Source organism: Streptomyces sp. DSM 110735 (assembly GCF_016482685.1).
Classification (GTDB): domain Bacteria; phylum Actinomycetota; class Actinomycetes; order Streptomycetales; family Streptomycetaceae; genus Streptomyces.
In genome coordinates, this window is record NZ_JACYHF010000007.1 from 57,363 (window position 1) to 113,752 (window position 56,390).

General features: G+C 71.5%; 53 protein-coding genes, 2 tRNA genes and 1 riboswitch (1 of these 56 only partly in view). Of the genes, 21 read left to right on the forward strand and 34 right to left on the reverse strand.

The genetic code is table 11. The features are described from left to right. The first annotated feature begins 56 nt into the window (after positions 1-56). The 6 genes from IF655_RS13490 (at position 57) to IF655_RS13515 (ending at position 7,138) form a co-directional block, all read left to right on the forward strand. Complete coding sequence (locus IF655_RS13490) at positions 57-821, forward strand: GntR family transcriptional regulator (protein WP_199584964.1); 765 nt, start codon at positions 57-59, stop codon at positions 819-821. Between the two features lie 155 nt (positions 822-976). Next, entirely contained in the window at positions 977-1,246 is a 270-nt protein-coding gene (locus tag IF655_RS13495; protein ID WP_199584965.1) for a DUF3311 domain-containing protein, read from the forward strand. Then, positions 1,243-2,853, forward strand: coding sequence for a monocarboxylate uptake permease MctP (gene mctP, locus IF655_RS13500; protein WP_199584966.1), 1,611 nt, complete (start codon positions 1,243-1,245; stop codon positions 2,851-2,853). The genes IF655_RS13495 and mctP overlap by 4 nt, the downstream gene beginning before the upstream one ends. A 79-nt stretch (positions 2,854-2,932) precedes the next feature. Further along, a complete protein-coding gene (locus IF655_RS13505; RefSeq protein ID WP_199584967.1) occupies positions 2,933-3,439 on the forward strand; it encodes a GNAT family N-acetyltransferase in 507 nt (168 codons plus the stop codon). A gap of 28 nt (positions 3,440-3,467) precedes the next feature. Continuing rightward, a riboswitch (cobalamin riboswitch) is annotated at positions 3,468-3,629 on the forward strand. Between the two features lie 123 nt (positions 3,630-3,752). Further along, entirely contained in the window at positions 3,753-6,131 is a 2,379-nt protein-coding gene (locus IF655_RS13510) for a ribonucleoside-diphosphate reductase subunit alpha (protein ID WP_199584968.1), read from the forward strand. Next, entirely contained in the window at positions 6,131-7,138 is a 1,008-nt protein-coding gene (locus IF655_RS13515) for a ribonucleotide-diphosphate reductase subunit beta (protein WP_199584969.1), read from the forward strand. Before IF655_RS13510 ends, IF655_RS13515 begins: the two co-directional genes overlap by 1 nt. Here the strand turns inward: IF655_RS13515 and IF655_RS13520 are convergent. Next, complete coding sequence (locus IF655_RS13520; protein WP_199584970.1) at positions 7,051-7,311, reverse strand: hypothetical protein; 261 nt, start codon at positions 7,309-7,311, stop codon at positions 7,051-7,053. The genes IF655_RS13515 and IF655_RS13520 overlap by 88 nt on opposite strands. A gap of 93 nt (positions 7,312-7,404) precedes the next feature. Here IF655_RS13520 and IF655_RS13525 point away from each other — a divergent pair, with 93 nt between their 5' ends. Next, on the forward strand, positions 7,405-8,367 hold the full coding sequence (locus IF655_RS13525; RefSeq protein ID WP_199584971.1) for a GlxA family transcriptional regulator: 963 nt from the start codon (positions 7,405-7,407) through the stop codon (positions 8,365-8,367). A 35-nt stretch (positions 8,368-8,402) separates the two neighbouring features. On the opposite strand, the gene IF655_RS13530 is transcribed toward IF655_RS13525, so the two are convergent. From IF655_RS13530 to IF655_RS13575, 10 genes are all read right to left on the reverse strand, one after another. Continuing rightward, positions 8,403-9,773 carry a cytochrome P450 gene (locus IF655_RS13530; RefSeq protein WP_199584972.1) on the reverse strand — a complete coding sequence of 457 codons (1,371 nt, stop codon included), beginning with the start codon at positions 9,771-9,773 and terminating at the stop codon, positions 8,403-8,405. Then, positions 9,770-10,852 (reverse strand): epi-isozizaene synthase, encoded by a 1,083-nt coding sequence (cyc1, locus tag IF655_RS13535; RefSeq protein ID WP_199584973.1) that lies wholly within the window; start codon positions 10,850-10,852, stop codon positions 9,770-9,772. The genes IF655_RS13530 and cyc1 overlap by 4 nt, the downstream gene beginning before the upstream one ends. 246 nt (positions 10,853-11,098) lie before the next feature. After that, positions 11,099-11,749: a peptide deformylase gene (gene def / locus IF655_RS13540; RefSeq protein ID WP_199584974.1), complete on the reverse strand. Its 651-nt coding sequence runs from the start codon at positions 11,747-11,749 to the stop codon at positions 11,099-11,101. A 152-nt stretch (positions 11,750-11,901) separates the two neighbouring features. Beyond that, positions 11,902-12,882, reverse strand: coding sequence for a hypothetical protein (locus IF655_RS13545; RefSeq protein WP_026248318.1), 981 nt, complete (start codon positions 12,880-12,882; stop codon positions 11,902-11,904). A gap of 111 nt (positions 12,883-12,993) precedes the next feature. Further along, positions 12,994-14,241, reverse strand: a complete 1,248-nt coding sequence (locus tag IF655_RS13550) for an HD-GYP domain-containing protein (protein ID WP_199584975.1) — start codon at positions 14,239-14,241, stop codon at positions 12,994-12,996. Positions 14,242-14,284: 43 nt separating this feature from the next. After that, positions 14,285-15,625 carry an HD-GYP domain-containing protein gene (locus IF655_RS13555; protein WP_199584976.1) on the reverse strand — a complete coding sequence of 447 codons (1,341 nt, stop codon included), beginning with the start codon at positions 15,623-15,625 and terminating at the stop codon, positions 14,285-14,287. A gap of 159 nt (positions 15,626-15,784) precedes the next feature. After that, a complete protein-coding gene (gene rsrA, locus IF655_RS13560; RefSeq protein WP_199584977.1) occupies positions 15,785-16,087 on the reverse strand; it encodes a mycothiol system anti-sigma-R factor in 303 nt (100 codons plus the stop codon). Beyond that, entirely contained in the window at positions 16,084-16,788 is a 705-nt protein-coding gene (locus IF655_RS13565) for a sigma-70 family RNA polymerase sigma factor (protein ID WP_199584978.1), read from the reverse strand. Before IF655_RS13565 ends, rsrA begins: the two co-directional genes overlap by 4 nt. Before the next feature lie 258 nt (positions 16,789-17,046). After that, a complete protein-coding gene (locus IF655_RS13570; RefSeq protein ID WP_199584979.1) occupies positions 17,047-17,673 on the reverse strand; it encodes an alpha/beta family hydrolase in 627 nt (208 codons plus the stop codon). A gap of 1 nt (position 17,674) precedes the next feature. Next, positions 17,675-18,490: an SOS response-associated peptidase gene (locus IF655_RS13575; RefSeq protein ID WP_199584980.1), complete on the reverse strand. Its 816-nt coding sequence runs from the start codon at positions 18,488-18,490 to the stop codon at positions 17,675-17,677. 67 nt (positions 18,491-18,557) lie between these two features. Here IF655_RS13575 and IF655_RS13580 point away from each other — a divergent pair, with 67 nt between their 5' ends. From IF655_RS13580 to IF655_RS13595, 4 genes are all read left to right on the forward strand, one after another. Then, entirely contained in the window at positions 18,558-19,274 is a 717-nt protein-coding gene (locus IF655_RS13580; RefSeq protein WP_199584981.1) for a M50 family metallopeptidase, read from the forward strand. Between the two features lie 111 nt (positions 19,275-19,385). Continuing rightward, positions 19,386-20,693, forward strand: coding sequence for a 3-phosphoshikimate 1-carboxyvinyltransferase (aroA, locus tag IF655_RS13585; RefSeq protein WP_199584982.1), 1,308 nt, complete (start codon positions 19,386-19,388; stop codon positions 20,691-20,693). Positions 20,694-20,709: 16 nt separating this feature from the next. After that, positions 20,710-21,720: a ribosome small subunit-dependent GTPase A gene (gene rsgA, locus IF655_RS13590; protein WP_199584983.1), complete on the forward strand. Its 1,011-nt coding sequence runs from the start codon at positions 20,710-20,712 to the stop codon at positions 21,718-21,720. An 84-nt stretch (positions 21,721-21,804) separates the two neighbouring features. Continuing rightward, complete coding sequence (locus tag IF655_RS13595; RefSeq protein ID WP_199584984.1) at positions 21,805-22,128, forward strand: multidrug efflux SMR transporter; 324 nt, start codon at positions 21,805-21,807, stop codon at positions 22,126-22,128. Here the strand turns inward: IF655_RS13595 and IF655_RS13600 are convergent. The 3 genes from IF655_RS13600 to IF655_RS13610 are packed head-to-tail and all read right to left on the reverse strand — an operon-like array spanning position 22,125 to position 25,836. Continuing rightward, a complete protein-coding gene (locus IF655_RS13600) occupies positions 22,125-23,924 on the reverse strand; it encodes an ABC transporter ATP-binding protein (protein WP_199584985.1) in 1,800 nt (599 codons plus the stop codon). The two genes, IF655_RS13595 and IF655_RS13600, sit on opposite strands and share 4 nt — an antisense overlap. Then, entirely contained in the window at positions 23,921-24,820 is a 900-nt protein-coding gene (locus IF655_RS13605; protein WP_199584986.1) for an ABC transporter permease, read from the reverse strand. Before IF655_RS13605 ends, IF655_RS13600 begins: the two co-directional genes overlap by 4 nt. Continuing rightward, complete coding sequence (locus tag IF655_RS13610) at positions 24,817-25,836, reverse strand: ABC transporter permease (protein ID WP_206775816.1); 1,020 nt, start codon at positions 25,834-25,836, stop codon at positions 24,817-24,819. The genes IF655_RS13605 and IF655_RS13610 overlap by 4 nt, the downstream gene beginning before the upstream one ends. Before the next feature lie 142 nt (positions 25,837-25,978). Between IF655_RS13610 and IF655_RS13615 the strand changes: the two genes are divergently transcribed. Then, positions 25,979-27,679: an ABC transporter family substrate-binding protein gene (locus IF655_RS13615; protein WP_199584987.1), complete on the forward strand. Its 1,701-nt coding sequence runs from the start codon at positions 25,979-25,981 to the stop codon at positions 27,677-27,679. A gap of 1 nt (position 27,680) precedes the next feature. Here the strand turns inward: IF655_RS13615 and IF655_RS13620 are convergent, their stop codons facing one another. Further along, positions 27,681-28,289: a TetR/AcrR family transcriptional regulator gene (locus tag IF655_RS13620; RefSeq protein ID WP_199584988.1), complete on the reverse strand. Its 609-nt coding sequence runs from the start codon at positions 28,287-28,289 to the stop codon at positions 27,681-27,683. A gap of 185 nt (positions 28,290-28,474) precedes the next feature. Between IF655_RS13620 and hisN the strand changes: the two genes are divergently transcribed. The 3 genes from hisN (at position 28,475) to IF655_RS13635 (ending at position 30,393) form a co-directional block, all read left to right on the forward strand. Then, positions 28,475-29,275, forward strand: a complete 801-nt coding sequence (gene hisN, locus IF655_RS13625) for a histidinol-phosphatase (protein WP_199584989.1) — start codon at positions 28,475-28,477, stop codon at positions 29,273-29,275. Between the two features lie 195 nt (positions 29,276-29,470). After that, the gene (locus tag IF655_RS13630; protein WP_199584990.1) at positions 29,471-29,869 is read left to right on the forward strand and encodes a cyclic nucleotide-binding/CBS domain-containing protein; all 399 of its coding nucleotides are present in this window, start codon (positions 29,471-29,473) and stop codon (positions 29,867-29,869) included. A gap of 107 nt (positions 29,870-29,976) precedes the next feature. Beyond that, the gene (locus IF655_RS13635; RefSeq protein ID WP_199584991.1) at positions 29,977-30,393 is read left to right on the forward strand and encodes a Fur family transcriptional regulator; all 417 of its coding nucleotides are present in this window, start codon (positions 29,977-29,979) and stop codon (positions 30,391-30,393) included. Positions 30,394-30,499: 106 nt separating this feature from the next. On the opposite strand, the gene IF655_RS13640 is transcribed toward IF655_RS13635, so the two are convergent. The 4 genes from IF655_RS13640 to IF655_RS13655 all read right to left on the reverse strand — a co-directional run bounded on the left by IF655_RS13640 (position 30,500) and on the right by IF655_RS13655 (position 35,672). Further along, a tRNA-Met gene (locus IF655_RS13640) sits at positions 30,500-30,573 on the reverse strand. A 71-nt stretch (positions 30,574-30,644) separates the two neighbouring features. Further along, entirely contained in the window at positions 30,645-32,462 is a 1,818-nt protein-coding gene (locus IF655_RS13645; RefSeq protein ID WP_199584992.1) for a tetratricopeptide repeat protein, read from the reverse strand. Positions 32,463-32,668: 206 nt separating this feature from the next. Beyond that, a tRNA-Met gene (locus IF655_RS13650) sits at positions 32,669-32,742 on the reverse strand. 41 nt (positions 32,743-32,783) lie between these two features. After that, entirely contained in the window at positions 32,784-35,672 is a 2,889-nt protein-coding gene (locus IF655_RS13655) for a UPF0182 family protein (RefSeq protein WP_206775841.1), read from the reverse strand. 163 nt (positions 35,673-35,835) lie between these two features. On the opposite strand from IF655_RS13655, the gene IF655_RS13660 reads away from it, so the two are divergent. Next, on the forward strand, positions 35,836-36,378 hold the full coding sequence (locus tag IF655_RS13660; protein WP_206775817.1) for a PPA1309 family protein: 543 nt from the start codon (positions 35,836-35,838) through the stop codon (positions 36,376-36,378). Between the two features lie 872 nt (positions 36,379-37,250). Here the strand turns inward: IF655_RS13660 and IF655_RS13665 are convergent. From IF655_RS13665 to IF655_RS13675, 4 genes are all read right to left on the reverse strand, one after another. Continuing rightward, positions 37,251-38,348 carry a PDZ domain-containing protein gene (locus IF655_RS13665; protein WP_199584995.1) on the reverse strand — a complete coding sequence of 366 codons (1,098 nt, stop codon included), beginning with the start codon at positions 38,346-38,348 and terminating at the stop codon, positions 37,251-37,253. Positions 38,349-38,398: 50 nt separating this feature from the next. After that, complete coding sequence (locus IF655_RS31480; RefSeq protein WP_267880467.1) at positions 38,399-38,527, reverse strand: hypothetical protein; 129 nt, start codon at positions 38,525-38,527, stop codon at positions 38,399-38,401. 174 nt (positions 38,528-38,701) lie between these two features. Continuing rightward, positions 38,702-39,163 carry a molybdenum cofactor biosynthesis protein MoaE gene (locus tag IF655_RS13670; RefSeq protein ID WP_199584996.1) on the reverse strand — a complete coding sequence of 154 codons (462 nt, stop codon included), beginning with the start codon at positions 39,161-39,163 and terminating at the stop codon, positions 38,702-38,704. Between the two features lie 96 nt (positions 39,164-39,259). Then, positions 39,260-40,372 (reverse strand): SDR family oxidoreductase, encoded by a 1,113-nt coding sequence (locus IF655_RS13675; RefSeq protein ID WP_199584997.1) that lies wholly within the window; start codon positions 40,370-40,372, stop codon positions 39,260-39,262. A gap of 191 nt (positions 40,373-40,563) precedes the next feature. On the opposite strand from IF655_RS13675, the gene IF655_RS13680 reads away from it, so the two are divergent. Further along, positions 40,564-42,015 (forward strand): zinc-dependent metalloprotease, encoded by a 1,452-nt coding sequence (locus IF655_RS13680; RefSeq protein WP_199584998.1) that lies wholly within the window; start codon positions 40,564-40,566, stop codon positions 42,013-42,015. Then, positions 42,012-42,533 carry an NUDIX hydrolase gene (locus IF655_RS13685; protein WP_199584999.1) on the forward strand — a complete coding sequence of 174 codons (522 nt, stop codon included), beginning with the start codon at positions 42,012-42,014 and terminating at the stop codon, positions 42,531-42,533. Before IF655_RS13680 ends, IF655_RS13685 begins: the two co-directional genes overlap by 4 nt. A 67-nt stretch (positions 42,534-42,600) precedes the next feature. Here the strand turns inward: IF655_RS13685 and IF655_RS13690 are convergent, their stop codons facing one another. The 4 genes from IF655_RS13690 to IF655_RS13705 all read right to left on the reverse strand — a co-directional run bounded on the left by IF655_RS13690 (position 42,601) and on the right by IF655_RS13705 (position 46,450). After that, complete coding sequence (locus IF655_RS13690) at positions 42,601-43,356, reverse strand: AIM24 family protein (protein WP_199585000.1); 756 nt, start codon at positions 43,354-43,356, stop codon at positions 42,601-42,603. A gap of 17 nt (positions 43,357-43,373) precedes the next feature. Further along, positions 43,374-44,054: an AIM24 family protein gene (locus IF655_RS13695; RefSeq protein WP_199585001.1), complete on the reverse strand. Its 681-nt coding sequence runs from the start codon at positions 44,052-44,054 to the stop codon at positions 43,374-43,376. Between the two features lie 11 nt (positions 44,055-44,065). Continuing rightward, positions 44,066-45,706, reverse strand: a complete 1,641-nt coding sequence (locus IF655_RS13700; protein WP_199585002.1) for a TerD family protein — start codon at positions 45,704-45,706, stop codon at positions 44,066-44,068. A gap of 147 nt (positions 45,707-45,853) precedes the next feature. Next, positions 45,854-46,450, reverse strand: coding sequence for a M48 family metallopeptidase (locus IF655_RS13705; protein WP_199585003.1), 597 nt, complete (start codon positions 46,448-46,450; stop codon positions 45,854-45,856). Positions 46,451-46,719: 269 nt separating this feature from the next. Between IF655_RS13705 and IF655_RS13710 the strand changes: the two genes are divergently transcribed. Beyond that, positions 46,720-47,967 (forward strand): TOMM precursor leader peptide-binding protein, encoded by a 1,248-nt coding sequence (locus IF655_RS13710; protein ID WP_199585004.1) that lies wholly within the window; start codon positions 46,720-46,722, stop codon positions 47,965-47,967. Continuing rightward, positions 47,960-49,546, forward strand: a complete 1,587-nt coding sequence (locus tag IF655_RS13715) for an AarF/ABC1/UbiB kinase family protein (RefSeq protein ID WP_242488719.1) — start codon at positions 47,960-47,962, stop codon at positions 49,544-49,546. Before IF655_RS13710 ends, IF655_RS13715 begins: the two co-directional genes overlap by 8 nt. A 78-nt stretch (positions 49,547-49,624) precedes the next feature. On the opposite strand, the gene IF655_RS13720 is transcribed toward IF655_RS13715, so the two are convergent. The 4 genes from IF655_RS13720 to IF655_RS13735 all read right to left on the reverse strand — a co-directional run bounded on the left by IF655_RS13720 (position 49,625) and on the right by IF655_RS13735 (position 53,257). Further along, positions 49,625-49,951 (reverse strand): hypothetical protein, encoded by a 327-nt coding sequence (locus IF655_RS13720; protein ID WP_199585005.1) that lies wholly within the window; start codon positions 49,949-49,951, stop codon positions 49,625-49,627. Beyond that, positions 49,948-50,316: a WhiB family transcriptional regulator gene (locus IF655_RS13725; RefSeq protein WP_199585006.1), complete on the reverse strand. Its 369-nt coding sequence runs from the start codon at positions 50,314-50,316 to the stop codon at positions 49,948-49,950. Before IF655_RS13725 ends, IF655_RS13720 begins: the two co-directional genes overlap by 4 nt. 174 nt (positions 50,317-50,490) lie before the next feature. After that, complete coding sequence (locus IF655_RS13730; protein ID WP_199585007.1) at positions 50,491-50,811, reverse strand: hypothetical protein; 321 nt, start codon at positions 50,809-50,811, stop codon at positions 50,491-50,493. 169 nt (positions 50,812-50,980) lie between these two features. Beyond that, a complete protein-coding gene (locus IF655_RS13735) occupies positions 50,981-53,257 on the reverse strand; it encodes an ATP-dependent DNA helicase UvrD2 (RefSeq protein WP_307814920.1) in 2,277 nt (758 codons plus the stop codon). A gap of 197 nt (positions 53,258-53,454) precedes the next feature. Here IF655_RS13735 and IF655_RS13740 point away from each other — a divergent pair, with 197 nt between their 5' ends. Next, entirely contained in the window at positions 53,455-53,712 is a 258-nt protein-coding gene (locus IF655_RS13740; RefSeq protein WP_199585008.1) for a mycoredoxin, read from the forward strand. 68 nt (positions 53,713-53,780) lie between these two features. Here the strand turns inward: IF655_RS13740 and nudC are convergent, their stop codons facing one another. The 3 genes from nudC to IF655_RS13755 form a co-directional block, all read right to left on the reverse strand. Beyond that, on the reverse strand, positions 53,781-54,725 hold the full coding sequence (nudC, locus tag IF655_RS13745) for an NAD(+) diphosphatase (RefSeq protein ID WP_199585009.1): 945 nt from the start codon (positions 54,723-54,725) through the stop codon (positions 53,781-53,783). Positions 54,726-54,879: 154 nt separating this feature from the next. After that, entirely contained in the window at positions 54,880-56,280 is a 1,401-nt protein-coding gene (locus tag IF655_RS13750; RefSeq protein WP_199585010.1) for a dipeptidase, read from the reverse strand. 47 nt (positions 56,281-56,327) lie between these two features. After that, positions 56,328-56,390, reverse strand: the final stretch of a protein-coding gene (locus IF655_RS13755; RefSeq protein WP_199585011.1) for an ATP-dependent DNA helicase. 3,516 nt of this gene lie beyond the right edge of the window; only the last 63 of its 3,579 coding nucleotides appear in the window; its start codon lies beyond the right edge, outside the window — the gene reads right to left on this strand; its stop codon occupies positions 56,328-56,330.

A 56,390-nucleotide genomic window follows, 5' to 3' on the forward strand; every position in this document is an offset into this window, starting at 1 on the left:
GGGCCGTGGCCGATGGACGTCGGTCGCTTTCGGCGCCGGAGCCGGGAAGGCAGAGCATGAGCACCGATGTCAGCAGGGCGGAGCACGAGGCCGGCGCGACCGTCCGTACCGCGCGCGTGCCCAAGTACTACCGCCTGAAGAAGCATCTGCTGGACATGACGGAGACGCTTCCCCCCGGTACGCCCGTCCCGCCCGAGCGCACGCTGGCCGCCGAGTTCGACACCTCCCGCACCACCGTCCGCCAGGCACTCCAGGAACTCGTCGTCGAGGGACGCCTGGAGCGCATCCAGGGCAAGGGCACCTTCGTCGCCAAGCCCAAGGTCTCCCAGGCGCTCCAACTGACCTCCTACACCGAGGACATGCGCGCCCAGGGACTGGAGCCGACCTCGCAGTTGCTGGACATCGGGTACCTCACGGCGGACGACCGGCTCGCCGGGCTGCTGGACATCACCGCGGGCGGGCGCGTGCTGCGCATCGAGCGGCTGCGCATGGCCAACGCCGAGCCGATGGCCATAGAGACCACCCACCTGTCCGCCAAGCGCTTTCCCGCGCTGCGCCGTTCGCTGGTGAAGTACACCTCGCTCTACACCGCGCTCGCCGAGGTCTACGACGTCCATCTCGCCGAGGCCGAGGAGACCATCGAGACCTCGCTGGCCACCCCGCGCGAAGCCGGTCTGCTCGGCACCGACGTGGGTCTGCCCATGCTGATGCTGTCCCGCCACTCCCTCGACCGCGAGGGCAACCCGGTGGAGTGGGTGCGCTCGGTCTACCGGGGCGACCGCTACAAGTTCGTGGCACGGCTGAAGCGACCTGTGGACTGACCTGCGGCGCTCTGACCCGTCTCTCACGCGTCTCCGCACCTCACAGCGGCATATCAATACACGGACGAGGGGTTCCGCTCCCGCCTGCCGTCACCTAAATTGCCAGCGCATTACGCAGTGATCAACGCTGATCAACGAGGGGACGGAGCGGTGGCATGTCCGAATCACCCGAAGTGAGGCACCCGGTGGTGACACCGGTGCGTGTCGTCATCGGCCTGTGTCTTCTCGCGCCGTTCGTCGCGATGCTGTGGGTCGGCTCGTTCGCGAAGACGGACCCGACGTTCATCGGCATCCCGTTCTTCTACTGGTACCAGATGCTGTGGGTGCTGGTCTCGACCTCGCTCACCGTGCTGGCGTACCAGCTCTGGCAGCGTGACCAGCGAGCCCGCAAGGCTCAGGTTCAGGACGGGGGTGCGTCCCAGTGAAGGACGGCGTCAACGGCGTGGCGCTCGGCGTCTTCGTCTTCTTCTTCCTGGCCGTCACGGTCATGGGCTTCCTGGCCGCGCGCTGGCGCAAGGCCGAGAACGAGCACTCGCTGGACGAATGGGGTCTGGGCGGACGGTCGTTCGGCACCTGGGTCACCTGGTTCCTGCTGGGCGGCGACCTCTACACGGCGTACACCTTCGTCGCCGTGCCCGCGGCGATCTACGCGGCCGGTGCCGCCGGGTTCTTCGCGGTGCCGTACACGATCCTGGTGTACCCGCTGATCTTCACCTTCCTGCCCCGGCTGTGGTCGGTCTCGCACCGCCACGGATACGTCACCACCTCGGACTTCGTGCGCGGGCGGTTCGGCTCGAAGGGGCTCTCGCTGGCGGTGGCGGTCACCGGCATCCTGGCGACCATGCCGTACATCGCGCTCCAACTGGTCGGCATCCAGGCCGTCCTGGACGTGATGGGCGTGGGCGGCGGTGAGAACACCAACTGGTTCGTGAAGGACCTGCCGCTGCTGATCGCCTTCGGTGTGCTCGCCGCCTACACCTACTCCTCGGGTCTGCGCGCCCCGGCGCTGATCGCGTTCGTGAAGGACGGGCTGATCTACCTCGTCATCGCGGTGGCGATCATCTACATCCCGATCAAGCTGGGCGGGTTCGACCACATCTTCGCCGCCGCCGACAAGAAGTTCACCGCGGCGGGCGCGGGCGGTCTGGTCCCGGCTCCGGCGGGCCAGTGGACGTACGCCACGCTGGCGCTCGGTTCGGCGCTCGCGCTGTTCATGTACCCGCACTCGATCACCGCGACCCTGTCGTCCAGGAGCCGTGAGGTGATCCGGCGCAACACCACGATCCTGCCGCTGTACTCCCTGATGCTGGGTCTGCTCGCGCTGCTCGGCTTCATGGCGATCGCGGCCGGGGTCAAGGTGGCCAACGGGCAGTTGGCGATCCCGCAGCTCTTCGAGGACATGTTCCCGTCCTGGTTCGCGGGCGTGGCTTTCGCGGCGATCGGCATCGGCGCGCTGGTCCCGGCGGCCATCATGTCGATCGCGGCCGCGAATCTGTTCACCCGGAACATCTACAAGGACTTCATCAAGCCGGATGCCACGCCCAAGCAGGAGGCGCAGGTCTCCAAGCTGGTGTCGCTCCTGGTGAAGGTCGGCGCGCTGGCGTTCGTCCTCACGATGGACAAGACGGTGGCGATCAACTTCCAGCTCCTGGGCGGCATCTGGATCCTCCAGACCTTCCCGGCGCTGGTGGGCGGTCTGTTCACCCGCTGGTTCCACCGCTGGGCGCTGCTCGCGGGCTGGGCGGTCGGCATGGTCTACGGCACGCTCGCCGCGTACGGGGTCGCCTCGCCGACGCAGGCGCACTTCGGCGGCTCGGCCAAGGAGATCCCGGGCATCGGTGAGATCGGCTACATCGGTCTGACGGCCTTCGTGCTGAACGTCCTGGTCACCGTGGTCGGCACGGTCGTCCTGAAGGCGGTGAAGGCGCCCGAGGGCGTGGACGAGACCCGTCCCGGGGACTACACGGCGGACGCGGGCGACGCGGGCGTCGAGGTGGAGCTGCCGCCCGCCACGGCGGGAAGCGCGCACTAGTCCCAGCATCGCTCAACTCCCTTGCGGGCCGCCGGTAATGCGAGAGCGCCGGCGGCCCGCTGTCGTCCAGACTCATGCCATGGACTTCCTCATCCGGCCGGCCCGCCCCGACGAGTACGCGGAGCTGGGCGAGATCACCGCGCAGGCATACCTCCGGGACGGGCTCCTGGACTTCGGGGAGGGCGACGCGTATCTGGCGGAGCTGCGGGACGTGGCGAAACGGGCGGGCGCCGCCGAGGTGCTGGTGGCGGTGCGGGACGGGGTGCTGCTGGGCGGTGTGACGTTCGTCCCGTCCGGCGGTCCGATGAGCGACATCGCCGGGGCGGGCGAGGCCGAGATCCGGATGCTGGCGGTCGGGCACGCGGGCCGGGGGCAGGGAGCCGGGGAGGCGCTCGTACGGGCCTGTGTGGAGCGCGCGCGGGCCGTGGAGGGCTGTGTACGGGTCGTGCTGTCGACCCAGCCGACGATGCGCACCGCCCACCGGATCTACGCGCGCCTCGGCTTCGTTCGCACACCCGAGCGGGACTGGAACCCCTTGCCCGGCCTGCTGGAGATCGCCCTGCTTACCTACGAGTTCACGCTCTGAGATCACCGCGACACACGACAGACACAACATCTGGGGGTGCCACGACAGCACGGCACTAGATGTATGCTCATGCTCGCTGTCGCCGCAGGGGAATCCGGTGCGAATCCGGAACTGTCCCGCAACGGTGTACTCGCGTGCTTTGCGCACGCCCGCTTCAGTCCGAGGACCTGCCGACAGCGCGCCCGGCCGTCCGGTCCGGGTGCCCCGAAGACGTCCGGGCCTCGTGGAGTGGGCCGGTGGACGCGACGCGTGCGCGCTCGTGCCCTCCCCTGCCCTCCGCCAGGCCCCCGTGCCCAGCGAGGGAGAGCCCCACGTGACCATCGCGCCGTCCGACCCGGCTTCAGCCACCCCGGCGAACCGGGTGGAGAACGACGGTCCCGGAGCCGCGCTGCTGCGGACCCTGACCGAGCTGACCGCCGACCTCCCCGACGCCGACCCCGGACGGGTCGCCGCCGCCGCGCTGCGCGGCCGGTCGGCGAGGGCGGACGAGGCCGAGCTGCGTGAGCTGGCGACCGAGGCCGCCGCCGGTCTGATCTCCGAGGACCCCGCCTACTCGCGGCTCGCCGCCCGGCTCCTCACCCTCTCCATCCGCGCCGAGGCCGCCTCGCAGGGCGTGACCCGCTTCACCGAGTCGGTGACCGTGGGCCACCGCGAGGGTCTGGTCGCCGACCGCACCGCCGACTTCGTCGCGCTGCACGCCGCCCGCCTCGACGCCCTGATCGACACCGGCGCCGACGACCGGTTCGGCTACTTCGGTCTGCGCACCCTGCACAGCCGCTATCTGCTGCGCCACCCGATCACCCGCAAGGTGATCGAGACCCCGCAGCACTTCATGCTGCGCGTGGCGAGCGGTCTGGCGGAGAACGACAGCGCCCCCGCCGTGGACGAAGTGGCCGCGCTCTACGGCCTGATGAGCCGCCTGGACTATCTGCCGTCCTCCCCCACCCTGTTCAACTCCGGCACGCGCCACCCCCAGATGTCGTCCTGCTACCTGCTGGACTCCCCGCTGGACGAGCTGGACTCGATCTACGACCGCTACCACCAGGTCGCCCGCCTCTCCAAGCACGCCGGTGGCATCGGTCTGTCGTACTCCCGCATCCGCAGCCGGGGTTCGCTGATCCGGGGCACCAACGGGCACTCCAACGGCATCGTGCCGTTCCTGAAGACGCTGGACGCCTCGGTGGCCGCGGTGAACCAGGGCGGGCGGCGCAAGGGCGCGGCGGCGGTGTACCTGGAGACCTGGCACTCCGACATCGAGGAGTTCCTGGAGCTGCGCGACAACACCGGTGAGGACGCGCGCCGTACGCACAATCTGAACCTCGCGCACTGGATCCCGGACGAGTTCATGCGCCGGGTCAACGCGGACGAGCAGTGGTCGCTGTTCTCCCCGGCGGACGTGCCCGAGCTGGTGGACCTGTGGGGCGAGGAGTTCGACGCCGCCTACCGCAAGGCGGAGGCGTCGGGTCTGGCGAAGAAGACCATGCCGGCCCGCGAGCTGTACGGTCGCATGATGCGCACCCTCGCGCAGACCGGCAACGGCTGGATGACCTTCAAGGACGCCGCCAACCGCACCGCCAACCAGACGGCGCTGCCGGGCAACGTGGTCCACTCCTCCAACCTCTGCACGGAGATCCTGGAGGTCACCGACGACGGCGAGACCGCGGTCTGCAACCTCGGCTCGGTGAACCTGGGCGCCTTCGTGCTCGACGGCGACATCGACTGGGCGCGCCTGGACGAGACCGTCCGCACGGCGGTGACCTTCCTCGACCGGGTCGTGGACATCAACTTCTACCCGACCGAGCAGGCGGGCCGCTCCAACGCCAAGTGGCGTCCGGTGGGTCTCGGCGCGATGGGTCTGCAGGACGTCTTCTTCAAGCTGCGCATCCCCTTCGACTCCCCCGAGGCGAAGGCGCTGTCCACGAAGATCGCCGAGCGCATCATGCTCGCCTCCTACGAGGCGTCCGCCGACCTCGCCGAGCGCAACGGTCCCCTCCCCGCCTGGGAGCAGACCCGTACCGCCCAGGGTGTGCTGCACCCCGACCACTACGGCGTGGAGCTGACCTGGCCGGAGCGCTGGGCCGCGCTGCGCGAGCGGATCGCCGAGACCGGCATGCGCAACTCGCTGCTGCTGGCCATCGCCCCGACCGCCACCATCGCCTCCATCGCGGGCGTCTACGAGTGCATCGAGCCGCAGGTGTCCAACCTGTTCAAGCGCGAGACGCTCTCGGGCGAGTTCCTCCAGGTCAACTCCTACCTGGTGCAGGAGCTGAAGGACCTCGGCGTGTGGGACGCCCGCACCCGCGAGGCGCTGCGCGAGGCGAACGGCTCGGTGCAGGACTTCGTCTGGATCCCCGAGGACGTGCGGGCGCTGTACCGCACCGCGTGGGAGATCCCGCAGCGCGGTCTGATCGACATGGCCGCCGCGCGAACCCCGTTCCTCGACCAGGCGCAGTCGCTGAACCTGTTCCTGGAGACGCCGACCATCGGCAAGCTCTCCTCGATGTACTCCTACGCGTGGAAGTCGGGTCTGAAGACCACGTACTACCTGCGCTCGCGCCCGGCGACCCGCATCGCCCGCGCCGCCCAGGGCCAGGCGCAGCCCGCCAAGACCATCCCCGTCCAGCAGGCGACCGACCCCGACGCTGTCGCCTGCTCCCTTGAGAACCCCGAGTCCTGCGAGGCCTGCCAGTGATGTCCGACAAGAACCTGCTCGACCCCGGCTTCGAGCTGACTCTCCGCCCCATGCGCTACCCGGACTTCTACGAGCGCTACCGGGACGCGATCAAGAACACCTGGACCGTCGAGGAGGTCGACCTCCACTCGGACGTCGCCGACCTCGCCAAGCTCTCCCCCGAGGAGCAGCACCTGATCGGCCGCCTGGTGGCGTTCTTCGCCACGGGTGACTCGATCGTGGCGAACAACCTGGTGCTGACGCTGTACAAGCACATCAACTCCCCCGAGGCGCGGCTCTATCTGAGCCGTCAGCTCTTCGAGGAGGCCGTGCACGTCCAGTTCTATCTGACGCTGCTCGACACCTATCTGCCCGACCCGCAGGACCGCGCGGACGCGTTCGCGGCGGTGGAGAACATCCCCTCCATCCGCGAGAAGGCGGAGTTCTGCTTCAAGTGGATCGACTCGGTCGACAAGCTGGACCGCCTGGAGTCCAAGGCGGACCGCCGCAAGTTCCTGCTGAACCTGATCTGCTTCGCGGCGTGCATCGAGGGTCTGTTCTTCTACGGCGCCTTCGCCTACGTCTACTGGTTCCGCAGCCGGGGTCTGCTGCACGGTCTCGCCACCGGCACCAACTGGGTGTTCCGCGACGAGACGATGCACATGTCCTTCGCCTTCGACGTGGTCGACACCGTCCGCAAGGAGGAGCCGGAGCTGTTCGACGAGCAGTTGGAGCAGCAGGTCACGGACATGATCCGGGAGGCTGTCGCGGCCGAGCTGCAGTTCGGCCGCGACCTGTGCGGTGAGGGCCTGCCCGGCATGAACACCGAGTCGATGCGCCAGTACCTGGAGTGCGTCGCCGACCAGCGCCTCACGCGCCTCGGCTTCGCCCCGGTGTACGGCTCGGAGAACCCGTTCTCCTTCATGGAGCTGCAGGGCGTTCAGGAGCTGACGAACTTCTTCGAGCGCCGTCCGTCGGCGTACCAGGTCGCGGTGGAGGGCACCGTGGACCTGGACGAGGACTTCTGAGGCTCCCCGTTCCGGAGTGAACCCCGATGTCCGTGGTCCTTCTGGGCCTGCCTGAGCTGCCGGTCGACGCGCCTGTCGCGCACGATGCCGAGCACCGAGGGCAGGGCCAGGAGGACCAGGATGCCGAGGGTGGCGACCATTCCGATGAGACCTTCGATCTGGTTTCCGTTCATGGACACCACTGTCCTGCGGTTCACTCCTGACCGGCACTGGCAGGACTGCCGCGCACCCTCGATTTCCTGCCACTGGCGCGGCACACTGGCAGCATGCTGAAGAACGTGGCGGCGGTACTGCTCGACGGGGTCCATCCCTTCGAGCTGGGCGTGGTGTGCGAGGTGTTCGGCATCGACCGCAGCGAGGAGGGTCTGCCGGTCTACGACTTCGCCGTGGTCTCGGCGGAGGGACCGACCCTCTCCACCCCCTGCGGCTTCACCGTCTCCACCCCGCACGGTCTGGAGCGGCTGGAGGAGGCGGATCTGATCGCCGTCCCGGCGGGCGAGACCTACGCCGAGCGCGACTACCCGCCCGAGCTGCTCGACGCCCTGCGCCGCGCCGTCGCGCGCGGCACCCGGGTGCTCAGCGTCTGCTCGGGCGTCTTCGTGCTCGCCGCCGCCGGTCTCCTGGACGGTCGGCGCTGCGCGGTGCACTGGCACCACGCCGACCAGCTCACCCGGCGCCACCCCCGGGTCACCGTCGAGCCCGACGTGCTCTACGTGGACGAGGACCCGGTGATCACCTCGGCGGGCACGGCGTCGGGGATCGACGCCTGCCTCCACATCGTCCGCAAGGAACAGGGACCGGAGGTCGCCAACAAAATCGCCCGCCGGATGGTGGTCCCCCCGCACCGCGACGGCGGTCAGGCGCAGTACATCGAGCGTCCGCTGCCCAAGGGACCCTGCGACACCATGGGCGACGTGCTGGTGTGGATGGAGGAGCACCTCGACGAGGAGGTCACCGTCGAACAGCTCGCCGCACGCGCCCACATGGCGCCGCGCACCTTCGCCCGCCGCTTCCAGCAGGAGACCGGTACGACGCCGTACCGCTGGATCCTGCGCCAACGGGTGCTGCTGGCGCAGCGGTTGCTGGAGGGCACCGACGAGACCATGGACTCGATCGCCTGGCGCACCGGGTTCGGCACCGCGGCCGCGCTGCGCCACCAGTTCGTCAGGGCGCTGGGCACGACCCCGGCGGCGTACCGGCGCACGTTCCGGGGCCCGCAGGCCGCCTGACCGTACGCCGGTACAGCTCCGTCACCACGTGTCGCTCACCACTCGACGGGCTCGACCAGCAGTTGGTTGGGCCGCAGGGTGATGCCCACGCGGGTGGCGTCGTCGGACCCGCTCACCTGCCGGAAGCGGTACTTCGCCGAGACGGCCGCCACGATCAGGCTCAACTGCGCCATGGAGAAGTGGTCGCTCGGGCACTTGCGGTTGCCGACGCTGAACGGGCTCATCGCGTACTTGGGCACCTCGGTGGCCCGCTCGGGCAGCCACCGGTCGGGGTCGAAGTCGAGATGGCGCACGTAGGAGCGGTGGTCGCGCTGAATGGCGTAGGGGCTGTAGATGATGTCCGCCCCCGCCGGAATGCGATAGTCGCCGAGCGTGGTGTCGGTCAGCGCACGCCGGGTCAATATCCATACGGCGGGGCGCAGTCGGAGCGCCTCGACGACGACATTGTTGGTGTGCGTGAGCCGGCGTACGTGCTCGAATCCGACCGGCGCACCTCCGGTTACGGATTCAACTTCCGCGCGTACCTTCTCGGCGTGTTCCGGATGGTCCGCGAGGATCTGGAGCAGCCACATGATCGTGGAGGCCACGGTTTCGCTTCCCGGCGTCAGTATCGCGACGACCTGGTCGTGGATCTCCTGCTCGCTGATGGGGTCGCCATTGTCGTCCTTGGCGTCGAGCAAAGCCGTCAGCAAATCGTCCGGCTTTTGACCGGAGGCGCGCCGCTCCGTGACGATCTCGTCCACCAGGAGATGCAGATCGGCCAGGGCGCGGTTGAATTCCCGGTTGGCCGGGAACGGCAGCCGGTGGAGCGGTCCGAGGGGCAGCACCATACGGCGGTACATGCCCCGGAAGACGGTGGCGAGGTCGGTGCTGAGCCGTTCCGCGCGCTCGTCCATGTACTGCCCGCGCAGCAGGCAGCGGGCGGCGATGCGCACGGCGACGCGGAAGGACTCGGAGGTGGCGTCGACGGGCTCGCCGGGTCGCCAGCGCTCGGTGAGCGCGTGCGCCTCCTCCTCCATGATCGGTCCGTAGGCGGGTATCGCCGCCATGCGGAACGCGGGCTGGATGGTGCGCCGCTGGCGGCGGTGCACGGGACCGTTGGCGGTGGCCACGCCCTGTTTGCCGAGCAGTCCCTCCAGGGACTCCCAGACCGGTCCGTCGATCTTGTAGTCGGGGCTGAGCGCGAGTGCGCCGGTGAGCGCCGGAGCGGTGACGGCGTACACCGTCTTGGGTCCGAGCTTGAGGCGCACGACCTCGCCGTGGTCGCGCAACTGCGCCATGAACGCGAGCGGGTCACGGGCCAGTTTCAGCCCGTGCCCGAGCACCGGGACGGCGCCTCCGGCGAGGGGCGGCTCGCGCAGTTCCACGGCCTCGCGGGTCTCGGGGTTGACGGACTCGACGGTCATTTCTCACCTGCCGCTTCGTTGTTGACGTAAGGGGGCGTGGACCGGTCGTCCCAACTGTCGACCATGTAGCGGCCGGACTCGTGGTGGAACCAGTAGACGGTGCTGAACCAGTTGCGCATATTGCCGACGCACATGCGCACGGCGTCGCTCCATTCCTTGCCGTGCACGGTTCCGTCGTCGAGCGTGTCGGCGAACCGCAGGGCGTCGCGCTCGGCTTTGAGGAATTCCCGGACGCATTCCTCGACGCGCCGCCGGAGTTCGTCGACGGCTTCTTCGAGTTTCAGTCCCTCGTGCGTGACGAGACTGATGCCGAGATTGTGGACCTCGTCCCCCGCTATTTCCTTCGGCAGTGAGCAGAGGTCGTTGTACCAGGCGGCGAATTCCTGGCTCAGCAGCGCCGCCCGGCGGTAGTCGGGGTTCTTCCGCACGAAATCCGGGAGTTCGCATCCGGCGCTCGGCTCCAGCAGATCCGTCCATATCCAGTGGGCGAACGTGAGCCGCCGCAGCGCGAGATATTCCTCGACCCCCGGCACCCTGCCCTCGGTCCGGTTGCGGAACTCCCGGTCGTACGCCTCGATCACCTCGTGGAAGTGCCGGGCGAACCGCTGGTTCCAGGTGGACGGCAGGAACGAGTAGAGCCGCAGCACGCTGTCCGCGAACCCGGCGACCAGACAGTCGCCGTGGTGCAGATGGGACGCGGGGGCGTCGAGCGCGGCGTGCAGTCGGTGGCGCAGCCGACGCCAGTCGCCGGAGCGCCCGTGCACGATGTCGCGGTCGTGCCGGTCGTCCCAGACGAAGAACCAGGCGCTGTAGTCCGCGATCGCCTGGAGCACCTCGTCGGGGGCGCCGAGGTAGTAGCCCGCCATGAGGTCCGTGTAGCACAGACCGTCGGCGTACTCGCGCACCTTGTCGGCGGGCATGAGCCGTTTTTCCAGCAGCCAGCGCCGGGTGTTCTCCTGAAGCTTTGGCCAATACGGATGGAGCTGCCGGGGAAAGGCGTCCTCGACCAACGGAAGGGCGAGAGACGGTGGTACGGCGATCGTGGTCGGTGATGTGGTGTCGCGTGAGAAAGCGTGCACGAGCAGTCCCCTCTCAGCCGCCAGGGCGCATACCCCTCCCTGCTGTGCCGGGCGTGCGCCGTTGCGTATCCCCACACTCCCCATTCAGCACCACAACTGACCGTCTGGGGAACGGATTTGCTTCATTCACCACCCCAAGTCGCCGGGATTCTTACGGCGAACAAATGAACGACGCCCGGTCGGGATCACTCCCGACCGGGCGTCGTGGCTGGTCTCGTACGGTCGCCGGGTGCTCCGGCGCCCTGATCAGTCGTTGGCGACCACGGGGTAGCGTGGCTCGTTCTCGGCCATCTGCCGCAGCGCGTCCTTGCGGTCACGCTTGGACAGGCGGTCGATGTACAGGTAGCCGTACAGGTGGTCGGTCTCGTGCTGGAGGCAGCGGGCGAAGTAGCCGGTGCCGCGCACCTTGACCGGGTTGCCCTTCTCGTCCTGACCGGTGACCTCGGCGTAGTCCGGGCGCGCGAGCGGCGCGTACGCCGTCGGCACCGAGAGGCAGCCTTCGTTGCTGTCGTCGAGGCGGCGCGCGGCGGCGGGCAGCTCGACCAGCTTGGGGTTGCAGATCACGCCGGTGTGGCGCACGCCCTCGTCGTCCGGGCAGTCGTAGACGAAGACCTTCAGGTCCACGCCGATCTGGTTGGCGGCCAGACCCACGCCCTCGGCGGTGTGCTGGCTGGCGAACATGTCCGCGACGAGCTGCTCCAGCTCGGGTCCGAACTCGGTGACGTCGGCGCACTCCTTGTGCAGCACCGGGTTGCCGACGACCGTGATCGGCCGCGAGGTCCCGCGCTCGCGCCAGGCCAGCTCGCGCTCCTCGCAGTCCTCCGTGTCGACGACATAGCCCTCGTCATCGACGGGGAGCACGCCCGCGTGCTGCTGATCGGTGTCCTGCTGAGCCATGACCGACGTACGCCTTCCTGAAAAACCACGGGAGAGATTGCTGATACAGCCTACGTGGATCGCACTCCCCAGGGGCGCGGGACTGTGTCCGATATGCGGCTCCGCCGCGTGGGCGCGATCAGCCACAACGGACCCGCACCCGGCAGCGGCGATCAACACACCTCTTCGAGATCCCGCCAGTCCCGCGAATCCGGACTGTCGGCAACCCACCCGTCGAGCAACCCCCGCACGAGCGAAGCCGGCGCAGCCACCCCGCACTCCCTCTCCGGCACCCACAGCCGCCCGTCCGTCCGATGCCCCAACGGACCCGGATGCCCCGGCTCACTGTGATCGTGCGGATCGAGATGTATCCCCTCGCCCTCGTCGGACGGCATCCGCGACTCCGAACACATCCGGCACAGCAGCCGCACGGAGGACGACCAGTCCTCCGCCGCGAACCCCGCGTCCGCCGCCAACTGCTCCAGCGCGTCCCGGTCCGCCTCGGTCGCCGCCTCCAGGAGGACCACCCAGGTCGGCACGGGCGAGGGCGCCCACAGCTCGATCTCGTCGAAGACCGGGTAGGAGTGCCCGGCGGACGTGGTGCGCTCGCCGTGCGGGACGCCGTCGTGCAGGACGACCTCGCCCCAGCGGCGCCCCGAGGACGGCAGCGGGATGGACAGCACCTCGATCCGCGCGGGGTCCAGCCTGCGCCCCCACACCACCTCGGCCTCGCCCTCGGGAGAGAGCCGTACGGCAGCGCTGCCCAGCTCCATGCCGAGCGGCTCGCCGGGCACGGCGGAACCGCCGGGGACCTTGAGCCCGTACGCCTGCCAGGCGCGGCGGGCCAGCGGCCAGTCCTGCAGGGCGGTGGCGGCGATGCCGACGTTCCACCAGTCGGGGGCGCCGGTCTCGCGGTCGAGGAGGGCCACGGCGCGCAGTCCGGCGGCGCGCGCCTGCTCCCAGTCGTGCCGGAACTTGTGCAGCAGGGCGAGGTTGAACCAGGACTCGGCGAGCCAGGGTTCGAGATCGGCGGCGCGGGTCAAAAGTTCGCCCGCGTCCTCGTACCGTCCGTCACCGATCAGGGTGAACGCCCGGTCGGTGGCCTGCCGCCAGGAGGCGGAGGGCCGGTTCCTTCCCTTGCCGAAGATCCTCACGATTCCCGCCTGCCAGTTCCAGTTCCGCACAGTGGGCTGGCTTGTGCCCCCGGACACCCTCTCCCTCGCATCCAACCACGTGCGAAGGGACGGCCGCTCATTACCCATCGGTTACCCGGCGACCGGCAGAAGCAGACAGTCGCGGGACAGGACGCGCGCGAGCGCCTCCACCACCTCCGGAGCGTAGTCCCCGCCGGTGGCGAGGCGAAGTTCCTCCAGCGCGCGCAGCGGACCCTCGGGTCCGGCTTCCCGCGCCTTCTCCTCGTAGGCGTTCACCGCGCGCACGATCCGGGCGGCGAGCGGCTGCTCCCGGTAGGGGTCCGCCTGCCGCTCGACCACCACGGCGACCGCCGGGGACACCCCGGTCTGCCGTACGACGGCGCCGCCGAGCAGGGCGATGCGCCGCTGCTCCCGGCGCGGCAGCACCGCCGTCGCCCCGGCGCGCACCGGGTCGACGAGGCTGAGCTGGCCGATGTCGTGCATCAGCGCCGCGTACTCCAGGACGGTCAGCTCGGCTCCGGTGAGTCCCAGGTCACGGCCGACGGCGAGGCTGAGCGTGGCGACGCGGCGGGCGTGTCCGGCGGGGGTGTACCCGGCGATCTCGGTGGCGCGGGCGAGGGAGGCGATGGTCTGCCGGTAGGTGGCGCGCACGGCCGCGTACCGGCGCACGGAGAGCTGGGTCAGCAGCAGCGGCAGACAGAACACCGGCAGCGCCCACAGTCCGACCACGGCCACGGCGAGCGCCATCACCGCGCCGGTGGCGCAGATGGCCGAGCCGATGCCGAGCAGCCCGCGCAACTCCTCGCGCAGCAGCGGACCGAAGGGCCAGCGGGCGCGCGCGTGGGCGAGGGCTGCGGCCAGCACGGCGTCGCACAGCGCGGTCAGCGCGACCAGGGCGACGAGCAGCAGGGCGTAGGCGGGACCGTCCCAGTGGGCGAACGTGCCCCGGGCGTACAGGGGCTGGAAGCAGACGGCGGCGAAGCCGACGGTCAGGACCCGGCGGGCGAGGTGGTCCAGGGTGGGGGTGCGCCCGCGCCAGATGTGCGGGACGCCGCCGAGCAGCGAGGCGGCGAGGACGACGGTGACGATCTGGGCGGCGCCGTGCCGCGCGGGGTGCCCGGCGTCGGCGCCGAGGAGGGCGTAGGCCAGCGATCCGGCGGTGCCGAGGGGCGCGGTCTGCCGGGCTTCGGGGCCGTTCCAGCGGGTCAGTTCGCCGACGGCTATGAGCACGCCGAAGGCGAGCGCGGTGCCCCGCCCCTCGACGCCGGTCCACAGGGTGGTGGCGAGCGCGGCGGCGGCGGTGAGCGCGGCGGCGGCGGTGAGCGCGGCGGCGCCGTGGATGAGCCGCAGGGCGGTCATCGGCGTCCCCGGCGGGCGCGTGGCGTCTTGGTGGCGTCCGGCGTCATCGGTGCGCCCCCGTGCGGTAGTGCGTGCGCTGCCTGGGCGGCTGCGGGCGGGCGGGCTCGTCGGCGGTGACGGCGGGGCGCCAGCCGTGGCGGCCGAGGGCGGCGGCGAGGGCGGTCACCATGCGGGGGTCGAACTGCGCGCCCGCGCACCGCTTCAGCTCCGCCACGGCGACGTCGACGGGGCGCGCCCTGCGGTAGGAGCGGGTGGAGGTCATCGCGTCGAAGGCGTCGGCGACGGCGACGACCCGGGCGCACTCGGGGATCTGGGCGCCCGCGAGTCCGTAGGGGTAGCCGGTGCCGTCGAGGCGTTCGTGGTGGTGCAGGATCGCGGCGCGGGCCTCGCCGAGGAAGGAGATGCCGCGCACCATCTCGTGGCCGTACTCCGGGTGCAGCTCGATGATCCGGCGCTCCTCGGGGGTGAGCGGACCGTCCTTGCGCAGCAGCCGGGTGGGGACGCCGAGCTTGCCGACGTCGTGCAGGATGCCGGCGAAGCGCAGGACCTCCACGCGGTCGTCGTCCATGCCGAGTTCGCGGGCGATCATCACGGACGCCTGACCGACGCGCTCGCTGTGACCGCGGGTGTAGCCGTCCTTGATGTCGACGGCCTGCACCAGGGCGCGGATGGTGGCCTGGTGGGCGGTGCGCTCGCGGTGGTACTGGGCGAACACCCAGCAGGAGACGCCCATCGGCAGCAGGACGAGGAGGGCGGCGACGGGACCGTAGGGGCTCTTCCACAGGACGGCCGTCATCAGTCCGGCAAGACCGTGCACGGCGACCGGGGCGAGGGAGTGCGTGAACGGTCCCCGCCAGATGCGGCGCAGGGCGCCCCGGCCCCAGGCGGGCGCCGCCGTGACCGCGGCGAGCATCGCGCCGTCGAGGACGGTGAGCACCAGGCAGAAGGCGAGGACGGCGCCCCCGGCGGGCAGCAGGACCTGCGGGAAGGCGGGGTGGGTGACGGCGTCGGCGCCGCCGAGCGCGCGGTGCGTGGACGCGGCGGCCCACACGGCGAGCGAGGCACGCGCGGCACGCCACACGCGCCGGGCCGGGGCGGCGGGGTGCTCGGCCGGGGAGAGCAGGGCGGCGGGCAGCGGGACCAGCGCCGCGGCGGCCGGGGTGAGCAGGAAGGCGGCGGCGAGCAGGACGGGGTAGAAGGTGCCGCCGAAGCGACGGCGGACGACCTGGTCGCAGAGCGCGTAGAGCGCCGCGAGCAGCAGAGGTGCCCGCCAGGAGGCGACCGTCCAGGCGACCGGGGTGTCGGTCAGCGGCAGGACGCAGAGCAGGGCGAGAAGCACGGCGCAGGTCACGCACGCCCGCGCTCTCGCCGGAACCGCCTCCATGCGCCCTCCCCGACCATGCCTGTCCTGGCTGGGGAGCCTAGGGCGGCGGCCGGGGACCGGGGGCTTACGCGGCGGGGATTAGCACGTTCGGGTGAAAGCGGGGTGAAATCCGGCGAGGCTCACGCCCTCGTCGCGATACTCACGCCCTCGTCGCGAGGCTCAGCTCTCGCGTGCCACCGCGGTCACGTCGTGCTCGGGGACGGCCTGGCCGGAGCGGATCAGCTCGATCCGCCCCATGACCTTGGCGCGCAGGTCGGCGGGGACGTCGTCGTGTCCGCAGCACCGCTTGACCAGCTTCTTCACGGCCTGCTCCAGGCCGTACTTCTCCAGGCAGGGCGAGCATTCCTCGAAGTGGTGCTGGAACTTGTCGCGATCGACGTCCGGCATCTCACTGTCGAGGAACTCGTACAGATGGTCGAGGACCTCACCGCAGTCCGTCTCGTGCGGCTCTCCGCAGCTCATGAGCCCGAGCCTTTCGCTTCGTTCGACTCTCCGGCACCGGCCGGGACCAGCCCACGGTCGCGGGCGTAATCCTCCAGCATGCCGCGCAGTTGACGGCGGCCCCGGTGCAGCCGGGACATCACCGTACCGATGGGTGTCCCCATGATGTCCGCGATCTCCTTGTACGCAAAGCCCTCGACGTCCGCGAGATAGACGGCGATGCGGAACTCCTCGGGGATCGCCTGAAGCGCCGCCTTCACGTCGGAGTCCGGCAGATGGTCGAGCGCCTGCGACTCGGCCGAGCGCAGCCCGGTCGACATGTGCGACTCGGCGCGCGCGAGCTGCCAGTCCTCGATCTCCTCGGCCGCGCTGCGCTGGGGTTCGCGCTGCTTCTTGCGGTACGAGTTGATGAAGGTGTTGGTGAGAATCCGGTAGAGCCACGCCTTGAGGTTCGTGCCCTCGCGGAACTGGTGGAAGGACGCGTACGCCTTCGCGTACGTCTCCTGCACCAGGTCCTCGGCGTCGGCCGGGTTGCGCGTCATGCGCAGCGCGGCCGAATACATCTGGTCGAGGTATTCGAGCGCGTCCCGCTCGAAGCGCGCGTTGCGCTCCGTGCCGGTCTCGGAGCGCGCCTCGGCCGCCCCCGCGCTCACGCCCTGGCCCTCGGGCAGCTCCGCCTGGCCGTTGTCGGCACCCGCGTCGGTCCCAGTGACCGGACCCACCTCCTCAAGTTCCCGGGCAGGACCGAAGCCGGTCCCACTCGATTCGGAGGATAGAACACGACCCGTGCCCGCCGCCGCTCGAACGGGAGCGGCCTTGGCCGCGTGCAGCACCGTCCAGTCCAGGTCAGCACGGTTGCTGCTACGGCTGGGACATGCGGTCGAACCCATGCGGTTTCCTCTCCTGCGACGGTCTCGGTCCCGGCGCTCCAGCGCTTCTGTCCGCCACAACAGCAGTGCGCCGCCGGGCATTCCCGGGCGTCACCCGAGTGACGCGACCCACCGCACGACACCGTCGGTGACGGTCTTCAGCGCCTCCTCCTGGGTGAGCGGGGAGCGCTTGGGCACCGCGAGCCCGTGGTCGGCACCGGGCACCTCGACCAGCTCGAACCCGCCCTCGGGAAACTCCCCGGGCCGCCCGAAGGGATCATTCCCGCCCTGTACGACGAGGGTGGGCACCCCGGCGCCCAGCAGCTCGTCCGCGCGGGACTTCTCGGGCTTGCCGGGGGGATGGAGCGGGAAGCTCAGGGCAAGGACGGCGCGGGCGCCCAGCTCGGTGGCGGTACGGCAGGCGACCCGCGCCCCGGCACTCCGCCCGCCCGCGATCACCGGCAACCCCATCCCGGCCACTGCGGGCCAGACCCCGCGCCACCCCGCGTCCAGGGTCTTCGGCGCCGGAGCGACCTTCTTCCCGGCGACCCGCCACGGCTGCTCGACCAGCACCACGCTCACCCCGTGCCCCGGCAGCACCCCCGCCAGCGCCCGAAGATCCCGCGCCTCAACACCCCCACCCGCCCCATGACTCACAGCCATCACCCACCGCGCGTCCTGCGCACGGTGCCAGGTGAGCCGGGCGGTCCCGATGTCGGTCTCGACGATCTCGATCACATCAGAAAAGTGTGCCCTCTTCCGGTCCCTCCAGCTCCTTCAGGAGTTCCGGGCCGTTGTTGCGGACGTTGCTGACGGTGGTGGGGACCGGGTAGGCGCGCATCAGGCCCTCGGGGGGCGGGGCGAGGAGGGTGCGCAGGTCGTCGGGGTCGGTGTGGGTGGGGTCGAGCCAGGCGTCCCAGCGGTCGGGGGTGAGCATGAGGGGCATGCGGGGGTGGATGTCGGCGAGGGCGTGGGGTCCCTCGGCGGGGGCGACGGCCAGGGGGGACCGCTCCGCCTCGGTGGTGATGACCGAGCAGGTCGCCCACCAGGCGTGGGGGTCGTCGGCGGGCAGGGTGGCGTCGCGCCAGAACTCGTAGAGCCCGGCCATGGCGAAGACCGAGCCGTCGGCGGGGAGCACGAAGTACGGCTGCTTGCGGGGGCGCTTCTTCTTGCCCTCGACCTCCAGCTCGCGTTCCTTGTCGCCGGTGACCCACTCGAAGTAGCCGTCGGCGGGCAGGATGCAGCGGCGGGCGGCGAAGGCGCGGCGGTAGGCGGGCTTCTCGTGGACGGTCTCGGCGCGGGCGTTGATCATCCGGGCGGCGCCCTCGGGGGTCTTCGCCCAGGACGGCACCAGTCCCCACTTGAGCCTGCGCAACTGGCGAACCGGACGGCGGTCGTCCGCGTCTTTGAGGGGGCGGTCCAGGACGGCGTAGACCTCCTTGGTCGGGGCCACGTTGTAGTCCGGTTCGAGGGTTTCCTCGGCATCCCACTTGTCGATCTCAAAGATTCCCGCGAGATCCTCGGGCCTACGACTCGACGCATACCGTCCGCACATACGTGCCACAGTGCCAGATCCGGCCCGGGCGATGACGCCATACGACGACAGGGAGCCACCAACCGACATGGACAGCAGTACCGCCGCCGGTCTCTGGGACCGGCTCATCGGCACCCAGCCGGGACCGAACCTCTGGGTGGTCGTGGCCACGCTCGCCGCCGCGCTCGTCGCGGTGGTGCCGCACCGACTGTGGCGCCTCTCCCGCAACGCGATCACCATCGCGCACGAGGGCGGCCACGGGCTGCTCGCGCTGGTCACCGGTCGGCAGCTCACCGGGATACGTCTGCACTCCGACACCAGCGGGCTCACCCTCAGCCGGGGCAAGCCGCACGGCATCGGCATGATCCTCACGGCCGCCGCCGGGTACACCGCGCCCTCCCTGCTGGGTCTCGGCGGCGCCGCCCTGCTCGCGGACGGCCGCATCACCCTGCTCCTGTGGGTGGCGACGGCACTGCTCCTTGCGATGCTGGTGATGATCCGCAACGCCTACGGCGTCCTCACCGTGGTCCTGACCGGCGGCACCTTCCTGCTGATCTCCTGGCTCGCGGACTCCCAGGTCCAGGCGGCTTTCGCCTACGCGGTGGTCTGGTTCCTCCTCCTCGGCGGGGTCCGCCCCCCGTTCGAGCTCCAGGCCAAGCGCCGCCACGGCGAGGCCGGCGACTCCGACGCCGACCAGCTCTCCCGCCTCACCCACGTCCCGGCGGGGCTGTGGCTGTTCCTCTTCCACGCGGTGTCGCTGTGCTCGCTCATCGGGGGCGGGGGGTGGCTGCTGGGGCAGCGGTGAGAGCGGTGCCCGTGGGCACGGCGCCCAGGACGTGCCGTACCGGCGTCCACCCCGTGGACGGTGCCCCGTACGGCGGGCGCTCGGGCAGGGACCGCCTTATAGAGTGGGCCCATGCCCGAAATCCCCGCCCTCTGGCCCGCCCCGCACGCGACCGGACCCGTCGACGCGACGGTTCATGTGCCCGGGTCCAAGTCGGTCACCAACCGTGCTCTCGTGCTCGCCGCTCTCGCCTCGGAGCCGGGGTGGCTGCGCCGGCCGCTGCGGTCGCGCGACACGCTGCTGATGGCGGGGGCGCTGCGGGCGATGGGGGTGGAGATCGAGGAGGGCATCGGTCCGGACGGTTCCGGGGAGGCGTGGCGGGTGCTGCCCACCGGGCTGCGCGGCGGTGCGACGGTCGACGTGGGCAACGCGGGCACCGTGATGCGCTTCCTGCCGCCGGTCGCCGCGCTGGCCGACGGTCCCGTCCGCTTCGACGGCGACCCGCGATCGTACGAGCGTCCGCTGCACGGCGTGATCGACGCGCTGCGCGCGCTCGGCGCCCGGATCGACGACGACGGCCGGGGCGCGCTCCCGCTGACCGTGCACGGTGTCGGGGCGCTGGACGGCGGTCCGGTGTCGGTCGACGCGTCCTCGTCCTCGCAGTTCGTCTCGGCGCTGCTGCTGTCCGCGCCCCGCTTCAACCAGGGCGTGGAGGTCCGCCACACCGGCGCGACGCTGCCCTCGATGCCGCACATCCGGATGACCGTGGACATGCTGCGCGCGGTCGGCGCCCAGGTGGACACCCCGGAGTCGGGCGGCGAGCCCAACGTGTGGCGGGTGACCCCGGGCGCGCTGCTCGGCCGGGACCTGACGATCGAGCCGGACCTGTCCAACGCCCAGCCGTTCCTGGCCGCTGCCCTGGTCACCGGCGGCAAGGTGCTGATCCCGGACTGGCCCGAGCGCACCACCCAGCCGGGTGACCGGCTGCGGGAGATCTTCACCGAGATGGGTGGTTCCTGCGAACTCACCGAGTACGGCCTGGTGTTCACCGGTTCCGGCGCGATCCACGGCATCGACGTGGACCTGGGTGACGTCGGCGAGCTGACCCCCGGCATCGCCGCGGTCGCCGCGCTGGCCGACTCCCCCTCGACCCTGCGGGGCGTGGCGCATCTCCGGCTGCACGAGACGGACCGGCTGGCCGCGCTCACCAAGGAGATCAACGAGCTGGGCGGTGACGTCACGGAGACGGCGGACGGTCTGCACATCCGCCCCCGCCCGCTGCACGGCGGCGTCTTCCACACCTACGAGGACCACCGCATGGCCACGGCAGGCGCGGTCATCGGTCTGGCGGTGAAGGACGTGACGATCGAGAACGTGGCGACGACCGCGAAGACGCTGCCCGACTTCCCCGAGCTGTGGGCCGGGATGCTCGGGAACTGACGGGCGGACTGGAACCATGCGCCGCTACGGCAAGCACACCGACGAGGACGACATCCGGTCCCGTCCCAACCGCAAGGGCAACCGCCCGCGGACCCATATCCGCCCCAAGCACGAGGACGCGGCGGAGGGCATGGTCCTCACCGTGGACCGGGGTCGGCTGACCTGTCTGGTCGACGGCCGCACGGTGACCGCGATGAAGGCCCGTGAACTGGGCCGCAAGGCGGCGGTGGTGGGCGACCGGGTGGCGCTCGTCGGTGATCTGTCCGGCACGAAGGACACCCTCGCGCGGATCGTCCGCATCGAGGAGCGCGCCTCGGTGCTGCGCCGCACCGCCGACGACGACGATCCCTACGAGCGGGTGGTGGTGGCCAACGCCGACCAGCTCGCCATCGTCACCGCGCTGGCGGACCCCGAGCCGCGCCCCCGGATGATCGACCGCTGTCTGGTCGCCGCGTTCGACGGCGGTCTGGAGCCGCTCCTGGTGATGACCAAGTCGGACCTGGCGTCGCCGGACAAGTTCCTTGAGCTGTACGGCGATCTGGACATCCCGTACGTGGTCACCAGCCGTGAGGAGCTGGCGAGCGGCGCGGCGGCGGAGCTGGTGCGCGAGCATCTGGACGGCCGGATCACGGCGTTCGTCGGGCACTCCGGCGTCGGCAAGACGACCCTGGTCAACGCGCTGGTCCCGGAGGAGCGGCAGCGTACGACGGGTCATGTCAACGCGGTGACCGGGCGCGGCCGGCACACCACGACCTCCGCGCTCGCGCTGCCGCTGGCGGACGGCCGGGGCTGGGTGGTGGACACCCCGGGCGTGCGGTCCTTCGGGCTCGCGCACATCGACCCCTCGCGCGTGATCCACGCCTTCCCGGACCTGGAGCCGGGCACCGAGGGCTGTCCCCGGGCGTGCAGTCACGACGAGCCGGACTGCGCGCTGGACGCGTGGGTGGCCGAGGGGCACGCGGACCCGGCGCGGCTGTACTCGCTGCGCAGGCTGCTGTCGACACGGGAGCGCCGGGAAGGCGACTGAGCCTCGTGTGGTTTGCCGGGGTCCGGCTCCGGCAAGTGCATAATCGCACCGAGCCGGAGATCCGGACCTACGGGAGGACAGCACATGGCGTGGCTGCTGGTCATCGTCGCCGGGCTTCTGGAGACCGGCTTCGCCGTGTGTCTGAAGCTCTCGCACGGCTTCACCCGGCTGTGGCCGACGGTCGCCTTCGCCGCGTTCGCGCTGGGCAGCTTCGGACTGCTGACCCTGTCCCTGAAGAAGCTGGACGTGGGTCCCGCGTACGCCGTATGGACCGGCATCGGCGCGGCGGGCACCGCGATCTACGGCATGATCTTCCTCGGTGACCTGGTCTCCACCCTGAAGATCGTCTCGATCTGCCTGGTCATCGCCGGGGTGATCGGTCTCCAGCTCTCGGGCTCGGCGCACTAGTTCCCCAGGACCTCGCGCACGCGCGGGAAGTGGCAGGCGGCGCCGTCGCCCTCGAACTCCGGCACCTCGTGCGCGCACCGCTTGCGCTCGTCCTCGCCCAGTTCGGCGTGGAGCGGGCAGCGGGCGCGGAAGCGGCAGCCGTCGTAGCGGCGGGTGGGGCTCGGCGGGTCGCCGATCAGCAGGATGCGCCGCCGGGACCGCTCGCGCACCGGGTCGGGCAGCGGTACGGCGGACAGCAGGGCCTGGGTGTAGGGGTGCCGGGGGCGGGCGAAGACCTCGTCGACGGGTCCCGCCTCGACCGTGCGACCGAGGTAGACGACGCTGACCCGGTCCGCGATGTTCCGTACGACCGACAGATCGTGGGAGACGAGCAGATAGGCGAGCCCCAGCTCCTCCTTGAGCCGCTGGAGCAGGTCGAGCACCTCTGCCTGGACGGAGACGTCGAGCGCGGAGACGGGTTCGTCCAGGAGCAGGAGTTCGGGTTCGACGGACAGGGCGCGGGCGATGCCGATGCGCTGGCGCTGGCCGCCGGAGAACTCGTGGGGGTAGCGGTCGGCGTGGTCGGGGTCGAGTCCGACGCGGGCGAGCAGCTCCGGTACCGCGCGGGCGGCGGTCGTCCGGTCGGCGCCCTGGGCGCGCAGCGGTTCGGCGACGATGTCCCCGACCGGCATCCGGGGGTCGAGTGAGGCCATGGGGTCCTGGAAGACGACCTGGACGCGCCGCCGCAGCTCCCGCCGCTCGGCACGGGTGAGGGTGCCGTACCGCCGTCCGAACAGCTCGACGGTGCCGCCCTCGGGCGCGGCGAGTTCGAGGAGTTCGAAGAGGGTGGTGGACTTCCCGGACCCCGACTCCCCCACGACGGCGAGGGTTTCGCCGCGTCGCAGGTCGAGGTCGACCCCGTCGACGGCGTGGACGGTGCCGGTGCGGCGGCGCAGGACGCCTCCGGTGCGCACGGGGTAGGTGCGGGTGAGTCCGCGCACGGTGAGCACCGGTTCGCCGGTGGCGGGCGCGGGGACGCGCGGGGTGTCCAACCGGGGTACAGCGGCGAGCAGTTCACGGGTGTAGGGCTCGCTCGGGGTGCCGTAGACCTGCTCGGCGGTGCCCTGTTCGACCACGCGTCCCTCCCGCATGACGGCGACCCGGTCGGCCATGCCCGCGATGACCCCGAGGTCGTGGCTGACGAGCAGCAGCGCGGCGCCGGTGGTGCGTTGGGCGGTGCGCAGCACGTCGAGGATCTGCGCCTGGATGGTGACGTCGAGGGCGGTGGTGGGTTCGTCGGCGAGGAGGACGTCGGGTTCGTTGGCGATCGCCATGGCGATCATGGCGCGCTGGCGCATCCCGCCGGAGAACTCGTGCGGGAACGCCTTCGCGCGCAGGCCGGGTTCGGGGATGCCGACGAGGTCGAGCAGTTCGACGGCGCGGGCGGCGGCACGGGCGCGGGAGACGTCGTGGTGGGCGCGGACGGCTTCCGCGATCTGGTCGCCGATGCGGTACACGGGGGTGAACGCGGACAGCGGGTCCTGGAAGACCATCGCGATCCGCCGCCCCCGGATGTCGTTCAGCTCGCGTTCGGGCGCCCCGAGGAGTTCGGTGCCGTCGAGGCGTACGGAGCCGCGCGCGACGGCGTTGCCGGGGAGCAGTCCGAGGACGGCGAGGGCGGTGGCGGACTTGCCGGAGCCCGACTCCCCGACCAGACCGAGGACTTCGCCCCGGTCGAGGGTGAGATGGACGTCGCGTACGGCGGGTCTGCCGTCGAAGTCGACGTCGAGTCCGGTGAGTTGGAGCAGCGGGGTCATCGGGTCGCCGCCTTGGAGGTGGGGTCGAGGGCGTCGCGCAGTCCGTCGCCGACGAGGTTGACGGCGAGGACGAGCACGACGAGCAGTCCGGCGGCGAAGAAGAACATCCACGGGTAGGTCACGGCGGCGCCCGTGCCGGAGGCGATCAGGGTGCCGAGGGAGACGTCGGGCGGCTGGACGCCGAAGCCGAAGTAGGACAGGGCGGTCTCGCTCATCACCGCGCCGCCGACCTGGATGGTGGCGTCGATGATCAGGAAGGAGGCGACGTTGGGCAGGACGTGCCGCCAGATGATCCGGAAGGGTCCGACGCCCATGTACCGCGCGGCGCGCACGAATTCGCGCTCCTTCAGGCTCAGCGTCATGGACCGTACGACCCGTGCGGTGATCATCCAGCCGAAGACGGCGAGCAGTCCGACGAAGGCGAACCAGCCGCCGGAGCGCAGCCGGGGCGAGACGATCGCGATGATCAGGAAGGAGGGGAAGACGAGCAGCAGGTCGACGGCGAAGGTGAGCAGCCGGTCGGTCCAGCCGCCGAAGTAGCCCGCGCAGGCGCCCACCAGTGAGGCGAGCCCGGTGGACAGGACAGCCACCAGCAACCCGATGACCAGCGACTTCTGCAGTCCGCGCACGGTCTGCGCGAACACGTCCTGCCCGATCCGGTTGGTGCCCCACCAGTGCTCGGCGTCGGGCGCGGCGCGCAGCGCGCCGTAGTCGACGTGGCTGTAGGACCACGGCGTGAGGTACGGCCCGGCGAAGGCGAGCAGGAAGAGCAGCGCGAGGACGACGGCTCCGGCGAGCGCGGCCCGGTGCCGTACGAAGCGGCGCAGCACGAGGGCGGCGCGCCCTGCCGGGACCTTCGCGGCGGGGGTGGGGACGGGGGTGAGGGCGGTGGTCATCGGACCTGCCGGACGCGGGGATCGAGGGCGGCGTGCAGCAGGTCGGCGAGGAAGCCGGACAGGAGCACGGTGACGGCGGCGAACACGTTGACGGCGACGACGGAGTTGACGTCGTTCTTGCCGATGGACGCCACGAACCACTCGCCCATGCCGTGCCAGCCGAAGATCGTCTCGGTGAAGGTGGCGCCGGTGAACAGGGCGAGGAAGCCGTAGGAGAAGTACGTCGACATGGGCACGAGGGCGGTGCGCAGCCCGTGCCGGAGCAGCACGGTCCTGCGGCCGAGTCCCTTGGCGCGCGCGGTGCGCAGGAAGTCGGAGCCGAGCACGTCGAGCATGGTGCTGCGCTGGTAGCGGCTGTAGCTCGCGACGGCGAACAGGGCGACGGAGAGGGTGGGCAGCAGCAGATGCCCGGCGCGGTCGCCGAGGACGTCCCAGAAGCCGCCGGTCAGCCCTGGGGTCTCCTCGCCGGTGAACCGGAGGTCGGTGCCGGTGCTCTGGTTGACCCAGATCGCGCCGGTCTTCAGCAGGATCGCCACCAGGAAGACGGGGGTGGAGAGCAGCGCGAAGGAGACGACGGTGAGCGCGCGGTCGCTGAACCGGTACTGCCGCGCCGCCGTCCACGCCCCGGCCAGCACCCCGGCGGCCGTGCCGAGGACGGTGCCCGCGAGCAGCAGCCGCAGGCTGACCCCGACCCGGCGTCCGAACTCGGCGTTCACGGAGGTGCCGTCGATGGTCTCGCCGAGGTCGCCGTGCAGGGCGCGCCCGCCCCAGTGCCAGAAGCGGTCGCGCAGCGGCTCGTGGTCGTTGACGCCCAGCTCGGTGAGGTGGTGGTCGACGGCGCTCGCGGACAGCGGCGGCTGCCTGCCCTCGTAGGCGGCGCGCGGATCGAGCGCCAGGGAGGCGAGGACGTACGACAGACAGACGGCGGCCAGGAGCAGCACGGCGTGGTAGCCGAGGCGTTTGGCCAGGTAGGAGGGCACGTCAGAAATGGTCCAGTCCTTCTGTTGCGGCAACATGAAGAGAACATGTCAGTAATCCCGGGGCTCTCCCCCGGTGGTCGTGCGCCGTTCTACGTTCTGCCCGTCGGGTCCGGCCCGGCACGGTCGGGCTCCGCCGCCCGGTCCGGGAGATTCCGCCGAGCCCGCAAAGGACACCGCCATGCGTCACGCCTCCGCCGCAGCCTGGATCGCCGCCACGGCGGCCGTCGCGTCGCTGGTGACCGGCTGCGGCTCCCCCGACCACGGCACCGTGCACAAGAAGGCGGCGCCCCGGGCGGACGGCCAGGACATCAACGCCCACCCGCTCTCCGACATCGAGCAGGGCGGGCGGCTGAACCTGGCGATCACGCAGTGGATCACGCAGTACAACGTCAACACCGTCGACGGCTCCCAGGGCGACGCCCAGGAGCTGGCCCGTACCGTCCTGCCCGACCTCTTCGACTCCGACGCCAAGGGCGCGGTCCACGCCAACCCCGACTTCCTGCTCTCCGCGAAGGTGACCTCCACCTCGCCGCAGACGGTCGAGTACCGGCTGAACCCGAAGGCGAAGTGGTCCGACGGCACCCCGCTCGGCTGGCGCGACTTCCGCGCCCAGTGGCAGGCGCTGAACGGCCGGAACAAGGCGTACGAGGCAGCCGACACCTCGGGCTACGACCAGATCTCGAAGGTGGCCGAGGGCAGGGACGCGCACACGGTCGAGGTCGTCTTCTCCTCGCCGTACGCCGACTGGCAGCGGCTGTTCGACCCGCTCTACCCGGCGAAGTACACGTCCACCCCGAAGCAGTTCAACAAGGGCTGGTCGGAGAAGGCGCCGGTCACCGGCAACGCCTTCCGGATCGGGTCGTACGACAGGACGGCGCAGACCATCACCCTGGTGCCCGACGCGAAGTGGTGGGGGAACCGCCCGAAGCTCGACGCGATCGTCTACCGCGTCCTCGACTTCGGCGCGCGCACCGAGGCGTACCTCAACAAGGAGCTGGACAGCGCGACCGCGCTGCTGCCCGAGGACTACAAGCGGCTGGTGAAGGCGCCGGGCACGGACATCCGGCGGGGCGCGCGCTGGGACGAGGTGCACATCACGCTCAACGGCGGGCGCAGGGCGCTCAAGGACCTGCGGGTGCGCCAGGCGGTCCAGCACGCCGTCGACCGCAAGGGCATCAACGAGGCGTTCGCCAAGGACCTCTCCTTCCAGTTGGCGCCGCTCGACAACCACTTCTTCATGCCCAACCAGCAGGGCTACCGCGACACCTCCGGCGGCTACGCGACCTACGACCCGAAGGCGGCCGCGAAGCTCCTCGACGCGGCGGGCTGGAAGGACAACGGCGAGGGCAAGCCGCGCACCAAGGGCGGCAAGCAGCTCACCCTGGACTACGTCCTCAGCTCCGGCAGCACCTCCGCCCAGTTCGACCAGGCGGAACTGGTCCAGCAGCAGTTGGCCCAGACCGGGATCAAGGTGAACCTGAAGAAGGTCCCGGCCAACGACTACTTCAACCGGTTCGTGAACCGCGGCGACTTCGACCTGACCAGCTTCCGCAACGTCGACGCCGTCTTCCTCACCACCATCACGCCCGTCTTCCAGCAGCCCAAGGGGCGCAACCTCTTCCAGAACTTCGGCTCGGTCGGCTCCCCGAAGATCGACGCCCTGCTGAAGAAGGCGGGCCAGAGCACCGACCGCGCCGAGGCGATCAAGCTCTACAACGAGGCGGACACCGAGATCTGGCGCCTCGGCCACTCCATCGAGCTGTACCAGCGGCCCGAGATCAACGCCGTACGCAGCGACCTGGCCAACTACGGCTCGACGGGACTCGCGGACGTCGACTACACCAAGGTCGGCTGGCTCAGGAAGACGGCCGGGAAGTAGCTCACGGCTGCCGCCCGCGCAGGGCACCGCCGATCAGTCCCGTCATGCCGCCCGCGCCCGGCGGCACCGCCACGCAGGACAGCGCGATCCGGGCCACCAGCTCGCAGGAGAAGGCGAGTTCGGCCACCTCGGCGGGAGCGGCGCCGGGCGCGGACAGCGCGGTGACCGCCCGGTCCCGCACGATCCGCAGCAGGTCGCCGGGCGAGGGCAGCGGACCGTCCGCCCGGCGCTGCGCCGGCACGGCGGAGGTGGACGGCACCCCGGACAGGACCGGCGCGGGCAGCCGCTCGCTCCAGCAGCCGGTGAGCATCGCCCGCACCAGCGCGTTGTCCCGGGCGGCGGACGCCGTCCACTCGGCGGCGGCGGTGAGCCGCTCCTGCGGCTCGGCGTGCGCGGCGAGCGCCCGCTCCACCCCGGCGAGATAGCCGTCGGCCTCGCGCCGGACCAGCGCCCTGGCCAGGCCGTCCTTGCTGCCGAACTCGTTGTACAGGGTCTGCCGGGACACCCCGGCGGCCGCCGCCACGTCGACCATGCGCACCGCGGACCACGGCCTGCGGATGAGTGCGGTGAACGCGGCGTCCAGCAGCGATTCCCGGGCTGCGGGCATCATCGTCTCCCTGGGGGCGAGCGACTCCGCCCCCAGGTTTGACGCGCGCCGGGGCACTGTCAAGGGGCCGGGAGGCCCCAGGGGGCGCGCTTCGGACAGCGCGCCCCTCCGCGCGCCCCGGGCACTTCGCACACCCGCGCGCACCCCCGTGTGGCCCGGTCACGCCCCTGGCCGATACCGTTCGTCACATGCCGGACTATCTCGACGACCTGCGCCTCGCCCACGTCCTCGCGGACGCGGCCGACGCCGCGACCATGGCCCGCTTCAAGGCGCTCGACCTGAAGGTGGAGACCAAGCCGGACATGACGCCGGTGAGCGAGGCCGACAAGGCGGCGGAGGAGGTCGTGCGCGGTCAGCTCAAGCGCGCCCGCCCGCGCGACGCGGTCCTCGGCGAGGAGTACGGCGTCGAGGGCACCGGGCCGCGCCGCTGGGTGATCGACCCGATCGACGGCACCAAGAACTACGTGCGCGGCGTCCCCGTCTGGGCGACGCTGATCTCGCTGATGGAGGCGGGCGAGGGCGGCTTCCGTCCGGTCGTGGGTCTGGTCTCCGCCCCGGCTCTCGGGCGCCGCTGGTGGGCCGCCGAGGGCCACGGCGCCTTCACCGGACGCAGCCTGACCTCCGCCTCCCGCATCCACGTCTCCGGCGTGGAGCGGCTCGCGGACGCCTCCTTCGCGTACTCCTCGCTGACCGGCTGGGAGGACCAGGGGCGGCTGGGCGGCTTCCTGGACCTGACCCGCGCGGTGTGGCGCACGCGCGCGTACGGCGACTTCTGGCCGTACATGATGGTGGCCGAGGGCGCCGTCGACATCTGCGCGGAGCCGGAGCTGTCCCTGTGGGACATGGCCGCCAACGCGATCATCGTCACCGAGGCGGGCGGCACCTTCACGGGTCTGGACGGCAGGCACGGACCGCACAGCGGCAACGCGGCGGCGTCCAACGGCCCGCTGCACGAGGAGCTGCTGGGGTATCTCAACCAGCGCGACTGACCCGTCGTCGGCGCGCCCGGCGCGCCCCGGCACCCGGTGTGCCCCGCACGCCGGGCGATGGCCACGCACGCCGGGCGACGGCCGCGCACGCCCCCTTGTTGACCACCTCTTTACCTGGCAGTCTGGGAAGCGACCCCACTTGTGAATTCGTGAATCCGCGCTCGCGCCCGGATTCCGAGGAGGTGGCTCCATCCCATGCTCGTCCGCGACGCCATGAGCACGGTGGTCCTCACCATCGGCCCCACCCACACCCTCCGCCAGGCAGCCGCCCTGATGTCCGCGCGCCGCGTCGGCGCCGCCGTGGTCCTCGACCCCGACGCCGGCGGCACGGGCATCCTCACCGAGCGCGACATCCTGAACTCCGTCGGGCTCGGCCAGAACCCCGACACCGAGACCGTCCACGCGCACGCCACCACCACCGCCGTCGTCTTCGCCGCCCCGACCTGGACGCTGCGGGAGGCGGCCCGCGCCATGACGCACGGCGGCTTCCGGCACCTGGTCGTCCTGGACGGCGGCGAGCCCGTCGGCATCGTCTCGGTCCGCGACATCATCCGCTGCTGGGCCTCCGCACGGGAGCCCGAACCCGCCCTCTGACCCCGCCTCTCCGCACCCGCGTCCACATTGGATCGTGTCCAATACGATTCGCGTTCCAAAATCACACATGTTCAGGATCTGACCTCGTGGCTGTTACGCTGGCTGCCATGAGTGACCTTCTGGAACGGCTGCGTGGACGCGGCTGGCGCATGACCGCGCAGCGCCGCGTCGTCGCCGAGGTTCTCGACGGAGAGCACGTCCATCTGACCGCCGACGAGGTCCACGCGCGCGCCGTGGTCAAGCTGCCGGAGATCTCCCGCGCGACCGTCTACAACACGCTGGGCGAGCTGGTCTCCCTCGGCGAGGTCCTGGAAGTCTCCACGGACCGCCGCGCCAAGCGGTACGACCCCAACGCGCACCGTCCGCACCACCACCTGGTCTGCGCCCGCTGCGGCGCGATCCGCGACGTGCACCCGACCGGCAACCCGCTGGCCGACCTCCCCGACACCGAGCGCTTCGGCTTCGCCGTCTCGGACGTCGAGGTCACCTACCGCGGACTGTGCCCGGACTGCGCGGGCGCCTGACCGTCTTCCTCTTCCCGCCGCTCCCCTCGGGGGGCGGCGCATCCGTAGGCGTATACAACGACCGAGGGCCGGAATCCATCTCTGGATTCCGGCCCTCGGGCTTCAGTAGCGGGGACAGGATTTGAACCTGCGACCTCTGGGTTATGAGCCCAGCGAGCTACCGAGCTGCTCCACCCCGCGTCGGTGAATATGACACTACGCGAGACCTGCCCGGTGAGGCAAATCCATTCCGCGCGACGCGTTCGGCCAGGTCACGCCGACAGCTCCTCCCGCAGCGCGTCCCGCAGCTTCGCCGCCCGCCGGGCCACCTCCTGCGGACCCAGCTCCGCGGCCCGGTCGGCCCAGCGCTGCCCCTCGTCCAGCTCACCGCGCCGGGCGCAGACGAGCGCGAGCCGCAGCGCCGCCCGCCCGTGGCCCGCGTCGGCGGCGCGCTCCCACCACACCGCCGCCTCCGGCTCGCTGCCCTCGCGGGCCAGCAGCAGCCCGAGGTTGAAGGCGCCGTTGCGCGAGCCCGCCTCGGCCGCCTCCCGGTACCAGCGCGCCGCCTCGACCACGTCGCCCCGCGCCGCCGCCAGCATGCCGACCCGCACCTGCGCGCGCCGGTGCCCCAGACAGGCCGCCCGCTCGTACCACTCCTCGCACTCGGTCTTGTCGTGCGCGGGCTCGCCCAGCTCGTGCGCGGGCTCCGGCGGACGGCGCGCGTCGAGCACGGCGGCAAGCCGGTAGGCGGCCTCGGCGCTGCCGCCCCCCGCGGCGCAGCGCAGATACCGTTCCGCGGCCTGTTCGTCGCCCTCGCGCAGCCGGGCGATGCCGACCTGGAGCGCCGCCTCGGTGTGCCCCGCGGCAGCCGCCCGCTCGTACCAGCGCAGGGCGCTCGCCGCGTCCTCCTCGGTGTTCCGCCCGGAGTGCAGGATGCCGAGGTTGAAGGCGGCGTCCACGCTGCCGGCCTCGGCCGCCTTGGAGAACCAGGGCTCGGCGCCCCGGGTGTCCCCGACCTGGAGCAGCAGGATGGCCAGCGCGTTGGCGGCTTCCCGGTGCCCGGCGTAGGCGGCGCGCCGGTACCACTGCTCGGCCTGGGCGGTGCGCCCCTGCTCGGCGCAGAGCAGACCGAGGTTGTAGGCGCCGTTGTCGTCCCCGGCGTCCAGCGCGGCCCGGTACCAGCGCTCGGCGGTCTGGGTCTCGCCGCGCTCGGCGTGCAGGGCGCCGAGCGCGTTGGCCGCGTTGCCGTCGCCGCCCTGGGCGGCGCGCAGCCACCACATCGCGGCGCCCTCGGTGTCGCCCGCGTCGCGCAGCAGGAAGGCGAGCGCGCAGGCGGCGCGGGACTCGCCCTCCTTGGCGGCGGTCAGATACCAGCGCCCCGCCTCCTTCAGCTCGCCGCGGCGCTCCAGGATGCCGCCGAGGTGCAGCGCGGCGAGGTGGTGCCCGCGCGCGGCGGCCTGCCGGTACCACTGCTCCGCCTCCGCGAGGGCGTCGCGGTCCGCGCCCCCGCGCCCGAGGCCGAGGTCGGCCTTGAGGTCGAGGGCGCGGGCGAGGCGGTAGGCGGCTTCGCGGTGGCCGCGCTCGGCGGCGGCGCGCATCCAGCGCCGGGCGTCGGCGTCGCCGCGGTGCTCCAGGAGATCGGCGAGCGCGTAGGCGCCCAGCACATGGCCCTGTTCGGCGGACTGGCGCAGCCAGTACTCGGCGGCGGGTTCGTCGCCGCGCTCGCGGTGGTGGCGGCCGAGCGCGTGCGCGGCGGCGGCCGATCCGGCCACGGCGGCGATCCGCCACCATCCGGCCGCCTCGTCGGGATAGCCGCGCTGGTGCAGCAGGACGCCGAGGTTGTTGGCGGCGGCCCGGTCACCGGCCGCGCTCGCGGCTCTCAACTGCGGTTCGGCGCCGTCCAGATCGCCCCGGCGCAGCAGGATGGCCCCGAGGAGGCTGGCCGCCTCGGCGTCTCCGGTGCGCGCCGCCATGCGCAGGCGCACTTCCTCGGCGGCTTCCCCCGTCTCGTCGATGGACGGCTCCTCGCCCGAAGGCTGTGCAAATCGCCCCGTTCCGAACAGAGTTGCCTTGTCCCCCATAACGTCCATCGTCGCACCACCTGCAACCTGGGTACACCCGGTGTACCACAGCCCGTGAGGTCACTTCAGCGTTTTGTCGACATGCCCACAGAGAGACAAGTCAAACACAGTTCTGTCAACTCCCCATGGCGGCAGGGCCGGTTCCGGCCCCAGCACATGAGTTCGCACACCACGAAGGCCCGGATCTCGTGTGAGATCCGGGCCTTCGACTTCAGTAGCGGGGACAGGATTTGAACCTGCGACCTCTGGGTTATGAGCCCAGCGAGCTACCGAGCTGCTCCACCCCGCGTCGTTGTGCTGCAACCGTATCACGACGCGGGGCGGGTCCGGTCAGCTCGCCGGCTTGGCGGGCTTGGCGGGCTTCTCGGAGGTGGACTGGGCGTCCTCTGCCTTGCGGAGCGCGTCCTGGAGGTCCTTCTGCGCCTTGGCGTAGGCGTCCCAGTCGGGACCCTCCTTGAGCGCCTTCTGCCCGGCGTCGAACGCCTTCTGGGCGTCCTCCAGCGCCTGCTTGACCGTCGGGTTCTCCGACTTCGGCGGCTCGGTGGTGCCGGTCTCCGGTGGCTCGGCGCTCCCCTTGACGCCGAACACCTTGTCCAGCGCCTTGTCCAGGGTGTCCTCGAAGGCGGTCCTGCCCTCGTAGGTGACGAGCACCTTGCGCAGCAGCGGGTACTTCAGCTCGCCGCCGCGCACATAGACCGGCTCCGCGTAGAGCAGTCCGCCGTCGAGCGGGACGGTGAGCAGGTTGCCGTACTCCACCTGGGAGTGGCCCCGGCTGAGCAGGGCGATCTGCTCGGCGATGGCCGGTTCGGAGTTGAACTGGCTCTGCACCTGTTTGGGGCCGTCCACCGTGGTGCTCGTGGGCAGCTTGAGGAGTCTGATCCGGCCGTAGTCGCCGGAGCGCGGATCGGAGTCCACCGCCATGAACGCGCTCAGGTTGTCCCGGCCGTTGGGCGTGAAGGTGGTCGTCAGCGAGAACGCCTGCTGCTTCTGGTCCGGCATCTTCATGCTCAGGTAGTACGGCGGGACCGCGCTGCGGGAGTCGTTGGTCGGGTCGTCCGGGACCTGCCACACCTCGTTGCCGCTGAGGAAGGTCTGCGAGTCCGTCACGTGGTAGCGGGTCAGCAGCTCGCGCTGGACCTTGAACAGGTCCTGCGGGTAGCGCAGATGGGCCATCAGGGCGGAGGAGATGGCCGAGCGGGGCTCGACCGTGTGCGGGAACGCCTTCATCCAGGTCTTGAGCACCGGGTCCTTGGTGTCCCACTGGTACAGCTTGACCTCGCCGGTGTAGGCGTCGACCGTCGCCTTGACCGAGTTGCGGATGTAGTTGACCTGGTTCTGCTGGGCCACCACCGCGCGGGAGTTGTTGGTGGCGGTCAGCGAGTCGGCCGTGGTGTCGCCGAGCGTGGTGCGCGAGGCGTAGGGGAAGCCGTTGGAGGTCGTGTAGGCGTCCACGATCCACTGGATGCGTCCGTCGACCACGGCCGGGTAGGCGTCGCCGTCGATGGTCAGCCAGGGGGCGACGGCCTCGACGCGGTCCTTGGGCGTGCGGTTGTACAGGACGCGCGAGCCCTTGCCGATCGCCCCGGAGTAGAGGATCTGCGGTTCGTTGAACGCCACCGCGTACGCCGCCCGGTTGAGCGGGTTGTCGAGGGAGACCCCGCTCCTGCCCTGGTAGCTGGTGGTCTTCTCGCCCTTGTCGTTGGAGTAGTCGATCTCCTTCTGCGGACCGCCCACGATGGAGTACGTGGTGGTCTTCTCGCCGTAGTAGATCTCCTGCTGGTAGTCGCCGAGGTCGCCCGTGGAGGGCAGGTTCTTCTCGGTGAAGACCGGGCGCCCCTTGTCGTCGGCCTCGGTGCCCTTGGCGGCGACCGCGCCGTAGCCGTGGGTGTAGCGGAAGTGGTCGTTGATCCAGTTGTGCTTCGGGATGCCGCTCAGGTCCAGCTCGCGCAGCCCGATGACGGTGTCCTGGTCCTTGCCGTCCTTGGTGGGGTACCGGTCGACGTCCAGGTTCTTCGGGAAGCCGTAGTAGTTCCAGATCTGCTGGAGCTGCTGGAAGGTGGGCGAGACCACGTTCGGGTCCATGATGCGGATGCTGGCCGTGTCGTCGACCTGGTCGCGCAGCGTGGTCTTGTCGGAGGTCGCCGCCTTGCCCGAGTACTCGCTGACCTGGGTGTGGTCGATGCCGTACGCCTCGCGGGTCGCCTTGAGGTTCTTCTGGACGTACGGCGCTTCCTTGGCCTGCTCGTTGGGCTGGACCTGGAACTTCTGCACGATGGCCGGGTACAGACCGCCGATCAGGATGGCGGAGAGCACCATGAGACCGAAGCCGATGACGGGCAACTGCCAGGTGCGCCGCCACAGGGTGGCGAAGAACAGCAGCGCGCAGATGACGGCGATGCAGAACAGGATCGTCTTGGCCGGGAGATAGGCGTTGGCGTCCACATAGCGCAGACCCGTCCAGTTGTCCGTCGCCTTGAAGCCGCTGGACTTCACCGCGAGTCCGTACCGGTCGAGCCAGTAGGCGACCGCCTTCAGGGTCACGAACACACCCAGCAGCACGGAGAGATGACCGGTCGCGGCGGCCGAGGCGCGCGCGCCGGGGCTGGTGACGCGCAGCCCGCCGTACAGGTAGTGGGTGAGCGCGGCGGCGATCAGGGACAGGACCGTCGCGGCGAAGCCGAAGGCCAGCAGGAAGCGGTACCACGGCAGATCGAAGGCGTAGAAGGAGACGTCGAGGTGGAACTGGGGGTCGCTCTGGTGGAACGGCACGCCGTTGACCCACATCAGCCAGGTCCGCCACTGACCGGCCGCCGAGGCACCCGCGATCAGACCGACCAGCGCGGTGACGGCGAGCAGCAGCCAGGTCTTGTACGGCGCGATGCCCATCCGGTACCGGTCCAGGCTCTGCTGCTCCATGGACATGGCGCTGAGCGGGGGACGCAGCCGGTGCGCGAGCCAGATGTTGAACCCGACCGCGAGGGCCATCAGCAGACCGAAGACGAAGAAGAGCCCGATCTTGGTCCACAGGGTGGTGGTGAAGACCGACGCGTAGTGCACCGAGCGGTACCACTGCCAGTCCGTCCAGAAGCCCGCGAACATGGTGAACGCCATGCCGAGGGCCGCCAGGACGCCCAGCGTCACGAGCAGGGTCCTCACCCGCCGGGACGGGCGGTCCGCTCTCGTCCGCGGCCCCGTGGGACCTCCGCCGCGGTCCGGCATCTGGAAAGCCAAGGTGCGCACCTCGAAGTCGCTGTCGATCCGTCAGACCCTCGTGTTCGCGGGCCCTTGGCGGCCCCCCGTGATCGCGGGCCCCCACCTATGCAACTTACTCACGGTTTGCTCGGTTCCCGATTCCGGCCGGGAACGAGGCAGGATTGTGACCATGTCCAACACTCCCATGGCGGCGAACCCGCTCACCCGGGCCGTACTCGAGATCGACGAGTACGCCTCCGGCCTCGGCTGGGACCAGCCCGCCCGCCTCTTCGCCCTCGTCGACACCGCACGACTGCGGACCTCGGAACCCGCGCTCGCGGCTCAGCTCGGCCTGGCCGAGGACACCGGCGAGACGGGGCTCACGCCCATCGAACAGGAAGAGGTGCCCGCCGACCGCCCCCTCGACGAGTTCCTCGCCACCATCGCCTGGCCCGGCGCCGTGGTCGGCTGCGCGCTCACGGTCGAGCGCCAGATGCTGCCGCCCTCCGCCGAGAGCCAGGTCCCGCAGGGCCTCAGCGGCGCCAAGCTCGCCCAGTGGGTCGCCTCCCACCCCGAGCGCCAGGAGGTCCGCATGACCGTCGCCGTCCTCCGCGACGGCACCCGCGACTCCGCGATCCGCCTCCGCGAAAAGGACTCCCCCACCGAGGTCCTGACCGGCCCCGACCTGGTCCCGGGCCTGGCGGAGGCGCTGACGGCGACGTTCGAGGACTGACGGGTTCACCTGCGGCGGCTCGGGGGGCGGGGCGTTGACCCCGTGCCAGGGCGACGGTCCGAGAGTGCTCGGCGCCCCGGGCACCCCCGAGCGTCAGCCCCGGCGGGTCGCCCCCGGCAGCGCGGGGCTCAGGGGTACACGGGACGCCAGACCCGAAGCAGGGCCCGGCTCGGCGGTACGCGGGGTATCGCTCCGGCACGGGGTCGAGGAGTCTGGGCGGCGATCGCAGAGAGGTGCTCGCCGCTGCCCGGCGTGGCACCCCGGGCGCACAGAACCCGGAGCGTCAGCACCGTGCACCCCCGGCGGACCTGGGGTGCACGGGGTGGGGGCACGGCGCTCCCTAGGGGCAGCTCAGCAACGTTCGACGCGACCCGCAGGGGACGCGAGCGCATCGAACCCGGCACGTCGGCTCCGGCGGGTCGCCCCGGCAGCCGCCCCCGCGCGGGGCTCGGGATGTAGGGGGCGTCCATCGCAGAACAGGGCGTCCGGCTCGGCGGTAGGCGGGGCATCGCTCCCAGCACGAGGCCGAGGGGGCGGCGCTCCCCGGGGCGGGGACTCGGCGCTGCTCGACGCGACCCGCGCGGGACGCGAGCGCATCCAGCCCGGGCACACCGACCCCGGCGGGTTGCCCCCGGCAGTACGGCCCCAGAGGATACGCGGGGCATCGCCACCGGCGCGGCGCTTCCGGGCGCGAGGCCGAGGGGTGGGGCGCTCCCCGGGGGCGGCTCGGCAGTGCTCGGCGGCACTCGCACGGGGCCCGAGCGCATCGAGCTCGGCGGGTCGCCCCCCCCCCCCGGAGAGACGGGTCCGGCAAGGGGATCTCACGTACCCGGGGCCGGTAGCGCGTGCGCCCCGGTGCGGCAACCCCCGCGTCAGCCCTTCGTCGTGCACTTCGGGAGTGCGGCCGTGTCGCCGGTGCGGATGTCCTTCAGGGCGGTGAGGGCGTCGTGGATGGTCTTGACCTTGACGAGGGTGAGGCCGTCGGGGGTGTCCTCGGCGGCGGCCGCGCAGTTGTCGGCGGGGGTGAGGAAGTAGCGGGCGCCCTTGTCGCGGGCGCCGACGGTCTTCATGTCGATGCCGCCGATCGGCCCGACCGCGCCGGAGTCGTCGATGGTGCCGGTGCCCGCGACGAACCTGCCGCCGGTGAGGCTGCCCGGGGTCAGCTTGTCGTAGATGCCGAGCGCGAACATCAGACCCGCGCTGGGACCGCCGACGTCCGCCAGCTTGATGTCGATGGTGAACGGGAACGTGTGGTCGGTCCCGGCGGAGATGCCGACGATGGCCCGCTTGGTGCCGGTGTCCTCGGAGCTGGTCGTCGTGATCGTGACGTCCTGCGTCTTCGTCGCGTCCTTGTGCGCCTTCTCGGCGGCGGCCTGCTCCTTGGCGGGGACGACCGTGAAGACGACCTTCTGGCCGGGCTTGTGCCGGGTCACCAGTTTGGCCACGTCGGAGGGCTGCTTGACCGCGGTGCCGTCCACGGACTTGATCACGTCACCGGCGTGCAGCCGCCCCTGCGCCGGGGAGTCCTTGATCACGGTGGAGACGATCACCCAGGACTTGACCGGGACCTTCAGCTCCTTCAGGGCGGCGACCTTGGCGCTCTCCTGGGACTGGCTGAACTCCTCGGCGTTCTCCTGGGTGGACTGCTCCTCGGTCTTGCCGTCCGGGTAGAGCGTGTCGTGCGGCACGATCTTGCTGTCGTGCGCCAGCCAGCCATACACCGCCTGCACCAGGTTCATGCGGAAGTCGGCACTGGTGACCCGGACGGTGGTCATGTTCAGATGACCGTCCGTCGGATAGGTCTTGTGCCCCGCGATCTGGAGGACCGGCTCGCCGCCGTGGTCCCCGAGCGTGTTCACGGTCGGCCCCGGCGACATCTCCGCGTACGGCACGGGGATGAGCACCCCCGCGCACAGGAGCGCGATCAGCATCAGGGTGGAGGCGAGCATCGTCGCGGTGCGGCGTGGCATGGCACGACAGTACGGGACGGGCCTGTCAGCACACCGTCAGGGCACCCTTGTCACGCGCCGCGGGCACCCGTACGGGACTTCTCCATGGCCTCGCGGAAACGGGCGTATCCGTCCAGCTCGGGCCCGTCGCTGCGGGCCCTGCGGGTCCGGTTGGCCCAGCTTCCCCACAGGCTCGCCACGACACCAGCGACAACCGGAATCAGCAACCAGGCGAGCGCCGCCATGCCGACCTCCCAACCCCATGAGTGTCCGCGAACCGAATGATCAGCAGATTAACCGTTCGCACTCATAACGCTCACGCGAGGGCACCGGTTACGCAAGCGGAAGCCCCGATCGGCCCAATGTGACGATGATCAGCAGGCGCCGACCCATTCCTCGGTGCCGTCGGAGAACCGCTGGTGCTTCCAGATCGGCACCTGGTGCTTGATGTCGTCGACGAGCCTGCGGCACGCCTCGAACGCCTCGGCGCGGTGCGGGCAGGACACGGCGGCGACGATCGCGAGGTCCCCGACGCCCAGGTCGCCCACCCGGTGGACGACGGCGAGCGCCCGCACCGGGTACTCGGCGGCGACCTTCTCGGCGATGCGCCGCATCTCGTCCTCGGCGCTGGGGTGGCAGGAGTAGCCGAGCGCGTCCACGTCGGCGCCCTGGTCGTGATTGCGCACCGTACCCACGAACAGCGAGATGCCACCGGCGGCGGCGTCACCGACCGCCGCGTACACCTCGTCGACCGAGAGCGGGGTGTCCCGGATGCCGGTCAGCTTGACGGGGTGCTCGGCGGCCTGCTCGCCGGGGTGATCGTTCGTGGGTGCCATGTCTCCATGGTGCCGCACGCCCCGGACACGCGGGAACGCGAAGCTCGGCCGAGGGGAGCAGTCGATGCCGAGGAGAGGTTTGCGACGCAAGTGCCGTCAGAGGAGGCGGCGCGCCCTGCGGGCCCGGCGGACCACTGCCGCCGCGCCGAGCAGTGCGACCGTCGCGCCCGCGGCGCCCGCCGCCGTCGCGTCCTTGCGGCCCAGGCGCCGTCCGGCGACCGTGTGCCGCCCGGCGACCTCTTCCAGGAGCTCCGCCAGGACCTCCTCGTTGGTCCAGCGCGGCCGCCACCCGGCGGCGTGCAGCCTGCTGCCGCTGACCACCCAGGGGTACATCGTGTACGCCAGGTCGCCCGCCGGGGACGGGGTGAGACCGATCCGGTGCAGCCGGGCGGCGGCGCCGAGCGCCACGGCGGAGGGCAGCTCCATGCGCCGGATGCCGCTCAGCTCCTCGACCTCCTCCTGCTCCAGCCAGCCGTCGCAGCCGACGGCGAGTTCCCCGTCCACCTTCTCCAGGACGGCGTACTCCAGCGCACTGCACAGGTCCTCGACGTGGCAGAACTGCCACGCGGGACGCGATCCGGCGACGACCAGCAGCCGGGGCGACTCGAAGTAGCGGGTCAGCGCGGTGTCGGTGCCGCCCACCAGGACGGCGGGGCGGACCACGGTGACGTTGAGCCCGGGGTGCGCCCGGGGCGCACGCCGGGCGAGCCGCTCGATCTCCAGCAGGTCCGCGACCCCGGTGGCCTCGGCCGTCGCGCGCAGCTCGGCGTCCTCCGACAGGGGCAGCTCGTTGTCCGGGAGCGCGCCGTAGACCATGGCCGACGTGCACAGCACGACCCGGCGGACACCGGCCGCGGCGGCGGCCGTCAGCACGGTCTGGGTCCCCCGGACGTTGTAGGCGGTGCGGGCGGCCGGGTCGCTGCCGAGGTCCAGGTCGAGCGCGAGGTGCACGACCACGTCGACACCGCGCAGCTTGTCCGCGATGGCCGGGTCGCGCACGTCGAGGATGTGCCACACCGCGTCCGCGCACTCCCCGCGCCGCTCGTCGATGGCGACGACCTGCCGGACCTCCTCGCTCGCGGCGAGCCGCTCCGTGAGCAGCGCGCCGACCCCGCCGGCCGCACCCGTGACCGCGACGACGGGGCCGCGCACGGGGGACGGGGAGGACGGGTTTCGCGCTGCGCGAACCTGCGGATCTGGGGAACTCACCGGGCGTCTCCAGCGGTTGTCTTCAGTACGGGCGCGGACGACGCGCGCGTACCAGGTGCATCCATCCTGCCGCAGCCCTTGCGTGGGCGAAGCACCGAGGCCCAAACCGGTCCGGGTGTCTACGCTGGGTGGTGAAGTCGGGCAGCCGCGCCGCCGGAGGAAACCGGTGGCCTTACCAGCCGAGGAACCCCGTGAGTGACACCCCATTCGGATTCGGCCTTCCGCCGGAGGAGCCGGAAGACGGCGACGAGGGCAAGAAGAAGGACCAGCAGAGCGGTGGTGGGCAGGGACCGGCCAACCCCTTCGGTTTCGGCGGCCTGCCGGGAGCCGGTGGCTTTGGCGGCCCCGGCGCCGACAATCCGCTCGCCGCGATGTTCGGTTCCCTGAACCCCACCGACCTGGGCGCGGCCTTCCAGCAGCTCGGCCAGATGCTCTCGTACGAGGGCGGTCCGGTGAACTGGGACATGGCCAAGCAGATCGCCCGCCAGACGGTCGCCCAGGGCACCGCCGACGGCGTCAAGGACGCGAGCGTCGGTCCCGCCGAGCGTTCCGCCGTGCAGGAGGCCGTGCGCCTGGCGGACCTGTGGCTGGACGACGCGACCTCGCTGCCGTCCGGTGCGAACACGGCTGTGGCCTGGTCGCGCGCGGAGTGGGTCGAGGCGACCCTCCCGGCGTGGAAGGAGCTGGTCGACCCGGTCGCCGAGCGTGTCGGCGCGGCCATGGGCGACGTCCTGCCGGAGGAGATGCAGGCCATGGCGGGCCCGCTGATCGGCATGATGCGCTCCATGGGCGGCGCGATGTTCGGCACCCAGATCGGCCAGGCCGTCGGCGTGCTCGCGGGCGAGGTCGTCGGTTCGACCGACATCGGTCTGCCGCTCGGTCCGGTGGGCCAGGCTGCGCTGCTCCCGGTCAACATGGAGACGTTCGGCAAGGACCTGGGCGTCCCCAAGGACGAGGTGCGGCTGTACCTGGCGCTGCGCGAGGCGGCCCACCAGCGTCTGTTCGCGCACGTGCCGTGGCTGCGCTCGCACCTGTTCGGCGCGGTCGACGGGTACGCGCGCGGGATCAAGGTCGACACCGCCAAGCTGGAGGACGTGGTCGGCCAGTTCGACCCGCAGAACCCCGAGCAGTTGCAGGACGCGCTCCAGCAGGGCATGTTCCAGCCCGAGGACACGCCCGCGCAGAAGGCCGCCCTGGCCCGTCTGGAAACCGCGCTCGCGCTGGTCGAGGGCTGGGTGGACGCGGTGGTCCACACAGCCGCGAAGCCGCGTCTGTCGTCCGCCGACGCGCTGCGCGAGACCCTGCGCCGCCGCCGCGCGAGCGGTGGTCCGGCGGAGCAGACGTTCGCCACCCTGATCGGTCTGGAGCTGCGCCCGCGCCGGCTGCGCGACGCCTCCCGTCTGTGGGCGTCGCTCACGGACGCGCGCGGTGTGGACGGCCGGGACGCGCTGTGGCACCACCCGGACATGCTCCCGACGGCGACCGACCTGGACGACCCGGACGGCTTCGTCCACCGCGAGCAGATGGACTTCTCCGAGCTGGACAAGATGCTCGGCGAGGCGGCCGGCGGTGGCGCGGAGAAGCCCGACCTCAAGAAGGACGAGGGCGAGAGCGGCGAGAGCAAGGGCGACCAGAGCGAGTGAGCCTGTACGACGACGCGGTCCACGTCCTCAAGGAGTACGCGGACCAGGGCGAGCTGCGCGACGCCTATCTGGAGCATCTGGCGGCCCACCCGGACGGCATGTGGAAGTCCTGCCACGCCGGTCACATCACGGCCAGCGCGCTGGTGATCGACCCCGAGCACGACCGGGTGCTGCTCACGCTGCACAGGAAGCTGCGGATGTGGCTCCAGATGGGCGGCCACTGCGAGCCGGGCGACGCCACCCTGGCGGAGGCGGCGCTGCGCGAGGCGACGGAGGAGTCCGGCATCGCCGGGCTGACTCTGTTGCCCGGCGGTCCGGTCCGCCTGGACCGGCACCCGATCCCGGCGCCCTGCCACTGGCACTACGACGTGCAGTACGCGGTCCTCGCCCCGCGCGGCGCCGAGCACGCGATCAGCGACGAGTCGCTGGATCTGCGCTGGTTCGGGTACGACGAGGTCGCGTCCGTGGCGGACGAGTCGGTGGTCCGGCTGCTGGAGGCGAGCCGCGCCAGGCTCTGAGCGGCTGTGTGAACGTGTAAGGGGCGCCCGCAATGGCGGGAGCCCCTTACGTTCGTTCCGGGTGCCGTCAGCTCCAGACGTTGCCCTGGTTCTGTCCGCGCGCGCCCTGCTGGCCCATGCCGAACTGGGCGGCGACCCCGCCGCCGATCCGCGCGTGCTGCGGCGGCATCAGCTCGCTGGGCTGCACGAGGGCGAAGCCGGAGCCCATGAAGCTCAGCTCCCAGCCCTCACCGGTGCTCGCGCGCCGCCGCCACACCCCGGAGGAGTGCGTCTGGGCCTGCATCTGCACCCGCAGCGAGGTGGACCAGGCGACGATGGCGTCCGCGTCGCAGTTGACGTACTTGTCGGGCGTCACCCGCACCAGCAGCGGCGCGCCGGAGGTCATCAGGGCGACCTTGCCGCGTCCGGTGATGTTGAGCTGGTACTTCCCCGAGCCGGAGATGCCGTAGAGGCTGTCCACGGCGATGACCTCGTGGTGCAGCGAGGAGTCCATGGCGAGGACGTAGGCGCTGTCGACCGTCAGGCCCTCCTGCTCGACGTCCAGGACGTGCACGTGCTGGGCGAGGTTGGCGAGGTAGACCGTGCCCTGGCCGTGACAGCGCATCAGGTCCAGACCCTCGCCGGTGTGCGCACGCGCGCGGCGCTGACCCTGGCTGCGGTACTCGGCGTCGAACTCGACCAGACCCTGGTAGGCGACCATGGCGCCCTTGCGGGCGAGGAGGTCGTCGTGCCCCTCCAGGGTGACGCGGAGCATCTGCTGGTTCTGCAGGCTCCAGCGCTCCTGGGTCTGGGAGTCGTTGTACGCGAAAAGCGGGCTCTGCATGGTGTGTCTGTTCCCCCTCAGCCCCGGAACCGGAGGCGGTCGGTGCTGTCCTCGCTGGGCTGGACGACGACGATGCCCTGTCCGGAGAAGGCCAGTTGGTACGCCTCGCCGCTGCCCCGGCCGATCAGCGACTGTGCCTTGAAGCTGCGCTTGCCCTTCACCTTGAGGTTCGGGGACCACGCCACGAGCGCGTCCGGGTCGACGAAGGTCTCGTCCTCGCCGCCGCCGCAGTCGACGACGATCGGCGTGCCGCGCGAGGTCAGCGCGACCCAGCCCTGACCGGAGATCCGGGTGTTCCACAGACCCTGCCCGGCGAACTTGGCCATTCCCTTGACCCGTTCGACGCCCCACGTCAGATGTGCGTCGAAGGCGAGCAGATTGGTGGCGTTGACGGAGATGCCGTCGCCGTCGAGGTTGACGACGACCACGTCGGCGCCGTAGTCGGCGAGATAGAGCAGTCCGTCGCCGGAGCACTTCATCAGCGGGGCGCCCTCGCCGGTCATCCAGTCGCGGGCGATCTGGCGGACGGCGGGCGGGTTGGGCTCGTACTGGATGAATCCCTCGTAGGAGATCATCGAACCCGCGCGCGCGAGAAGGTCGTTGCCGGTCTGCATGGCGACCTTCAGCATCTGGCCGCCGTGGTTCTCCATGCGGGCGGTGACGGGTGCGGGGGCGTGGCCCGCGAGCGGCTGGTACATGTCGGGCTCCCTCAGACCTCGTACGGCTGGACGACGATGAAGTTGCCGGGGGCGCCCCGGAACTGGAGGTTGACGCTCTCTCCGGTGTCGCCCGCGTACGCGTTGCGGCGCATCCGGACCTGGCTGGAGACGATGACCTGCGCGGCCGCCGACCAGGCGACCACCGCGTGGCAGTCGGCGAAGGTCGTGGGCGTCACCGGGAGCACGACCGGGACGCCGTGCGTCTTGACGACGATCGTGCCGGTGCCCTGGAACTGCATGGTGAACAGCGCGCCGCCGGGGATGCCGTGGCCCTCGATCCGGCGGACCTCGTACTGGAGGCTCTCGTCGAAGGCGAGGACGTTCTCGGCGGAGACGCAGATCGCGTCGCCCTGGAGCTCGATCGGGTGGAGATAGGTGGAGTCGTCGGCGAGGAAGACCTGGCCCTGGCCGGTGCAGCGCATGAGCTGCATCTCCTGGCCGGTGGCGTTGCCGACGACGCGTCCGGCGAATCCGGCGCCCTTGTAGGCGAAGTCGACCTTGCCCTGGTAGAGCACCATGCTGCCCTGCCGGGCCAGCACCGGCTGACCGGCGACGCCGAGGTCCACGCGGACCAGCTTCTTGTTCTGCTGGGTCCAGCGCTGCCCGGTGGGCGCCTCCTTGTACATCTGGAGCGCCGCGCCGACTCCGGCACCGCCCTGCGGGGCGCCCTGCGGCACGCCGTAGGGGGCGGTCTGCTGACCGGGGACCTGCGCGTGACCGGGAGGCATGGGAGCGCCGGGCGGGGTGCCGTAGCCCGGGGGCAGCGGGGCGCCCTGAGTGCTGTAGCCGGGGGGCGGCGGCGCGGTGGGGGCGCCGGGCTGGGCGCCGTATGGCGGCTGTGGCGCGCCGAAGGGCGCGGGGGCCGGGGCGGGCGGCGGGACCGTGCCGCCGGGCGGGGTGGTCAGGGGGGCGATGACCGTCGGGGCGCCGTGCACGTTCGGCTCGGGCGCCGGGGGCGGGGTGAAGCCCTGGGGCGCGGGAGCCGCCGGTGCCGGAGCGGGCGCCGGGGGCGCGGCGGGTGCCGGTGCCGACGGGACGGCGAAGGCGGGCGGGGCGAAGCCGGGGGCGGCGGCCGGCGGCGCGGGCTCGGCCGGGGTCTCCTCCTCCAGCACCTCGCCACCGAAGTTCTTCAGCAGCGCCTCAAGACCGCCGTCGAAGCCCTGGCCGACCGCGGCGAACCGCCACACGTCCTTGAGGTAGATGTCCCCGAGCATGACGGCGCGTTCGGTGGTGAACTCGGCGCCCGTGAAGGAGTAGCGCGCGACCTCCTCGCCGCCCGCCACGATCCGCAGATAGCCGGGCGCCACCTGGGACATCTGGCCGTCGCCGTCGATGGTCGCCGTGAAGGACAGCTTGTGGACGGTCGGCGGGATACGGTCGAGCGTGACGCGGAAGGACTCGGTGTCGCCCGCCTGGGCGCCGAGGAGCTGGATGGACTCCTCCGGTGACTTCGGCTGGTTGAAGAAGACGAAGTAGCGGTCGTCGGAGAGGCGCTCGTCCGCGTCCAGTCCGAAGCAGCTTATGTCGAAGGTCAGTCCGGGAGCGGAGATCTGCACACCCACGTACAGATCCGTGCCCGCCGTCAGGTCACTGATCCTGGCCTTGTGGCCGCGTTGGAATTCCCTGGTCATGCGTAACGACCGTCCCCCATCCGGAATGCGAGTGCGTCGCGCCAGGCTAACGTCACATACCGACAATGGGCGTAGCCGGTACGGAACCGGTACACAGCCGCGGCCCGGCGCTCACACGCGACCGCGCCGCGGGCTCACACGCGCCGTTCACTCACCGCGCGCGCCGGGGACGTGCGGCAGCCGCTCGGCCGCGACGACTCCCTCGAGATAGCCCCGGGCGCGCTCGGTGCGCGGATAGGACTCCAGCAGCCGCCAGAAGTCGGGACCGTGACCGGGCACCAGCAGATGCGCCAGCTCGTGGCAGAGCACGTAGTCGACGACGTACTCCGGCATCCCCTTCAGCCGGTGCGAGAGCCGGATGCTGCCCTCGGCCGGGGTGCACGAACCCCAGCGGGTGTTCTGGTTGGTGACCCAGCGCACGGAGGCGGGGCGCGCCCGGCCGTCGAAGTACTGCGCCGACAGCCGCTCGGCGCGCGCGGTCAGCTCGGCGTCGCCCGGCACCCGCTTGTTCTCCTGGGCGGCGAGCTTGTCGAGCATGACGGTCACCCAGCGCCGCTCCTCCGCCTCGGACATCCGGGCGGGGATGAGGATGACGGTGCGGTCCCCCTCGCGGTACGCGGAGACCGTGCGGCGGCGCCGGGCACTGCGGCGGACCTCGATCGCACGCGCCGCGAGTCCGTCCGGCGACTGGTCGGGCGCGCCGCGCGACGGCTGTCCGGCACGGGAGGACGGTTCGGCGGGCACGCCTCGACGGTACCTGGCGGTCCCGCCGAAGTCCCCCTTCTGACGGCCGGATACCGCTCCCCTGTCGACCATGCGCCCCTTATGTGCGTTTTGTTCCGTCGGACCCACGGGCGACTCGCATACGAAATGCTCGTACGACCATCACCCCGTGCCTGTGGACAACTCCGGGCAGGTTTCCGGCGATCCGGCCATGCTGGCGTTCGAAGGCGGAGCCCGTCCGGCCCGCCGGGACGGATCTGTGCGACACGAAGGGTGACGGGGGTTCTGTGATGCATCCGATGGTGAAGCCGGCGCTGCGACAGGGCTGGCGCGATCTGAACACCGTGCAGTTCGGCATGACCCCGGCGCACGCGATCACGCTGGGCCCGGTGGACCCGGCCACGGGCAGCTTCCTGCGGCTGCTCAACGGCACGCGGGGGCTGCCGCTGCTGCGCGAGGAGGGGCGCCGTATGGACCTGCCCGACGAACACGTGGACGCCCTGCTGCGGCGCCTCGGCCGGGCGGGACTGCTCGACGACCTGCGGAAGGGTCCGCCGGACGCGCAGGCGCTGCGGGAGAGAGGGGACGCCCTGGACCGGCTGCGACCCGACCTCGCCTCGCTGTCGCTGTCCACCTCCGAGCCGGGCGCCGCGCTCGGGCTGCTCGCCGCGCGCCGTGCGCTGCGGGTACGGGTGCACGGAGCGGGGCGGGTCGGGACGGTGCTGGCCGCGCTGCTGTCGGGTGCCGGGGTGGGCGAGGTCGACGTGCGGGACGTGGGGCGCGTGGAGCCGTGGGACGTGGCGCCGGGCGGACTGCCCGCCGAGTCGGTGGGCGAGCGGCGGGACGAGGCGGCGCGGGCCGCCGTGCGCCGCGCCGCGCCGGACCGTCCGCCGCGCCGGGCCCGCGCCTCCCCGCACGCCGGGTCCGGTCCGGTGGAGGCGGGTCTGTCCCTGGTGATCGTCGCGCCGCGCGACGAGGTGGCCGTGCACGCGCCCGACCCGTTCACCACCGAGCGGCTGATGACCTCCGGGACACCGCATCTCTACGCCGGGGTGGTGGAGGGCACGGGTGTGGTCGGTCCGCTGGTGCTGCCCGGGGAGACGAGCTGTGCGGGCTGTCTGCACGAGGAGCGCACGGACGGTGACCCCGCGTATCCGCGCCTGGTCACCCAGTGGCGGTGCGCTACGGCGCGCCGGGTGGGCGCCTGTGACCTCACGCTGGCCGTCGCGGTGGCGGGACTCGCCGCCGCGCACGCCCTCACCTTCCTCGACGGCGGCTCCCCGTCCAGCGCCGGAACCCGCTGGGAGGCGTCCCTGCCCGCTCTGACCTGGCACTCTCGATCGATCGCCCCGCACCCCGCATGCGTCTGCGGAGCACTGGAGAAAGGAAAAGGGAAGGGAAAGGGAGCCGCAAAGGGGGAGCACTCCTCAACCAGCGGGGTGCCGCGCGCGACAATGGCGGTGCAACGGCCGTCGGCCGGGCGACGACGCGAGTCGGGCGCGGCGGGGCCGACAGGGACTTGGAGGGCGCATGTCTGATCTTCCCCGGAAGGCGGTCACCCGGACCGCCAAGCTCGCCGCGCTCCCGCTCGGCTTCGCCGGCCGGGCCACGTGGGGGCTGGGCAAGCGGATCGTGGGCGAGTCGGCGGAGATCGTCGGCCGGGAGCTCCAGCAGCGCACGGCCGAACAGCTCTTCAAGGTGCTCGGTGAGCTGAAGGGGGGCGCGATGAAGTTCGGGCAGGCCCTGTCCGTCTTCGAGTCCGCGCTGCCCGAGGAGGTCGCCGGTCCCTACCGTGCCGCGCTGACCAAGCTCCAGGAAGCCGCGCCGCCGATGCCGACCCGCACGGTGCACGCCGTGCTGGAGGAGCGGCTCGGCGTGGAGTGGCGGGAGCTGTTCCTCGAGTTCGAGGACAAACCGGCGGCCGCTGCCTCCATCGGGCAGGTCCACCGGGCGGTGTGGCACGACGGCCGCGAGGTGGCGGTCAAGGTGCAGTACCCGGGCGCCGGTGAGGCGCTGCTCTCCGACCTGAGCCAACTCAGCCGGTTCGCCCGGCTGTTGGGCCCGCTCATCCCGGGCATGGACATCAAGCCGCTGATCACGGAGCTGCGGGACCGCGTCTCCGAGGAGCTGGACTACGCGCTGGAGGCGCAGGCGCAGTCCGCGCACGCGGCGGAGTTCGCGGACGACCCGGACGTACTGGTCCCGGCGGTGGTGCACCAGTGCGAGCAGGTCCTGGTGACCGAGTGGATCGACGGCATCCCGCTCTCGGAGATCATCTCGGACGGCACCCCCGAGCAGCGCGACCGCGCCGGGCAACTGCTGGCCCGCTTTCTCTTCTCCGGCCCGGCCCGCACCGGTCTGCTGCACGCCGACCCGCACCCGGGCAACTTCCGGCTGCTGCCGGGCGGTCCCGACGGCGAGGACGACTGGCGTCTGGGCGTGCTGGACTTCGGCACGGTCGACCGGCTCGCGGGCGGGCTTCCGATGCCGATCGGGATCTCGCTGCGGCTGACGCTCGACGGCGACGCCGACAGTGTCTACCGGCTGCTGTGCGGCGAGGGCTTCATCAAGGAGTCCATCGAGCTGGACCCCGACGCGGTGCTCGACTATCTCCTGCCGATCATCGAACCGGCCCGGGTCGACGCCTTCACCTTCACCCGCTCGTGGATGCGCGGCCAGGCGGGCCGGGTCGCGGACCCCCGCTCCCCTGCCTACCAACTCGGCAAGCGGCTCAACCTGCCGCCCGCCTATCTCCTGATACACCGCGTGACCCTCAGCACCATCGGCGTGCTCTGCCAACTGGGCGCGACGGTGCGGCTGCGGCAGGAGCTGGAGGACTGGCTGCCCGGCTTCGTGGAGGACGAGCCGCTGGACGAGACCTTGGGCGAGGGCCTGGAGGAGGGCCTGGGCGAAACCCTGGATGAGGGCCTGGGCGAGAGTCTCGAAGACGGCTTCGTGGAGGAGGAGTTGAACGGGGAGGCAGTGGACGAGCGGCTCGTCGTCAAGGAGTTCACCACCAAGGCGTCCACCGCCAAGAAGTCCGTCGGCAAGGAGTCCCCGGACGAGGTGTCCGCCGACGAGGAGGACGTGCCGGAGGCGCCCGCGGCCGAGGCGTGAGAGACGCGCCGCGGGGGCCGGTCCGTCGGACGGACCGGCCCCCGCGGGGAGAAGGTGTACTGCCTCGGGTGTGCGCGCCTACTGCATGACGGCCATGGCGAGCGCCCGGCGGGCACGCAGCGAGGCGCGCTCCGCCCGGCGCTGCATCCGCCGCGCGGTGGCCAGGCGCACGGCCTGACGCTCCCGCTCGGCGTCCTGCAGGCGCTCGTGCATATGCGCACGGGCCAGGGCTTCTGGGATGAGTTGCATCTCTCGGGTCCTGTTCTTCTGGCGCGAACCGGTCACGCCGTGGGTGGTGAGGTCTGAGGTCGCGGAGCGCGTGGGCTCGCTGGTGGACGGCTTCATCGGGGCCTGCTTCATGGGGTCGTGCGTGAGGGGGCGGTCGATCGTTCCTGGGGTGTTCATGCCGTGACCGGGTTCTTGCGCGGGCGGCCACGGGGCCGCTTGCGGGCCACGACGACCCCCTGGACGAACAGCTCCCCGCCCCAGACGCCCCAGGGCTCGCGCCGCTCCTTGGCCCCGGCGAGGCATGCCTCGACCAGCGGGCAGGTGCGGCAGAGGGACTTGGCGTACTCCACGTCCGCCGGGGACTCGGCGAAGAAGACCTCCGGGTCGTAGGACCGGCAGGGTACGGGGGTGCCGAGGCTCTCGATGGCGTCGTCGAGCGCGGTGAGCGCGGTGAGGGGGAACAAGGTGGTGTCCTCCGTGGGGCCGGGCGGGGGGAGCGTTTGTGAGGGCGGTACGGACGGGGCGTGCGCTTCGAGTTGCACGGGGTGTCTTCCTCGTCTTTTCGTTTCCGGCCGGTTGACCGGGTGTCGGCTGGGTACCGGGTCGTTCCTTGTCCCGAGGCTCCTTCGCTCCGTCGACCCCGTTCGGGGAAAACAGAAGGGCCGCGGTACCCGGGTGGGGTTCCGCGGCCCTGAAGGCGCCGGCCTGATCGACTGTCAGGCTGGATCGCTCCAGGGTTCTGGCCCACGGAAGGCCCACATCAGGTGGTGCTGCGTCGTCTGCTGCTGGAATCCGGCACCGGCCGCGAAGGCATAGGCGTGTGCCTGTGCCTCTACCGCTTCCAGTGCCTTGGTCGGTCGCTCATTCCGCTCGCGGACAGGGAGACCCGCGAGGGACAGGGCGGAGGCGGGGCGACCGGCGGGAATGCCGGACACACCGGTGCCCTGGGTAAAGGCGCCGAACATGCACAGGGAGACGGTCGAGCGATCGGTCATTTTGGCCGAGCTGCTGAGGATGCTGGTGTTGATGCTGATCACGGGACTCGCCTCCTTTCGGCGCCTTGGGGGACCAGAGAACCGGTCCGTCGGATAAACAAGTACAGCACGGAATCACAGCCTCCGAGAAGGCCGCCGTTTCCGTGTCTAGAACCTATGGGGATTCGCGGGGCGTGCGCAAACTATTTTTTCGACGAGTTCGTATCAGTCGTCAACGCGCGTCCTCCGCCGTGTTCTCGGGGTCGTTGCGGGGGTCGGTCGGGTCGTCGTTCCCCGGCTCCGCGGCGGGTTCGGCGCCCGCGCAGATGGCCAGGACGTCGGCGCCGTAGCGGCGCAGTTTGCGGTCCAGGACGCCGGGGATGCGGGACAGTTCGGCCGGGGTGTCCGGGCAGGTCTCGGCGATGGCCATCAGGGTGCGGTCGGTGAAGACGCAGAAGTCCGGCTGGCCGCTGAGCCCTGCCTCGACCGAGCGCCATTCCCTGAGCCGTTCGTACAGCCCCTCGTCCATGTCGGAGGGGCAGTCCTCACAGCGCATCAGCTTCATCTCGCCCGCCTCGGTGAGCGTGCGGCCGCAGACCCGGCAGCGGGCCGGGGTGCGCTGCGTGCGCCGGGGGACCGCCAGGAGACCGCCGCCGGTGCCGCCGACCGTGCCGCCGATGGCGCCGGTGCCGCGCTCGATGCCGCCGAGGGCGCCGGTGCCGGTGCGGCCGACGGTGGGGGTGGTGCCGGAGCGCAGCCCGTCGAGGAAGCGGCTGGGCTTGCGGTTCGGGCGGCCGCCGGGGGCGCGGGAGAGGGACCAGGAGAGGTGGAGCCGTTCGCGCGCGCGGGTGACGCCGACATAGAGGAGACGGCGCTCCTCCTCGATCTGCTCGTCCGTCTTCGCGTAGGTGATCGGCATCATGCCCTCGGCGACGCCGACCAGGAAGACGGCGTCCCACTCCAGACCCTTGGCCGCGTGCAGGGAGGCGAGGGTGACGCCCTGGACGGTGGGGGCGTGCTGGGCGCCGGCCCGCTCGTCCAGCTCCGCGACGAAGTCGGAGAGGGCGGCGCCGGGGTGGGCGGCGGCGAAGTCCTGGGCGAGGTGGGCGAGGGCGGCCAGCGACTCCCAGCGCTCGCGGGTGGCGCCGGAGCCGGCCGGGGGCTGGGCGGTCCAGCCCTCGCCGGAGAGCACGGCGCGCACCTGGGAGGGCAGGTCGACGGCCTCGTCGAGCAGGGAGTCGTTGCCGCCGAAGCGGGCGGCGGCGCGCAGCGCGACCCCGGCCCGGCGCACCTCGGGACGGTCGAAGAAGCGCTCGGCGCCGCGCAACTGGTAGGGGACTCCGGCGTCCGCGAGGGCCTGCTCGTAGGTCTCGGACTGGGAGTTGGTGCGGAACAGGATGGCGATCTCGGCGGCGGGGACGCCCGCGTCGATCAGCTCGCGGATGCGGCGGGCGGCGCCCTCGGCCTCGGCGGGCTCGTCGGTGTACTCGACGTAGACGGGCTCGGGTCCGGCACCGCGCTGGGAGATCAGTTCCAGGCGGTGGTCGGCGGCGCGGCCGTGGGCCTGGGCGAGCAGTCCGTTGGCCAGGCGGACGACCTGGGGCGTCGAGCGGTAGTCCCGGACCAGCTTGACGACGGTGGCGCCGGGGTGGCGCTCGCGGAAGTCGAGGAGGTGGTCGGGCGTTGCTCCCGTGAACGAGTAGATGGTCTGGCTGGCGTCGCCGACGACGCACAGGCTGTCGCGGTCGCCGAGCCACAGCTCAAGCAGGCGCTGCTGGAGGGGGCTGACGTCCTGGTACTCGTCCACCACGAAGTGCTGGTACTGGGAGCGCACCTGGTCGGCGATGTCGTGCCGGTCCTGGAGCACGGCGACGGTGAGCAGCAGCACGTCCTCGAAGTCGATGACGGAGCGGGCGCTCTTGAGGTTCTCGTAGGCGGCGTAGAGGTGGGCGATCTCGGCCGGGTCGCGGGGGGTGTCGCGGCCGGACTTCGCGGCCGCGTACGCGTAGTCGGCGGGGACGGTCTGGGTGACCTTGCACCACTCGATCTCGGCGGTGGCGTCCCGCAGCTCGCTGCGGTCGAGGCGGAGCCCGCAGGCGACGGCCGCGTCCGCGACGAGCTGGATCTTGCGCTCGACGAGCCGGGGCAGGGAGCCGCCGACCGCCTTCGGCCAGAAGTACTGGAGCTGGCGCAGGGCGGCGGAGTGGAAGGTGCGCGCCTGCACGCCCTGGGCGCCGAGCTGGCGCAGCCGCCCGCGCATCTCGCCCGCGGCGCGGTTGGTGAAGGTGACGGCGAGCACGCTGGAGGGCGGGAGGATGCCCGCGCGCACCCCGTAGGCGATGCGGTGGGTGATGGCGCGGGTCTTGCCGGTGCCCGCTCCGGCCAGGACGCACACCGGCCCGTGCAGTGCGGTGGCGACCTCGCGCTGCTCGGGGTCGAGCCCTTCCAGCACCGCGTCGGCCGAGTCCGGTGTCCGCGGGAAGAGAGGGGAGTGCGTTGCTGCTGTCACACAGCCATGCTGCCAGGTCGCCCGGGACGACCGCGCCCGTTGTCCACAGGCGGGACCCTGCGGTCGTACTAATGCGGCGGGTGTCACAGCGGCCGCCGCTCCCGCGGTGGCCGTCGCGGCGCGGGAATGACGCTCCGCTCTCGCGCGTTCCCCCACTGCACGACCCCTTCCCGAGCTGCTGAGGAGCGCGAGAGACCATGCAGGGCACTGTGACGATGTACAGCACGACGTGGTGCGGCTACTGCCGTCGGCTGAAGAGCCAGCTCGACCGCGAGGGCATCGGTTACACCGAGATCAACATCGAGCAGGACCCGGAGTCCGCCGCGTTCGTGGAGAAGGCCAACGGTGGCAACCAGACGGTGCCGACCGTGCGCGTCGTCCCCGCCGCCGGTGGCCAGGAGGTCGTGATGACCAACCCGAGCCTCGCCCAGGTGAAGCAGGCGCTCGGCGCCTGACCTCCGTACATGCCAGAACCCCGGCAGCCCTGCGGCGGGCCACCGGGGTTCTCGTATGTCCGCACGCCCTAGAACGCGCTCCGCGTCGGGAGCGGCTTGCCGTACCACATCTCGATCAGGCGGGCGGCGATGGAGATGCCGTAGGGCGGCAGGACCTCGCCGGACTCGAAGGCGGCGCCCAGTTCCTCGCGGGAGAACCAGCGTGCCTCCTCGATCTCCTCGCCGTCGGCGTCGATCTCGGTGGAGGTGGCGTGGGCGAAGAAGCCGAGCATCAGGCTGGACGGGAACGGCCAGGGCTGGCTGGCGACGTACTCGACGTGGCCGACGGTGATGCCCGCCTCCTCGAAGACCTCGCGGCGCACCGACTGCTCGATGGACTCGCCCGGCTCCACGAACCCGGCGAGCGTGGAGAAGCGGCCCTCGGGCCAGTGGACCTGGCGGCCGAGCAGGATGCGGTCCTGCTCGTCGGTGACGGCCATGATCACCGCCGGGTCGGTGCGCGGGTAGTGCTCGGCGCCGCAGGCGGGGCAGCGGCGGATGTGCCCGGCGGCGGCGATGACCGTGCGTTCGCCGCAGCGGGAGCAGAAGCGGTGGGTGCGCTGCCAGTTCTCCAGCCCGACCGCGTGCACCATGAGCCCGGCGTCGCGCGGGGAGAGCAGCAGTCCCGCCTCGCGCAGCCCGGCGGGGCGGGCGGACTGGTCGATGCGGCCGGGCAGCGAGTCCTTCTGGAGGGCGAAGTAGCTGACGCCGTCCTCGTCCTCGCCGAGGAAATAGCGGTGGGCCTCGGTGAGCGGCGCCTCGAAGGAGGGCGTCATGACGAGTTCGGTGCGCCCGTCGGGCGTCTCGTCGATGAGGACCTGGCCGCCGGAGACCACGAAGCAGCGGGTGGAGGGGTGGCTCCAGGCTGCCGCGAGCCATGCCTCGTCGAGCCGGTGGTGGGCGGCGCGGTCGATGCCGCTCGGGGCGGTCAGCGAGATGGGTCGGTCGGCGGTGTGGTCGGTCCAGGTGGTCACGGGTGCTTCCAACTCCCCCAATGGAACGGTTCGGTTCGACGGGCGGTTCGACGGGACATAGGGCGGAGGGCACCGGCTGGGGTGCGGTGGGGCGGTCGGGGCGTTCCTTCCAGTGTGCCGGGCGCGGGCGGACGCCCGGTGCCGTGGCCGCCGGTCAGGGGGCGTCCCCGTTCTCGGCGAGGTCGCTCCACAGGTAGGCGGTGGTCTCGACGCCCTTGAGGAGGAGGTCCAGCTCGACCTTCTCGTTCGGGGCGTGCCAGCCGTCGGAGGGGATCGAGATGCCGAGGAAGAGCACCGGGGCGCCGAGGACCTCCTGGAGGTCGGCGGCGGGTCCCGAACCGCCCTCACGGGTGAAGCGGACCGGACCCTGGAACGCGCGCTCCATGGCGCGTACGACGGAGCGCAGCGCGGGGTGGTCCAGCGGGGTCAGACACGGGCGGGTGCCGGGGCTGAAGCGGATGTCGAGCTGGATCCCGGCGGGCACCTGGTGGGCGGCCCAGGCGCTGACCGCCTTCTCGACCTCGCCGAGGTCCTGCCCGGCGACCAGCCGGAAGGACAGCTTCACCAGCGCCGAGGAGGGGATGATCGTCTTGCTGCCCGCGCCCTGGTAGCCGCCGCCGATGCCGTTGACCTCGGCGGTCGGGCGGGCCCAGATGCGCTCCAGGGTGCTGTAGCCGGTCTCGCCGTGGGTGGCGTGCGACTTGGCGGTGCGCAGCCAGCGCTCCTCGTCGAAGGGCAGCTCCGCGAACAGCTCGCGCTCGCGGTCGGTCAGCTCCACCACGCCGTCGTAGAAGCCGGGGATCGCCACGCGCCCCTCGTCGTCGTGGAGGGCGGCGACCAGGCGGGCGACGGCGGTGGCCGGGTTGGGCACGGCGCCGCCGAAGGAGCCGGAGTGGATGTCCTGGTACGGACCCTCCAGGCGGATCTCGCACTCCGCGAGCCCGCGCATCCCGGTGCAGACGGTGGGGGTGTCGGCGGACCACATGCCGGTGTCGGAGACGATCACGACGTCGGCGGCGAGCCGGTCGGCGTGCTCCTCGACCAGGGCGCGGAAGTGCGGCGAGCCGGACTCCTCCTCGCCCTCCACGATCAGCTTCAGGTTGACGGCGGGGGCGGTGCGGCCGGTCGCGGCGAGGTGGGCGCGGAAGCCGAGTGTGTGGAAGAACACCTGACCCTTGTCGTCGGCGGCACCGCGCGCGTACAGCTTTCCGTCGCGGACGACGGGCTCGAAGGGGTCGCTGTGCCAGCCGTCCTCGCGGGCGGCGGGCTGCACGTCGTGGTGGCCGTAGACCAGGACGGTCGGGGCGCCGGGGTCGTCGGAGGGCCACTCGGCGTACACCGCCGGGGCGCCGGGGGTCGGCCAGACCTCGGCGACCGGGAAGCCGGTCTCCGTGAGCGCGGCGGCGAGCCAGTCGGCGCTGCGGCGCACGTCCTCGGCGCGCTCGGGCTGGGCGGAGACCGAGGGGATGCGCAGCCACGCGGCTAGGTCGTCGAGGAAGGCGGCGCGGTGCCGCTCGATGTACGCGTGGACGGCGCTGTCCGGGGTCTGGCTCATACGGACGAGCCTATCGGCCCGCGCGGACATCCTCTCCGGGCGGTTCGTCACACTCGGCTCCCCCGACCGGCCCCTTTCTCCCCGCCGTCGGACGTCCGCGCGTCCCCGCC

Excerpts from the sequence above, each read along its gene's own strand:
- IF655_RS13490 (WP_199584964.1), top strand. The coding sequence starts at position 57 with ATGAGCACCGATGTCAGCAGGGCGGAGCACGAGGCCGGCGCGACCGTC.
- IF655_RS13495 (WP_199584965.1), top strand. The coding sequence starts at position 977 with ATGTCCGAATCACCCGAAGTGAGGCACCCGGTGGTGACACCGGTGCGT.
- IF655_RS13505 (WP_199584967.1), top strand. The coding sequence starts at position 2,933 with ATGGACTTCCTCATCCGGCCGGCCCGCCCCGACGAGTACGCGGAGCTG.
- IF655_RS13515 (WP_199584969.1), top strand. The coding sequence starts at position 6,131 with ATGTCCGACAAGAACCTGCTCGACCCCGGCTTCGAGCTGACTCTCCGC.
- IF655_RS13520 (WP_199584970.1), bottom strand. The coding sequence starts at position 7,311 with ATGAACGGAAACCAGATCGAAGGTCTCATCGGAATGGTCGCCACCCTC.
- IF655_RS13525 (WP_199584971.1), top strand. The coding sequence starts at position 7,405 with ATGCTGAAGAACGTGGCGGCGGTACTGCTCGACGGGGTCCATCCCTTC.
- IF655_RS13530 (WP_199584972.1), bottom strand. The coding sequence starts at position 9,773 with ATGACCGTCGAGTCCGTCAACCCCGAGACCCGCGAGGCCGTGGAACTG.
- def (WP_199584974.1), bottom strand. The coding sequence starts at position 11,749 with ATGGCTCAGCAGGACACCGATCAGCAGCACGCGGGCGTGCTCCCCGTC.
- IF655_RS13550 (WP_199584975.1), bottom strand. The coding sequence starts at position 14,241 with ATGACCGCCCTGCGGCTCATCCACGGCGCCGCCGCGCTCACCGCCGCC.
- IF655_RS13555 (WP_199584976.1), bottom strand. The coding sequence starts at position 15,625 with ATGGAGGCGGTTCCGGCGAGAGCGCGGGCGTGCGTGACCTGCGCCGTG.
- rsrA (WP_199584977.1), bottom strand. The coding sequence starts at position 16,087 with ATGAGCTGCGGAGAGCCGCACGAGACGGACTGCGGTGAGGTCCTCGAC.
- IF655_RS13575 (WP_199584980.1), bottom strand. The coding sequence starts at position 18,490 with ATGTGCGGACGGTATGCGTCGAGTCGTAGGCCCGAGGATCTCGCGGGA.
- IF655_RS13580 (WP_199584981.1), top strand. The coding sequence starts at position 18,558 with ATGGACAGCAGTACCGCCGCCGGTCTCTGGGACCGGCTCATCGGCACC.
- aroA (WP_199584982.1), top strand. The coding sequence starts at position 19,386 with ATGCCCGAAATCCCCGCCCTCTGGCCCGCCCCGCACGCGACCGGACCC.
- rsgA (WP_199584983.1), top strand. The coding sequence starts at position 20,710 with ATGCGCCGCTACGGCAAGCACACCGACGAGGACGACATCCGGTCCCGT.
- IF655_RS13595 (WP_199584984.1), top strand. The coding sequence starts at position 21,805 with ATGGCGTGGCTGCTGGTCATCGTCGCCGGGCTTCTGGAGACCGGCTTC.
- IF655_RS13600 (WP_199584985.1), bottom strand. The coding sequence starts at position 23,924 with ATGACCCCGCTGCTCCAACTCACCGGACTCGACGTCGACTTCGACGGC.
- IF655_RS13605 (WP_199584986.1), bottom strand. The coding sequence starts at position 24,820 with ATGACCACCGCCCTCACCCCCGTCCCCACCCCCGCCGCGAAGGTCCCG.
- IF655_RS13610 (WP_206775816.1), bottom strand. The coding sequence starts at position 25,836 with ATGTTGCCGCAACAGAAGGACTGGACCATTTCTGACGTGCCCTCCTAC.
- IF655_RS13615 (WP_199584987.1), top strand. The coding sequence starts at position 25,979 with ATGCGTCACGCCTCCGCCGCAGCCTGGATCGCCGCCACGGCGGCCGTC.
- IF655_RS13620 (WP_199584988.1), bottom strand. The coding sequence starts at position 28,289 with ATGATGCCCGCAGCCCGGGAATCGCTGCTGGACGCCGCGTTCACCGCA.
- hisN (WP_199584989.1), top strand. The coding sequence starts at position 28,475 with ATGCCGGACTATCTCGACGACCTGCGCCTCGCCCACGTCCTCGCGGAC.
- IF655_RS13630 (WP_199584990.1), top strand. The coding sequence starts at position 29,471 with ATGCTCGTCCGCGACGCCATGAGCACGGTGGTCCTCACCATCGGCCCC.
- IF655_RS13635 (WP_199584991.1), top strand. The coding sequence starts at position 29,977 with ATGAGTGACCTTCTGGAACGGCTGCGTGGACGCGGCTGGCGCATGACC.
- IF655_RS13645 (WP_199584992.1), bottom strand. The coding sequence starts at position 32,462 with ATGGACGTTATGGGGGACAAGGCAACTCTGTTCGGAACGGGGCGATTT.
- IF655_RS13655 (WP_206775841.1), bottom strand. The coding sequence starts at position 35,672 with ATGCCGGACCGCGGCGGAGGTCCCACGGGGCCGCGGACGAGAGCGGAC.
- IF655_RS13660 (WP_206775817.1), top strand. The coding sequence starts at position 35,836 with ATGTCCAACACTCCCATGGCGGCGAACCCGCTCACCCGGGCCGTACTC.
- IF655_RS13665 (WP_199584995.1), bottom strand. The coding sequence starts at position 38,348 with ATGCCACGCCGCACCGCGACGATGCTCGCCTCCACCCTGATGCTGATC.
- IF655_RS13670 (WP_199584996.1), bottom strand. The coding sequence starts at position 39,163 with ATGGCACCCACGAACGATCACCCCGGCGAGCAGGCCGCCGAGCACCCC.
- IF655_RS13690 (WP_199585000.1), bottom strand. The coding sequence starts at position 43,356 with ATGCAGAGCCCGCTTTTCGCGTACAACGACTCCCAGACCCAGGAGCGC.
- IF655_RS13695 (WP_199585001.1), bottom strand. The coding sequence starts at position 44,054 with ATGTACCAGCCGCTCGCGGGCCACGCCCCCGCACCCGTCACCGCCCGC.
- IF655_RS13700 (WP_199585002.1), bottom strand. The coding sequence starts at position 45,706 with ATGACCAGGGAATTCCAACGCGGCCACAAGGCCAGGATCAGTGACCTG.
- IF655_RS13710 (WP_199585004.1), top strand. The coding sequence starts at position 46,720 with ATGCATCCGATGGTGAAGCCGGCGCTGCGACAGGGCTGGCGCGATCTG.
- IF655_RS13715 (WP_242488719.1), top strand. The coding sequence starts at position 47,960 with ATGTCTGATCTTCCCCGGAAGGCGGTCACCCGGACCGCCAAGCTCGCC.
- IF655_RS13720 (WP_199585005.1), bottom strand. The coding sequence starts at position 49,951 with ATGAACACCCCAGGAACGATCGACCGCCCCCTCACGCACGACCCCATG.
- IF655_RS13740 (WP_199585008.1), top strand. The coding sequence starts at position 53,455 with ATGCAGGGCACTGTGACGATGTACAGCACGACGTGGTGCGGCTACTGC.
- IF655_RS13750 (WP_199585010.1), bottom strand. The coding sequence starts at position 56,280 with ATGAGCCAGACCCCGGACAGCGCCGTCCACGCGTACATCGAGCGGCAC.